The organism is Oceanihabitans sediminis (assembly GCF_003337215.1).
In the GTDB taxonomy this organism is placed as follows: Bacteria; Bacteroidota; Bacteroidia; order Flavobacteriales; family Flavobacteriaceae; genus Oceanihabitans; species Oceanihabitans sediminis.
The window spans coordinates 288,358-346,028 of the sequence record NZ_QPIG01000001.1 but is presented as its reverse complement, the minus strand read 5'-3'; the positions used below and the strand labels follow the sequence as shown (position 1 = coordinate 346,028).

The 57,671-nt window shown below is 35.4% G+C and carries 33 protein-coding genes, 1 tRNA gene and 1 pseudogene (2 of these 35 only partly in view); 20 read left to right on the top strand and 15 right to left on the bottom strand.

Features of this window, described 5'->3' with window-relative positions; all coding sequences use genetic code 11:
• Both rpsI and rplM read right to left on the bottom strand, forming a co-directional pair.
• Positions 1–324: the 5' portion of a 30S ribosomal protein S9 gene (rpsI, locus tag DU428_RS01480; RefSeq protein WP_072348298.1), read on the bottom strand. The gene continues 63 nt to the left of window position 1, outside the view; the window shows 324 of its 387 coding nt (coding positions 1–324); its start codon is at positions 322–324; its stop codon lies off the left edge, out of view.
• A gap of 1 nt (position 325) precedes the next feature.
• On the bottom strand, positions 326–781 hold the full coding sequence (gene rplM / locus DU428_RS01475) for a 50S ribosomal protein L13 (protein WP_113965889.1): 456 nt from the start codon (positions 779–781) through the stop codon (positions 326–328).
• Positions 782–1,177: 396 nt separating this feature from the next.
• On the opposite strand from rplM, the gene DU428_RS01470 reads away from it, so the two are divergent.
• Together DU428_RS01470 and DU428_RS01465 are read left to right on the top strand one after the other, a co-directional pair.
• Positions 1,178–2,809 carry an ABC-F family ATP-binding cassette domain-containing protein gene (locus DU428_RS01470; protein WP_072348303.1) on the top strand — a complete coding sequence of 544 codons (1,632 nt, stop codon included), beginning with the start codon at positions 1,178–1,180 and terminating at the stop codon, positions 2,807–2,809.
• Positions 2,810–3,045: 236 nt separating this feature from the next.
• Positions 3,046–4,992 (top strand): YgiQ family radical SAM protein, encoded by a 1,947-nt coding sequence (locus DU428_RS01465; protein ID WP_113965639.1) that lies wholly within the window; start codon positions 3,046–3,048, stop codon positions 4,990–4,992.
• Positions 4,993–5,070: 78 nt separating this feature from the next.
• On the opposite strand, the gene DU428_RS01460 is transcribed toward DU428_RS01465, so the two are convergent.
• From DU428_RS01460 to DU428_RS01450, 3 genes are read right to left on the bottom strand one after another with little or no spacing between them, the layout of a single operon-like run.
• The gene (locus DU428_RS01460) at positions 5,071–7,101 is read right to left on the bottom strand and encodes a fibronectin type III domain-containing protein (protein ID WP_123796482.1); all 2,031 of its coding nucleotides are present in this window, start codon (positions 7,099–7,101) and stop codon (positions 5,071–5,073) included.
• Between the two features lie 14 nt (positions 7,102–7,115).
• Positions 7,116–13,718, bottom strand: coding sequence for a carboxypeptidase-like regulatory domain-containing protein (locus DU428_RS01455; protein WP_113965637.1), 6,603 nt, complete (start codon positions 13,716–13,718; stop codon positions 7,116–7,118).
• Between the two features lie 13 nt (positions 13,719–13,731).
• On the bottom strand, positions 13,732–15,447 hold the full coding sequence (locus tag DU428_RS01450; protein ID WP_123796481.1) for a hypothetical protein: 1,716 nt from the start codon (positions 15,445–15,447) through the stop codon (positions 13,732–13,734).
• A gap of 544 nt (positions 15,448–15,991) precedes the next feature.
• Between DU428_RS01450 and DU428_RS01445 the strand changes: the two genes are divergently transcribed.
• Positions 15,992–16,918, top strand: coding sequence for a T9SS type A sorting domain-containing protein (locus DU428_RS01445; RefSeq protein WP_165839137.1), 927 nt, complete (start codon positions 15,992–15,994; stop codon positions 16,916–16,918).
• 79 nt (positions 16,919–16,997) lie between these two features.
• On the opposite strand, the gene DU428_RS01440 is transcribed toward DU428_RS01445, so the two are convergent.
• Genes DU428_RS01440 through polA form a run of 3 tightly spaced genes read right to left on the bottom strand, consistent with a single transcriptional unit; the run spans position 16,998 to position 23,368 of the window.
• Positions 16,998–20,138 carry a DUF3427 domain-containing protein gene (locus DU428_RS01440; RefSeq protein ID WP_113965634.1) on the bottom strand — a complete coding sequence of 1,047 codons (3,141 nt, stop codon included), beginning with the start codon at positions 20,136–20,138 and terminating at the stop codon, positions 16,998–17,000.
• The gene (locus tag DU428_RS01435) at positions 20,135–20,521 is read right to left on the bottom strand and encodes a (deoxy)nucleoside triphosphate pyrophosphohydrolase (RefSeq protein ID WP_113965633.1); all 387 of its coding nucleotides are present in this window, start codon (positions 20,519–20,521) and stop codon (positions 20,135–20,137) included. Before DU428_RS01435 ends, DU428_RS01440 begins: the two co-directional genes overlap by 4 nt.
• 12 nt (positions 20,522–20,533) lie before the next feature.
• A complete protein-coding gene (gene polA / locus DU428_RS01430) occupies positions 20,534–23,368 on the bottom strand; it encodes a DNA polymerase I (protein ID WP_113965632.1) in 2,835 nt (944 codons plus the stop codon).
• 628 nt (positions 23,369–23,996) lie between these two features.
• Here polA and DU428_RS01425 point away from each other — a divergent pair.
• Positions 23,997–25,409, top strand: a complete 1,413-nt coding sequence (locus DU428_RS01425) for an aldehyde dehydrogenase family protein (RefSeq protein ID WP_113965631.1) — start codon at positions 23,997–23,999, stop codon at positions 25,407–25,409.
• Between the two features lie 43 nt (positions 25,410–25,452).
• On the opposite strand, the gene DU428_RS01420 is transcribed toward DU428_RS01425, so the two are convergent.
• The 3 genes from DU428_RS01420 to DU428_RS01410 are packed head-to-tail and all read right to left on the bottom strand — an operon-like array spanning position 25,453 to position 31,156.
• Positions 25,453–26,460, bottom strand: a complete 1,008-nt coding sequence (locus tag DU428_RS01420; RefSeq protein WP_113965630.1) for a N(4)-(beta-N-acetylglucosaminyl)-L-asparaginase — start codon at positions 26,458–26,460, stop codon at positions 25,453–25,455.
• Between the two features lie 60 nt (positions 26,461–26,520).
• Complete coding sequence (locus DU428_RS01415; RefSeq protein WP_072348328.1) at positions 26,521–28,188, bottom strand: MFS transporter; 1,668 nt, start codon at positions 28,186–28,188, stop codon at positions 26,521–26,523.
• 37 nt (positions 28,189–28,225) lie between these two features.
• A complete protein-coding gene (locus tag DU428_RS01410; RefSeq protein WP_113965629.1) occupies positions 28,226–31,156 on the bottom strand; it encodes a GH92 family glycosyl hydrolase in 2,931 nt (976 codons plus the stop codon).
• A 39-nt stretch (positions 31,157–31,195) separates the two neighbouring features.
• Here DU428_RS01410 and DU428_RS01405 point away from each other — a divergent pair, with 39 nt between their 5' ends.
• The 4 genes from DU428_RS01405 (at position 31,196) to DU428_RS01390 (ending at position 36,489) form a co-directional block, all read left to right on the top strand.
• Positions 31,196–33,475: a beta-N-acetylhexosaminidase gene (locus tag DU428_RS01405; protein WP_113965628.1), complete on the top strand. Its 2,280-nt coding sequence runs from the start codon at positions 31,196–31,198 to the stop codon at positions 33,473–33,475.
• Between the two features lie 57 nt (positions 33,476–33,532).
• Positions 33,533–34,729: a PNGase F N-terminal domain-containing protein gene (locus DU428_RS01400; protein WP_113965627.1), complete on the top strand. Its 1,197-nt coding sequence runs from the start codon at positions 33,533–33,535 to the stop codon at positions 34,727–34,729.
• A gap of 96 nt (positions 34,730–34,825) precedes the next feature.
• A complete protein-coding gene (locus DU428_RS01395; protein WP_072348356.1) occupies positions 34,826–36,118 on the top strand; it encodes a metallophosphoesterase in 1,293 nt (430 codons plus the stop codon).
• 74 nt (positions 36,119–36,192) lie between these two features.
• Positions 36,193–36,489: a thioredoxin family protein gene (locus tag DU428_RS01390; protein WP_072348358.1), complete on the top strand. Its 297-nt coding sequence runs from the start codon at positions 36,193–36,195 to the stop codon at positions 36,487–36,489.
• A 2-nt stretch (positions 36,490–36,491) separates the two neighbouring features.
• Here the strand turns inward: DU428_RS01390 and DU428_RS01385 are convergent, their stop codons facing one another.
• Positions 36,492–37,139, bottom strand: a complete 648-nt coding sequence (locus tag DU428_RS01385; RefSeq protein WP_113965626.1) for a polysaccharide deacetylase family protein — start codon at positions 37,137–37,139, stop codon at positions 36,492–36,494.
• A gap of 99 nt (positions 37,140–37,238) precedes the next feature.
• The gene (locus DU428_RS01380; RefSeq protein WP_113965625.1) at positions 37,239–40,529 is read right to left on the bottom strand and encodes a glycosyltransferase family 117 protein; all 3,291 of its coding nucleotides are present in this window, start codon (positions 40,527–40,529) and stop codon (positions 37,239–37,241) included.
• A gap of 236 nt (positions 40,530–40,765) precedes the next feature.
• On the opposite strand from DU428_RS01380, the gene DU428_RS01375 reads away from it, so the two are divergent.
• Positions 40,766–40,838: transfer RNA gene (locus DU428_RS01375), tRNA-Gln, on the top strand.
• 52 nt (positions 40,839–40,890) lie between these two features.
• Here DU428_RS01375 and DU428_RS01370 read toward each other — a convergent pair.
• Positions 40,891–41,721 carry a universal stress protein gene (locus DU428_RS01370; RefSeq protein WP_072348364.1) on the bottom strand — a complete coding sequence of 277 codons (831 nt, stop codon included), beginning with the start codon at positions 41,719–41,721 and terminating at the stop codon, positions 40,891–40,893.
• A gap of 163 nt (positions 41,722–41,884) precedes the next feature.
• Between DU428_RS01370 and rimP the strand changes: the two genes are divergently transcribed.
• From rimP to infB, 3 genes are read left to right on the top strand one after another with little or no spacing between them, the layout of a single operon-like run.
• Positions 41,885–42,346, top strand: coding sequence for a ribosome assembly cofactor RimP (gene rimP / locus DU428_RS01365; RefSeq protein WP_072348366.1), 462 nt, complete (start codon positions 41,885–41,887; stop codon positions 42,344–42,346).
• Between the two features lie 12 nt (positions 42,347–42,358).
• Positions 42,359–43,591: a transcription termination factor NusA gene (nusA, locus tag DU428_RS01360; protein WP_072348368.1), complete on the top strand. Its 1,233-nt coding sequence runs from the start codon at positions 42,359–42,361 to the stop codon at positions 43,589–43,591.
• Positions 43,592–43,621: 30 nt separating this feature from the next.
• Positions 43,622–46,483 carry a translation initiation factor IF-2 gene (gene infB, locus DU428_RS01355; protein WP_113965624.1) on the top strand — a complete coding sequence of 954 codons (2,862 nt, stop codon included), beginning with the start codon at positions 43,622–43,624 and terminating at the stop codon, positions 46,481–46,483.
• A 200-nt stretch (positions 46,484–46,683) separates the two neighbouring features.
• Here infB and DU428_RS01350 read toward each other — a convergent pair whose 3' ends face one another.
• Entirely contained in the window at positions 46,684–47,082 is a 399-nt protein-coding gene (locus DU428_RS01350; RefSeq protein WP_113965623.1) for an SPOR domain-containing protein, read from the bottom strand.
• Between the two features lie 213 nt (positions 47,083–47,295).
• Between DU428_RS01350 and DU428_RS01345 the strand changes: the two genes are divergently transcribed.
• The 8 genes and pseudogenes from DU428_RS01345 to DU428_RS01310 all read left to right on the top strand — a co-directional run.
• Positions 47,296–48,585 carry a c-type cytochrome gene (locus tag DU428_RS01345; RefSeq protein ID WP_072348911.1) on the top strand — a complete coding sequence of 430 codons (1,290 nt, stop codon included), beginning with the start codon at positions 47,296–47,298 and terminating at the stop codon, positions 48,583–48,585.
• An 83-nt stretch (positions 48,586–48,668) separates the two neighbouring features.
• Positions 48,669–51,770, top strand: a complete 3,102-nt coding sequence (locus DU428_RS01340) for a TAT-variant-translocated molybdopterin oxidoreductase (protein WP_113965622.1) — start codon at positions 48,669–48,671, stop codon at positions 51,768–51,770.
• Between the two features lie 31 nt (positions 51,771–51,801).
• Positions 51,802–53,223 (top strand): annotated as a pseudogene (gene nrfD, locus DU428_RS01335) (NrfD/PsrC family molybdoenzyme membrane anchor subunit); the annotation flags it as partial.
• A 41-nt stretch (positions 53,224–53,264) separates the two neighbouring features.
• Positions 53,265–53,801: a DUF3341 domain-containing protein gene (locus DU428_RS01330; protein ID WP_072348387.1), complete on the top strand. Its 537-nt coding sequence runs from the start codon at positions 53,265–53,267 to the stop codon at positions 53,799–53,801.
• 1 nt (position 53,802) lies between these two features.
• A complete protein-coding gene (locus DU428_RS01325; protein ID WP_072348914.1) occupies positions 53,803–54,360 on the top strand; it encodes a c-type cytochrome in 558 nt (185 codons plus the stop codon).
• 25 nt (positions 54,361–54,385) lie between these two features.
• Positions 54,386–55,699 (top strand): quinol:cytochrome C oxidoreductase, encoded by a 1,314-nt coding sequence (locus tag DU428_RS01320; RefSeq protein WP_072348389.1) that lies wholly within the window; start codon positions 54,386–54,388, stop codon positions 55,697–55,699.
• 29 nt (positions 55,700–55,728) lie between these two features.
• Positions 55,729–56,796, top strand: a complete 1,068-nt coding sequence (locus DU428_RS01315; protein ID WP_072348391.1) for a cytochrome c oxidase subunit II — start codon at positions 55,729–55,731, stop codon at positions 56,794–56,796.
• Between the two features lie 28 nt (positions 56,797–56,824).
• Positions 56,825–57,671 carry the start of a cytochrome c oxidase subunit I gene (locus DU428_RS01310; protein ID WP_072348392.1) on the top strand. The gene runs 941 nt beyond the window's last position, so only the first 847 of its 1,788 coding nucleotides appear in the window; the start codon lies at positions 56,825–56,827; its stop codon lies off the right edge, out of view.

The following is a 57,671-nucleotide window of genomic DNA, read 5'->3' as shown; positions in this document are numbered from 1 at the left end:
CATTCTTGGATCTCTAGTTAATAAACCTTCAGGTTTAAGAGTTAATCTGTTTTCTGCATCTACTTCGCACATTGCACGAGATAAACCTAAACGGATTGCTTCTGCTTGACCTGTGATACCTCCTCCATATACATTAACTGTAATATCAAAGTTGCCATCGTTGTTAGTCATAACTAAAGGTTGATTTACTTTGTACTGTAATGTTGCAGTAGGAAAGTAATCTGTTATGTCTTTTTTATTAATCGTAATCTTACCAGTTCCTTTTGCAAGATATACACGTGCAACAGCCGTTTTTCTACGACCAATTTTGTGAATTACGTCCATGTTATTTGAATTCTGCTAGGTTAATTGTTTTTGGCTTTTGTGCTTCATGTTTATGAGCTGTACCAACTACAACATTTAAATTACGGAATAGCTCTGCACCTAATTTGTTCTTAGGAAGCATTCCTTTTACTGATTTTTCTACTAATCTTGCTGGATCTTTTCCAAACATTTCGTTAGCAGTTAAACTTCTTTGACCACCTGGGTAACCTGTGTGACGAATGTAAGTTTTGTCATTCCACTTGTTTCCTGATAAGTTGATTTTTTCTGCATTGATAACAATTACGTTATCTCCACAGTCAACATGTGGTGTGAAGCTAGGTTTGTGTTTTCCTCTTAAAAGTTTTGCAACTTTAGAAGACAAACGACCCAAAGTTTGACCTTCAGCGTCAACTAAAACCCACTGCTTATCTACAGTAGCTTTGTTCGCCGAAATCGTTTTGTAGCTTAATGTGTCCACGTTATTAATTAATTTTTTTACCTGTCTTTGACTAGGTAGATTAAACATTCCTCTCTTAAAAAAGAGTTTGCAAATTTACGATTATATATTTGATTACCAAATAGTGTGGTCACTTATTTTTGAGTAGATTTATCTACAAAGTTTTTATTTTTTAATTTTATACCTATTTCTTCTATCTCTTTGATATACTAAAACTTAGTTTTTATAAAGTACAATATCTTCTATATTTTATTTCATCTAGCTGCTAATTACCTTTAAATGATCTAGTGCTGTAAGTGGAACTTAAAAGCGAAAAAAGGCCTATTGTTTTCTTAATTTCCTTCACAAAATCCTACCATATTATTATAAAACATCTATTCCTTTTTTTACTAATTTCGCACCTTTAAAATATATACTATGATTTCTGTTGATAATTTAGCTGTAGAGTTTAGCGGACATACCTTATTTAGTGATGTTTCTTTTACCATTAATGAAAACGATAAAATCGCTTTAATGGGGAAGAACGGTGCCGGAAAATCTACCATGATGAAAATTATTGCTGGTGTGCAAAAAGCTACACGCGGACATATTCGATACCCGAAGGAAGCCGTAATAGCATATTTACCACAGCATTTATTAACAGAAGATGATACCACTGTTTTCGAAGAGGCTTCCAAAGCTTTTTCCCATGTCTTTAATATGAAGGCAGAAATGGACGAACTAAATAAGCAGTTAGAAACTAGAACCGACTACGAGTCGGATGCATACATGAAAATTATTGAGCGTGTATCCGATCTAGGGGAAAAGTACTATGCTTTAGAAGATATAAACTATGATGCCGAAGTAGAAAAGGCGCTAAAAGGTCTAGGTTTTAAACAGGAAGATTTTACAAGACAAACCAACGAGTTTTCTGGTGGTTGGCGTATGCGTATTGAATTGGCTAAAATTCTTTTACAAAAACCAGATCTTATCTTATTAGATGAGCCTACCAACCATATAGATATTGAATCCGTAATTTGGTTAGAAGACTTCTTATTAAACAAAGCTAAAGCTGTTGTTGTAATCTCGCACGATAAGGCTTTTATCGATAATATTACCAATCGTACTATTGAAGTTACCATGGGGCGTATTTACGATTATAAGGCAAACTATACACATTACTTACAATTACGAGAAGAAAGACGTGCACACCAACTTAAAGCCTACGAAGAACAACAAAAATTTATTGCAGATAATATTGCCTTTATCGAACGTTTTAAAGGAACCTACTCTAAAACCAATCAGGTGACTTCTAGAGAGCGCATGCTAGAAAAGTTAGAAATTATTGAAGTAGATGATATCGATAATTCGGCATTAAAATTACGTTTCCCAAAAACCCAACGATCGGGAGATTATCCGGTAACCGTAAAAGATGTTTCTAAAGCTTACGGCGATCATGTAGTATTTAATAATGCCAACATGTCTATTGCCCGTGGCGAAAAAGTTTGTTTTGTTGGAAGAAACGGAGAAGGAAAATCCACCATGATTAAAGCAATCTTAGGCGAAATCGATGTAGCAGGAACTTGCACACTTGGTCATAATGTACAAGTGGGTTACTTTGCCCAAAACCAAGCGGCACTATTAGATGAGGAGCTTACTATTTTTCAAACGGTAGACGAAGTAGCAAAAGGCGATGTGCGTACACAAATAAAAAACATCCTAGGTCGTTTTATGTTTAAAGGCGATGATATAGATAAAAAGGTGGGCGTACTTTCTGGTGGAGAAAAAACCAGATTAGCCATGGTGAAACTTTTATTAGAACCGGTAAACCTTTTAATATTAGATGAGCCTACCAATCACTTAGATTTAAAATCGAAAGATGTTTTAAAGGAAGCGCTTTTAGAATTTGATGGTACCTTAATACTGGTTTCGCATGATAGAGATTTCTTACAAGGACTAGCGAATAAAGTTTTTGAGTTCAAAGAAAAACGAGTAATAGAGCATTTTGAAACTATTGACGATTTCTTAGCTAGAAATAGAGTAGAGAGTTTAAAAGCACTTGACTTATAAGCTTAGCACCATAGCTAGCAAGTAGGCCCGCGTTAGGGATTGTAGCGGCATCCTTTTTAAAACTTGCTTAGGAAAAACACCTGGGTATTATAAATATAACGACAAAAGATTTCCGTTTTAAGAAGCTATTTGCTTGTTTTAAAAAGATATAGCGGAAAGCACGACCCGCAGGGTAACGCCCAAAATAATAGAATTATAATGTTTACGAGTCAATTTTTGACTATTTTTGCAGCAATATGCGAGAGTTACAATTATCAGATTGGTTACCTACCACAAACAAAGAGGTAAAAATACGCGGATGGGAAGAACTAGATGTCATCCTATTTAGTGGCGATGCTTATATTGATCACCCAACCTTTGGGGCGGCAGTAATTGGGCGTTTGCTAGAAAGTTTTGGCTTGCGTGTGGCCATTGTTCCGCAACCTAATGTTCATGATAATCTTCAGGATTTTGTGAAACTAGGGCGTCCTAAAATGTTTTTTGGGGTGACCGGTGGTTGTATGGACCCAATGGTGAGCAATTATAATGCGAACAAAAGAAAAAGGGATAAGGATGCCTATACACCAAATGGGGATATTGGTTTCCGTCCAGATTATGCAACTTCTGTATATTCAAATATTTTAAAAGAAAAATGGCCAGATGTTCCAGTGTTAATTGGTGGAATTGAAGCTTCTTTACGTCGTGTGACCCATTACGATTATTGGAGTGATGAGCTAAAACCAACCATTTTAGAAACTTCTAAAGCAGATATGTTGGTGTACGGAATGGGAGAGCAACCACTTCGTGAGGTGGTAAGATTGATGCAGAGAGGGGTTCCGTTTAGTAGCTTAACGACCATCAATCAAACAGCAGTACTTTTAGGAAAGGAAGACAAAATTCCTAAAAACAGTAATTGGGAAGATATAGAAATCGTTCCGCATGAAGTGTGTTTGGTCGATAAAAAGAAATTTGCTTCCAACTTTAAAGTTATAGAGCAGGAGTCGAATAAATTACGAGCTAGACGAATTTTCCAGAAAGTAGGAGAGAAGACGCTGATGATTAATCCGCCATATCCTACCATGACCGAAGAAGAGATGGATGCGTCTTTCGATTTACCATATACAAGATTACCACATCCAAAATATAATAAGCGAGGGCCAATTCCTGCTTTCGAAATGATCAAGTTCTCCATCAACATTCACCGTGGATGTTTTGGTGGGTGTAGCTTCTGTACTATTTCGGCACACCAAGGAAAATTTATTGCCTCTCGTAGTCAGGAGTCTATTTTAAAAGAAGTAGATCTTGTGGCAAATATGCCAGATTTTAAAGGCTATTTGTCGGATATTGGTGGACCTTCTGCCAACATGTATAAAATGAAAGGGAAAGTACAATCTATCTGCGACAAATGTGTGGCGCCTAGTTGTATTTCTCCTGTAATTTGTAGTAATTTAGATACTTCTCATAAACCATTAACCGAATTATATCAGGCGGTAGATAGCCACCCGAAAGTAAAGAAATCCTTTATTGGCTCTGGAATTCGTCACGATATGTTAGTGCCAGAATTCAATAAGAATGCCGACCCTAAAGAATTAGATGCTTACACAGAGGAAGTAATGACTAAGCACGTTTCTGGCCGACTAAAAGTAGCGCCAGAGCATACTAGTGATCCGGTATTAAAACTGATGCGTAAACCATCGTTTCAATACTTCCATAAGTTTAAAGAGCGTTTTGATAAGATTAATATCAAGAAGAACTTAAAGCTGCAATTAATTCCGTATTTCATTTCCAACCACCCAGCTTGTGAAGTGGAAGATATGGCCAACCTTGCTGCCGAAACCAAAGACATGGGCTTTCAGTTAGAGCAAGTACAAGGTTTTACGCCAACACCTATGACGGTGGCTACGGTAATTTATTACAGCGGATACCATCCTTATACCTTGAAAAAGGTGAATACACCAATATCGCAAAAAGAAAAAGAAGAGCAACATCGTTTTTTCTTCTGGTATAAAGATGAAAACAAAGCCTGGATTAAAAAGACCCTAAACAAATTAGGGCGTCAAGATTTACTTAGTGTCTTACTTCCAGAGAAAAACGAAAGATGGCGTAAAAACAAACCAAAAGGAGATGCAAAGCACACTTTTGATGATGCCGTTCCGTTCAACAGAAGAAAGAACAAAGCAAAGTTTAAAAAGAAGAAACGTTAAACTTTTTACAGTTTAGTTTATATAAAAACAGCCTCCAGTCAAACGATTGGAGGCTGCTTTTTTTTGATAGTAAGACTACTATCTTCTTATTAGTTGCTCGCTACTTTTAGATCCTTCTTTATTATTTGACTTTACTGAAATAGCATATTTGTAAAGGGTGTTTTCTTGCACATTTTTATCAACATATGGACTAGCAGGGTTAACCGTTGCTATTTTATCAAAGCTATTACTCTTGATAGCACTTCGGTAAATAACGTATTCACGAGTGCCTGCATCATATGGTTTTGGCCAAGAAACCTCTATGCCTGATGATAAATTTCGAAGGGAAATACTAGAAGGTGGCTTCAAATAGCTATCACTATCCGCTGAAACACTTACAAAAGGAGAAAGAATACTTTGGTTTCCCCATGCATCAATGGAGCTTACCGCATACTCATAATTTTTTCCCGAAATGGTATTGGAATCTAAAAAGGCAGGAAGTGAAATAGGCTTATTGCTTAGCAACTGGTAAGTTGCTTCTCCTTTTTCTCTTCTATATAAGATATATCCAACAATGCTGTTGTCTTTAATCCTGGTGTTTTCCCACTCCAAATGTATTCCTTCAGGTACACGTCTCGCTTGTACTCCTCCAGGGGAAAGTAATACGGTTGCCTGACGAATAGAAACAGAAACAACTTTAGAAGTATCACTCATTTTTTGCCCGTTATTTAATACTTGTAAGGCGTAGGTATATTGCCCGGAGTAAGATTTGCTAAAGGTGCTATCTATATAATGATGACTTTTAATAGGCCCATTAATAACCTTCATATTATTTAAAGAAGTCCCTCGTAAAACATAATATCCAAAAATATTTAGCTCCGGATTAGGCAACCAACTTAGTGTTATTTTACCTTCTTTATTTACGGCTTGTAAACCTTGTGGTGTAGATGGTGCTAGCTCCTCACTAACTTCTTTGTAACCGGAAGCTTCTGTAAATACCATGGGTTCTACTCCTGGTAAATCAAATAGTAAAGGGCGTACTTTATAAAAATAAGAGGAGCCAGGAATTACTTGTTTGTCCATAAAAGAGCTTTTACTAGGGGCTATGGTATCTAAAACCACATAGTCTTCCCCTAATTTCCTAGATTTTAATATTTGAATAGCCGTATAATACGCTTTGGATGGTAGCGGTTTCCAGGTAACCAACAAGCTATTTAAAGTGTCTCTTACTTTTAGATTTTCAATTGGTGCTATTTTGTTTTTATTAAAATGTATAGCATATAAGGTGTCGGAAGGTTTTCCAAGGTTTCCTGCTGCGTCAATGGTACGTATATACCAAGCAATTCTGCTATTTGGTTTAATAGGTTTGGAGAAAGACACATAAGTACTGTCAGTGTCAGTGCGATTTATATAAGTCAAATCTGCAACAGAAAACTCTTTTTTCGATGCTTCTAAAGTGTAGAGCTGCGCATATAATGGAGTGCTTTCAGAACTAGGTACTTTCGCACCCCATCTTGTAAAAGCAATACTATCGGCAGACCAATATTGTAGGAGCTTATATTTACTTGTATACTGTGGGAGTTTTCCATTTAAACTTTCAGAATAAATGTCTTTCTCTGCTTTGTTAGAGCTAACCCTATCAAAATGATAGCTAACTTTTTGGCCAACCTCCCAAGAGGAATCTACATAAGTTAACCCAAATGCCTCTTGAACTATAGGAGAAATAATGGCTAATCCTAAGGTGTCTACTCCGTGTTGTTTTATCAAACTATAGGCTTCATCCATATTGTTAGCATTTAGCTTTTTTAGTATAATAGAGCTTCCCTTTTCTCCTAATTTTTTCTGCATCTCTTTAGGAGACCCAGGAAAAGATAGTTCCGTAACTTTTTGCATTTTCTTTTTACCTGCATCCGATTTCCAAATAATAATCTTTTGGTCAGGTGAAGGAAAATGCCTCTTTTCCTTTAAAACAGGATAATCAAATAGATTTTGAGTAGAAATATGCACGCCATTTGGACCCGGCAATAGTATTTGTTGCTTTGTCTCTTGCCCAAATGCTACGTTCATTCCACTTATACTGAAGATAATGAAAAACGTGTTCCATACCCATCTTGCTTTTAAATATTTCATTATTTAATATTTTATTAATTACAATAATTATTTGTGTTTACGGCCCCTAAGCCACCACTAAGATCTAATCCTCTTGTTTGGCTGTACTCAATGCTAGCATGAGCACCAGCGCAAGCTCTAACTCCCCAACCTACATCTATATCGTTTCCTCGTCTATCCTCTACATCCCAAAAGCCTGTTCTCCAATTATTACACCTCATATATCTTATATCACCCATTCGGAATTCTAAATCTCCAGCAATTTTTCCTGTAAAAAACCAACCTTTATCATTATTTCTTCCTCCTTCTAATCTAAAGCAGGAATTAAAATGACCACTAATACAGCCATCCCATACAGATACATCAATACAAGCACTTGCCGAGGCATTTAAATTCCCTTTAACACTTAAAAGATAATCGGCCTCAGCGAAATTAAATAACAAACATGTTTCTATGCTAGAATAATAATTTGCACTAAAGCTAGCTACCCAAAAATCTCCTTTAATTTTAGGTCTAGGAGGGCCTATATCTACTTTACCGTAAGCATATAAACCAGAGAAAGTATAATTACTTGTTACTAAGTCATTATCTAGATTTCTAAAGTAATGGGCAATATCACTGTCACCATGTTTTGGGTTTTTTACATTAACTCCCATAGCAAACTGTCCATTAGCATCTAGCAAACCGGCTAATTTAATCGTGGTATTAACCCCAAGGAAAGCATAAGCTTTCGTTGGATCCCAGCTTGCTCGCATTAAACCATTTAAGTCTGCTTTCCCTAATCCTTCCATTGGTTCCATTTCTGCATCAACAGTTATAGCAAATAATTTGGAAGGAAAATTTAATTCAACTGTAGATTCTGCAAGTGTAAATTCATCTCCTATCAATACTTTTGTATCTCCCTTTATAATTGGTCCAGATACTACGCTTAGATTAATTGGCGCAAGTTTCACTGCCTCTGCTAGCCCAGTTATAGATGCTTCTCCTTCAATTTCTACCTCAAATGCATCATCACTAGTGTCATAACTAAAACCTCCTCCTAGTTTATCAATTGTTGCTGCTCCCAAGACAATTGGAGCTCCTGCAACAAAGGATGCACCCATATCTATACCATTGGCTTTTTTAAAATAATGGAAATTAATGTCGGCACCTATAGAGGTTCCTGGTATTTCTAAATTACCACCACCGGCAAAGCCGTTGTCTCTTAAATCTAATTCTAACCCGCAATGAATTACAGGAACGTCAAGGTCGGCTACAATTTTACCTACCGTTAATTTGGCACTGCCACTTTCGGTAGCCTGAAACTTTATGTTGTTTGCACTAAAATCTAAAAATGGGATATCGGTATTTAGTTCACCTAAAAGTTCTATATATGGCATTTGTCCTGTCGCGTTACTTATTACTAAGTCATCAACACTATAGGAAGCAAAACCAAAATCAGAACTATAGTTTACAGGTGCTTGTACAGAAAAATGTCCATCTGTTTGAATTTGGAATCTCGGAATTTTAATCTCTTCCTCTATTAGTTTTTTAAATTCCATATCCACACTACCAGATAAACTGTAGATGCCACTATTTCCAATTTGACCAAAACTTAGTTCCGTTCCATTGTCTTTTATCAAGGCTGCATCAAATAAGTCAATGCCGTTTCTAGTAACTTCAAATTCCCCTCCGTAAACTCCGTCTTTGGTAATCTTTAAATTAGAAAACGCTAAGGAGGAAGTGTCAGAATATGGAAGTTTAACCGATATTTCTCCTCCTAACTTCAAGCCGCTTTCATTGATTAAAAGAGAGGTCAAGGATCCTTTCCATCCACCAATTTCTAGTTCTGGTAAATCATCGGTTGGAATATCAATTTCTGTTATTTGGAAAGTTTGATTTAGTTTAAGGGTTTCAAGTGAAAGTTCAAGAGCTTCAACAGGACCAAATTGTGGGGAATGGATTTCTCCGGAAAGATCTAAACCTTCAGGGCTAATTAGCGTATTGGCTAAATCTAAAACTACTGTAAAACCATACAACTCAATTTTTACCGGTTGCGATCCTTCTGCAGCCAATCGGAATCTAAGGTTTTCTGCATCTGCTATATAGCTGTTTGCTGTGTTAACAGCATTTTCTATCTCTTCTGTATTAGGTGGTGTGATATCTTCTGTTACATCTTGAACAGCATCTTCAACCATACCTTCTATGGTTCCTATATTTTCATCTCCTATTCCCGGCATGCCTGTGGCACCTTCCCCAAGGAATATCTCAATAGAACCAGGTGTAGATTGGTCTGTGGTTATAATCTGAGGTAAGTATTCCTTCATAAAGGAAACATGGTATTCTCCTAAAATACGATCTACATCTAATGCTAATTGTCCGCTAATACTTCCCCATCCTTTAGAGTTTTTTATGACAGCAATTTGTGCTCCTTTGTTTTCAAATTTAACTGGTAAATATTGAAACAAGGTAAGGGCTATAGAGGTTTCGTCAGTTATAACTTTATTGTTTTCAGGTATGGCATTGCCGTCTTCATCAAATGTTACTTTTATATTTGCAAATGGTAAATATGCCTGACCGTCTGATTGAAAAACCGGTAAATATGGTTGAATGTTTACAAATCTTCCGGTCCATATTTCTGCCCCATTAGCAGAGGCTTCAGCTTCTTCTAGCTCAATATCAAAGCCTAATAATTGTTCAATGTTTTTACCGCCGCCATCTTCTAAAGTAAAGTGGAATTCTACATCACTCCCCGATTGGAAGCTCATATTTTCTCTATGCGCGATATACCCGCTTTTTGCTGCGCGAATTTCTTGCTCTCCTGCAGGTACAAATAATTCATAACTGCCATCTTCACGAGATAGACTTGTGATATATCTACTTCCTTCTACAGATATACTTACACTATCCACAGCTGTGTTATTGCTGCTTACACTTCCATATAGTCGGATGCCTTTTTCAAGGAATAAGGTCACTTCATAAAGCTGGTTGTCGGATCTAAGTTCTATGGAAGATTCTAAAGGAAGATATCCTGATCCTTCTTCCGGAATTAGTGTTATATCAACACTACCGCCAAATCCTTCATATAAAAAGGCTCCATCTGCATTGGTCACACCAGTGGTGTTAAAAAGATTAATGCTAACGCCTTCAAGTAATTTGTCTGTGTCTGTTTCATCTTTTACAAGGAATTTAACTTTGGCTCTTTTTTCATTTAAGTAGCCTATGTTACCCATGTCTAGGGTGCTTCCGGCATAAGATGATGTTGTTGGGAACGTATCATCTAACAGGAAATCTATAGTGGCATGCGGATTGGATACTTCAGCTACATGCGTTGCTTGTCCAAATAAACTTGCATCTAGAACCCCGCCATTTTGCAATGCTGTTTGTATGGTTGGAGATTGGTTTAAGCTTTGATAAAACCCCTCTGGATTGCTGTTGTTTAATACCTCGCTATCGCTAGGTGTTGCTGCTGCTGATTCTTGTGCCTCAGGCACTAAAGGAGGATCTATGTTTACTTGATTTTTCTTTATGTGCACCTGTCCTTCTTTTGTTACATATCCTGGTTTTTCTATTATAATAGTATGTGTTCCAGGATAGAAGCTTGTTTGAAAAATCCCTGTACTACCTGTTTCAAAAAAGGAATCACTCCCCTCAAAATGAAGTTTTGCATTGCCTAAAGCTGCTCCATTTGCATCAACAACCCTTCCTACTAGCGGAGTTACTTGAGCGTCTAGCTTAAACTCTTTATAGGCTATGACACCAGAGGCTATACTTGTTTCAAATTTTTTGTTAGCAGGGTTAACCGCTAAGTCTCGATATTTATTAGGTACCGAAACTAATTCAATGGTGAATTCCGCACCCGCTTTTAGGGTTGGTAAGTTTCCAATATAAAAATTACCGGATGCATCTGTTGTTGTGGAATAATATCCTGGATCTATTAAAAAGTCAGGTATGCTGTTTGCTGTTTCAGATAAATCGGAGATATTAATTGCAGGTGTTACTTGAAATTGGCCAACGCTACTGCTGCTTATATGAGTAGCAGCTCCTGCATAGTTGCTAGTTGCTGTAGAGCTAGTAACGGTAACAGGAAGACTTACCCCATTGGAAGTTTGAATACCACTAAAAGTTAATGGGTCCTCTAAGTCTGCTGGTGGTAACTGTGCTTGGTTATCTTGTATGTTGTTTATGATATCTAAGGTTTCTTGGTTTATATTCACTGGAGGCCCTCCAAACAATACATCTTCTTCCTTATAAGTTACTTTTACAATAGCATCTTGAATAGATACGGTGTTTTCTCCAGCATATAAAGCTACTCGACCTCGTACGGCAGGTTCTGAAAGCAAGGCATTGTAATTTGCATTAACCAACATAATCTTGTCTTTAGCGATGTTTTGAGAGCTAACTCGAAGGTCTGTTGCTAAAGTTTCTAAGTTTTCTGCTTCAGCTTGGACCTCTACTTTAAGATTACCTTGATAGAATAGTTTCTTAAATTCGAATTTTTGTGAGTGAGCTTCTCCTTTATTAATACTATCAACCGCTACTAATACATATTCTTTACCTTGTATGTTCTTGCTTTCTCTAGCTTCCGAAGCTACATTTCCTTCTTGCTGTAAATAAGGAAATTCTGCTATTTCTTGTGCCTCACGATACATGCGAACTTGCATTTTCCCTAGGTTAGCATCACTGCCTTCAATACTTGGGGCATGTACTACTGCTGAAAATCGATAAGTATCAGCAAGAAGCACCTTTTCTCCTAGATTAATTTCATTTAAGGTGTCTATTTCGTTTATCGGGATTTCATAGGAGAAATCATAAAAGCCTGGAGCATTTACACTTAGTACAAGCTCTTCATATTGGTCAAGCCCAGAAAATTTTGGATGAATAAAATCTAAGGTATAATTTCCCTCGGCATTCGTTACTCCAGAAGCCAATACTTTTAAGGAAAGGTCCCTAATATTGGTGGAGCTGAAATTGTCTTTTGTTGCGCCTGTGTTAGAGATGCTTGGTGTATTGTTCGTTTGACTAATATTTGCAGCACCTGGCCAATCATCCATAGTTCGTAATCCAGAGAATTGTACATCATTCTGTATGGTATATGGTGTGTATTGCGGTGAATTAACAAACGGACTAACCCCTGTTTGACTTGGGGAATCAGATGATGATTTTTGTTTTCCTTTTAAAACAACAGTAACATTACTCAGCGGATATTTTTTTTCTGAAGGATCGCTTCCCGAGTGTTCGTACGCATAACTTACAGAGCTAGCGGCATTGGTACTAATGATATTTTCTGCTGGCTCATAAGGTGCTACAGCCACAAGTGTAGCGCTTGTTACACCTGGAAAATAAGTTGCTGCCGTATTATAGGTGCTTGCAATATTTAGTGTAGGGTCTGTTTGTGATAGTGCCGAAGCATTTTGTGCTAGAATGTCATTATTACCCATATAAACACCTATTGGAGAATTTTCTATATTAGAAACAAGCGGGGCGCTTACCTCAGTAATAGAAGGGCTTACTCCTGTGGCTGTTGGGATATTGCTATTGTTTTCAGGAGAACTTGCTTCAGATTGTTTAAAGCTCCATAAAAGTTTTCCGTTAATCCTATTTGTAGCATATTCCGTAGGATTTTTTATATCCTCTACCAATGCTGGAGCCTCTACTTCTGGGGTTTCCGATGCTGGTAAAACATAATTTAAACCTGCTACTTGGCTATATCCTTCATTGGCTATTTCTAGCGGACTGCCAGGCATAGCCCTAAAATTGGTTTTAACTCGTATCGTATATCGTTCTCCATTTTCAAACACATTAGGAAAACGTAAAGTGTCTAATATAAAAGTGGTAGTCCGTATATTTTTTTTCTCAAAAACTGGCGGATTATATACTACATCATTAATAGATTGTCCCGGAAAAACTTTACGAATTTCTAAATCATAATTCAGTGCACCTAGCGGCATACCACAGGTAGTGGTTGGTGGTGTCCAACTAAATGGAATTTGTGAGGATGTAGGAGTATAATCTTGAAATCCACCAAAAGACTGCATCATGGTAGATACAGGCATAACCATTTGGGGTGCAGCAGCTCTATAGCAAATAGTAAAAACGGCACATCCGGTTCCTGGAGCAGATAGGGGGATAGACTGTCCTGGAGCTTCATAATCATATGCTGTAACACAAATACGATACGTTCCTTCAGGTAATTTATAGTTTAAGCCTCCTTGGCTTAATTCTCTTAAACTCGTATTGTTAAAAACCAAATCACTTTGCGAAAAACCTCCAAATGCATCATCCAACATAGGTTGATTAAGCCTAATCATTTGTTGCGGATTTATCATAATAGGGTTAGATGGTTGATAACCTGGTCGTACCGTAATACTCATCGGCCCGGGAGATAAACGTTCTATTTTTCCAAATAGCTTAACTCGCTTCGGAGAATTACCAGAGTTTACCAAAGTTATAGCTAGATGATTGCTAATGTCTTGGTTCAGTTGCCCTGTTCTGTTACCTATGATATTCGCCTTTATCTGTGGCAAGTATGGAGGTACAGGTTGCTGTACATTCACATTTACTTGCACAGGAAATTGCGCATAAGCATCTATAGGACTGAAGCTTAAAATTAATAGTAAGACAACTAAATGTTTCGATATTTTTTGGATAGGATTCATAGTCAATCAGATTTTAAAAACTATAAGAATAGGTGATACCAGCAGTAAACATTTTACTGTTAACTGCATAAGGAACATGTTCTATTTCGTTTAGTGGATTTAAGTTTACAGGCGGTGTAATCATATAGCTAGCAGAAAGCCCAAGAGAATGGCTATTAAATAGCATATAACTTCCGTTAAAGGAAAAGGTATAATTGTTTCCTGTTGGTGAGTCAGAGGCTTTGTTTAAAAAATACCCAATACTCCCTTGTAGGTTTAAACTTCTACTGTGAAGCACCTGCATGTTCCCGCCAATATTAAAGCCTAAGGAACTGTAATCACTGTTTTGCTGTTCATAAACACTGTATAGTACAGAGGTGTTCAGGTCAAAGTATTTCTGTGTAAAGTAGATACCGTAGTTTAATGATGAAGATAAATTATTCCCATTCGTTTGTGCTTGAGTAGTTGGGTTTTTATCCTCTAGATTGGTATAGGTTACATTACCGCTAATAGTGTGCTGGTGCCGGTAATTTGAAAAGTTTAAGGACGGAGAAAGAACAGCGGTAAACATAGTTTGATCTAATCGTTGTTCTTCTGTTAATTGTAATAAGCCATCCTCCTGTAAAACCCGTACACCGGTCATATTCATATTAATATTCAAATGTTGGCTTACAAACGTATTTAAGGAAATATTTCCCGTTTGTGTTATCAATTTGGAGTTTAGCATGTTTTGTAAATTATTGTGCTGGTTGTTAAAAGATGCATGCAGATTTATTTTCCCCTTATTAAAGTTGGTATTAATGTTAGCGCTAATCATTTCCACATCATCTAAAGCGTAGGGTACACCTAAGGATTTAAAATCGGGCTCTACACGGCGGTAACCCAATACTGCATTAAAATTTCTTAGCATTACCGCTAATTGCATCTGGCCAGACCAACTAAATACAGAACTAGAATTGATAGGTATGAGTTTCTGAATAATTCGTGGTATCTCTTTCTCACCAATACTGTCTATAGTGGTATAAGAAAGGTCCCTGTTTAAAACACTAAATGCAGCATCACCACTAAGAGTTACTTTTTTAAAAAAAGTAAACTTCCAAGAGGAGCCAACAACACTATTTTCTTGAGGTAGTATGGTGGTTAAACTATCCTGAGCTCGTTCAATAGATCGTTCATCATCTTTAGCATGAAAATATTGTAAACTAAAATTTGTATGATCGCCACCAACCCCTACTTTAGCACCATAGCCTGTTCGTTCGTATTGCGGTTCTACCGCATGTTCTGTTCGGTGATCCTCACTAATAGCTTTATTTAATCTTCCATAAAAAGCTCCGAAATAAAAATTTCTAGGAGAAAGTTCTATTCCAGCACCCATAAAACTATGTCCGTCAAATACTAATGGCGAAAAAGAAATATTTCTATACCCAAGATGTAGTTTTGCCCATTTATAAGTGGGACTAATACCAAACTGAGAAAAAGGAGTGGTATAACTTTCAGAATATTGCGATACAGCGAAAGAGAAGGGTAGGGAGAGTCCGTAAACGGAAGCAGTAAAATTACCGTATAAATTCCAAGAAAAAGGATCTCGCGTAGGGAATTCTTCATTAGAAGAAAATGCATTAGCACCCCCGCCAATACTACCATGAAAAGTAAATGGCTTTTGGTCTTTTAACGTACCAATATCCTGCGCATGTAATAATGGTGTCATGAGGAATAAAAAGAATATCCAATACAGTATTTTTTTTCTCATAATAGTCGGTTCATCGTTTCTGTTTGCTCTAAGTGGCTGTGTTATCTCATTAAATGCAACCTGTTTCTGGCCTCAAAAATCCAAAGCTTACAAAATACCTCTGTATAGATTCTAAGTGCTAGGTTTAGTGGTAAATAGCAACAACAAACTATTTTTTAAAGCATTTATGTGTCTAGTAATCAGGGTGTAAATAAAGGGTCGAAGGTGGCTTAAATGAAGAATAAAAACAATAGCTGTTGAGTATATGACCTATCTGAATTAGAATTTGACATTTATAACTTATTAATCAGAAAACCAAAAGAGCGTATATACTTACAAAAGGAGGGATTCTAGAGCGAATAGAAACACTAGTAGTCAATCTCCTGGTCAAAATGCTCATTTATAACTAACTGACTAAAATAAAGTCTAGAAATTAGAGTCTTTTGTATGTTTAAAATCTTTGTCAGCCCTTTAAACTAAAGGGTTTTTTAAGTTTTTTTTAATAGTTTCCCAATTGCTTTACCCTGCTATTATGGCTAGATTTGTTATTCTAAAAAATATAATTATGATGAAAAATTACGCAATGCTACTATTACTATTTTTAGGAGTTGTAGCAACCGCTCAAGAAACTATTTCTTTTGAAGCGAGTGAGGGTTACACCCTTGGATCTTTAAACACCCAAAACGGATGGGAAGTAACCGATGACAACCAAGGAGGCTACCTTCTTAACCAAGTGGTAACCGATGAAAAGGCTACAGATGGGACTTATGCATTTAAAAATGCTTTTGAACCAGATTTTAACCCGCAATGGCTGCCTATTTTTGGTGCGGCTAAAACATTCGATACCCCAAAAACGCATGAAGACTTTGTAATATCTTTTGATATGATGGTAACAGAAGCCAATGGTGCCGATTTTGAGTTTACTCTTTTTGGTATTGATGCCAATGACGATTTTGTTCCTGTAGCAGGAATTGCTATGGAGTATAGAGGTTTAATTTATACAATTGATGACATAAACTATACAGCTTTTTATATTGAAGATGCAGCATGGACGCCAAATACTTGGCTAAACATTAAAATTGAAGTATCAGATACCGAATTAAAATATTATCTAAATAATGTTTTAGCGCATACCCGTAGCAACTTTACAATGGTAGATATTGTAGGGTTTAATATGCTACATAATAATTATGGAGGAAGTGCTTTTTACGACAACTTTATAATGCAAACAGGTTCTTTAGGAATAGAAGATATTGTTGATACTACAGGTATTCGTATTTACCCTAATCCAGTAAAGGATGTATTACATGTCGAAGGTATTACTCCAAATCAGATTTCTACAATAGCTATTTACAATCTTAGAGGGCAAAAATTGATGGAAAGCAAATCCATGAAAAATATAAATCTAAGCACACTTTCTGAAGGTGTTTACCTTTTAAATATCCAAACCCTAGATAATAAAACCCATACACATAAGCTTATTAAGAACTAAGTTGTCTTAAAAGTGATGTTATATAGAAACAGCCTCCAGTCGAATGATTGGAGGCTGTTTTTTTTGATTTTAAAGTTATTTATCCTACTGAAAGTTTAGCAGCATCTTTCCATAAATAATGAGGCATTGGTTCTTGAAGCTTCCAATTTATACTCATAGGTTTTGAACCTTTATAGTCTTTTAGTTCGCCTTCACCAATAAATACATACCCCATACTTTTACCATATTCATTTTTAGCTTTTTCTCTAACAAAAAGTAAAATACGTTTTTCTGTTTTTTTATGATTAACATAAGATAAGCCTTTTCCTAAGTCTGGTCTAGCGGAGTTTTGAGTTTGCCAATGGAATAATAATTCATTTACAGCATAATCATCATACATAGTAGTTGGTGAAAAATTTTCTTCAGATTTAATAAGATTTATAAATAGTATTTCTGTGTTTAAATCCTTGTTTTCTGCCGTTCCCTCTCTGTTTGATGATTTTTTTTCGAAGCTACTGAATTGAAAAGCAGCTAAAATTTGGTCCCTTGTATATCGGCTGTGTAATTTTAATGGTTGTTCATATGGAAGTTCAATTGGTAATTCTTTGAAGTTTATATCTTCAATTAATAGCTCTAAAACCTCTTTTATTTCTTCAACTAAAACTTTGTTAGCTCCAATTTGTTGAATACTATTTTCTAATGAATTAAAACCACCTTCTTTTTGCCAAATATCATAATGTAACATTAAGAGCATGGATTTTTCGGTTTCATTAAAATTAGAAATATTGATATTGAAATCTTTTTGAGCAAGTTTTAGAATAAATGTGAAGTAACTTAAAGAATTCGTAGAAAGCCACTTGTTAGAAATAGCTGATACGATTTCTTTTTCATTTACAGAACTAAAATCATCTAACTTACCTGCAAGGTTGCAAAGTCGTTTCCAACTACCTCTTTTGTAAATAGAAGGTAAAGGAATATTGTAAAACTTACTAAAGTTGGTGATGGTTAGTGGTAAATGTGTGTCGTGTTGAAATTGTTGTATTCTTTGAATTAATTTGTTTTTATTTAAAGAGGTTGCTGCTGTAATGTTCTTTAAAATTGTAGCTTTTGCTTTTTTCTCTAAAATTATAGAGCATCCTAGTGGTAAATGAGGGAAGTTATCTTCTACTTCTTTAACTACGGTAGTATTTGTTTTACCAATAAGTGCTCTGAACTTACTTTCAAAGTTATATTCAGAATGTGCATTTCCAACAAAGTCTAAAACAGTCAATGAATCTTTTTCTTCATATAGACGTAATCCTCTTCCTAATTGTTGAAGGAAAATAGTTAAACTTTCTGTAGGTCTTAAAAAGAGTAATGTATCAATTTGAGGAATGTCTATTCCTTCGTTAAACATATCAACTACAAATAAATAGTTGATTTCCTTTTTTTCTAATTTTTGACGAATAGCAGTTCGGTCGTTACTATTATTACTTGTTAAATAATCAGCTTTTAATCCAACTAAATTAAATTTTTCAGCCATGTAACGAGCATGTTCCATAGAGACACAATAACCTAGAGCTCTCACATCGTGTATGTCTTTCGTGTACTTCTCTAAAGCATCGATAATTTCTCGGACTCTTCTGTCACTTTCTGTATAAATATTGGTTAACTCACTGGCCACATATTTCCCTCGTGCCCAACTTACATTTGATAAATCAATACTGTCTGTAATGCCGAAATATTGAAACGGACAAAGTAGTTTTCTGTTTAAAGCTTCTGGTAACCTTATTTCAGCAGCGATTCTATCATGGAAATCTTCTAAAATATCTCCACCATCCATTCTTTCGGGAGTTGCTGTTAGTCCAAGAAGTATTTTTGGTTTAAAGTAGTCGATAATAGCTCTATAGCTTTTCGCTGCTTGGTGATGACATTCATCAATAATGATATAGTCATAATAATCGGGTGCCAATCCTACCGTTTCAAGTTGATTGTTCACCGACTGAACAGATGCGAAAACAAATTCAAAATTATTAGGAACCATTCCATCAACCCATAGTTCACCGATATTATTGTTTCTTAATACGCCTTGAAATGTTGAAAGTGATTTTTGTATAATTTCTTTTCTATGTGCTAGAAAAAGCAATTTTGATGATTTGTTATTTTGTCTAAATCGTTTATAGTCAAATGCTGAAATTACTGTTTTTCCTGTTCCAGTGGCGGCAACTACTAGGTTTCTAAATCTGTTGTGAACGGTTCTTTCTACTTCTAGTTTTTCTAAAACTTCATTTTGATATGGAAATGGCTTGATGTCGAAATAAGCAGAAGTGTTTTCGTAAGGCTTGCTAAATTTACTTTGTTTTAATGCGCTTATTAGTTTGTCTTTATGTATGGATTCATCAAATAATTCAAAATCATCACTCGCCCAATAAGCATCAAATGTTTTTTGAAATTTACTTATAATATGACTAACTTCCTTTGTAGTTACTTTTAAATTCCACTCTAAACCATCTGTAAGTGCAGACCTAGAGAAGTTTGAAGAACCGATATAAGCAGTATGAAACCCTGAATCTCTATAAAATAAATATGCCTTTGCGTGTAATCTTTCGTTTGAAGTATTATAGGAAATTTTAACCTCTGTGTTGGGTAGACTAGAAAGCAATTGAATCGCTTTATAGTCGGTTGCTCCAATATATGTAGTTGTAATGACTTTTAGTTTGCCACCTCTTTCGGTAAATTCTCTAAGCTCATTCTCAAGGATTATGATTCCTTTAAACTTAATAAAAGAAACTAATAGGTTTATTTGATTAGATGAGAGAATCTCTTTTTTTAATTCGCTCTCAAGAGATAAGCCTCCGTTGCCTCCAGTAAATAATTCACTTTGTGTAAGTCTAGTATATGGTGTGATTTCCTTTAGGTGAAGGTCAAGGTCTGAAAAATGCGCATCTGCTTTAGAGAATACAGCTTTTAAAATTTCACCTTCAACACTTACTAAGTCATCGTCAAATTCTTGCTTGTTGAATTCTTCTTTTAGAAGCCTGATGATTTTGTTTGCAATTTCAATTTGTTTGTCAATCTTATTTACTCCCTTGACAAGTTGAAAAGCATGTTTTAAAGTTTTTGAAAGATGTTTAGATAGCACATCTGAAGCTTCTTCTTTATCTATTTCACTTTTCTTAAGAAAAAACTTATCTCTATCGAGTTCATTTATCTTTTCAGATACAAGTTGCGTTACTAATTCTTCGTAAATTCCTTGATTCATAGCTCTAATAATTCTTTAACAATCGGCACATCCGCCTCAGCCCAATCCAAACTTAGCAGTTCTTCTTTATGGGCTAATTTATAATCAGCATGCTCTCGTAGCTTCAATTCCCCTGAAACATAGTCAGCGGTATAAGGAATCAATTGGATTTTAAAGTCTGGATAAGCATGGCTAACCGGAGACAGCCGCTTTTTGACTGCAATATGAATATTTAATTCTTCAAGAACTTCACGCTTTACGCAAGCTTCTTCCGTTTCTCCTGCTTCAATTTTACCACCAGCAAACTCCCATTTCAACGGAAGTTTCATTGTGGCACTTCGTTGTACGGCAAGAATCTTTTCATCAAAATGAATGATGGCACAGGTAACAAGAATGGTCTTCATAATTGGTTCAAATTAATGCGCTTCCAACCAGTTCTCACCTATATCCATTTCTACGTCTAATGGAACATCTAGGCTAAAGGCGTTTTCCATTTCGCTTTTAATAAGGCTTTTCATTTCCTCTAGTTCTGGCTTATAAACATCAAAAACCAATTCATCATGTACTTGTAAAAGCATTTTCGTTTTGTAGTTTCCAGCTTCTAGCTTGTTATAGATGTTAATCATGGCAATCTTAATAATGTCGGCCGCAGATCCTTGTATAGGGGCGTTTACCGCATTACGCTCTGCAGCACCACGAACTACCGCGTTTCTAGAATTAATATCTTTTAAATAACGTCTTCTGTCTAAAACCGTTTTTACATAACCATGATCTCTAGCAAAATCTACCTGCTTACTGATGTAGGCTTTTAATTTCGGATAGGTTTCATAATAGGTGTCTATCAAATCCTTGGCTTCGCTACGTGATAAATCGGTTTGGTTGCTTAGCCCGAAAGCAGAAACCCCATAGATAATTCCGAAGTTTACCGTTTTGGCATTACTACGTTGTTCTCTAGTAACTTCGGCAAGGGGTACATTAAATACCTTGGAAGCGGTAGAAGCGTGAATATCTTCTCCGTTTTTAAAGGCTTCAATCATGGTTTCTTCTTGACTTAAGGCTGCAATAACACGTAATTCAATTTGCGAATAATCGGCAGCCAGTAAGGTGTATTCTTCGTTTCTAGGAACAAAGGCTTTTCGCACCTGTCTTCCTCTTTCGGTACGAATAGGAATGTTTTGCAGGTTTGGGTTATTACTACTTAATCTTCCGGTAGCAGCAACGGTTTGCATATAGTCTGTATGTACTCTGCCAGTGCTTGCTTCTACCTGAAGCGGAAGGGCATCTACATAGGTGCTCTTTAATTTAGTTAGTCCGCGATATTCTAAAATATTTCGAATAATCTCATGGTCCTTTGCTAGATAGGATAGGATGTCTTCAGAAGTTGCATACTGACCCGTTTTGGTCTTTTTAGGCTTATCTACCAACTTCAGTTTTTCAAATAAAATGATTCCCAATTGTTTTGGGGAAGCAATATTGAATTCTTCTCCGGCAACCTCAAAAATTTGCTTTTCAAGGTTCGCGATATCCTTATTTAAGTCATCAGCAAGAGAATTTAAAAAGGCAGTGTCTAAGCGAATTCCTTCTAATTCCATAGCTGCTAAAACGCGTAGCAACGGAATTTCGATTTCATCAAAAAGCTTTTGGGTATTGGCATCGCCTAATTCCTTAGTAAAATGTTCTTTTAACTGCAGCGTAATATCGGCATCTTCTACCGCGTATTCGGTTTGCTTTTCTAAAGGAACCTCACGCATAGAAAGTTGGTTTTTTCCTTTCTTCCCTAGCAATTCTGTGATAGAAATTGGCGTATAGTTTAAATAGGTTTCCGCTAGTACATCCATATTATGACGCATATCCGGATTGATTAAATAGTGCGCTAGCATAGTATCAAATAACTTTCCTTTTACGCTAATACCATACTTAGCTAAAACCTTAATATCATATTTTAAATTCTGACCGATTTTTTCAATGGTTTCACTTTCAAAAAACACTCGTAAAACTTCTATTAATTCCTGTGCTTCCTGCTGGTCTTCCGGAAACGGAATATAAAATCCTTTACCAACTTCCCAAGAAAAAGCAATTCCTACTAGCTCTGCAGTCAAGGGATTTAATCCGGTAGTTTCTGTATCAAAACACACCGAAGTTTGCTTCATTAAGTTTTTAATAAAAAGCTTGGTTGCCATACCTGGTGCAACACTTTGGTAGAAGTGTGGCGTGGTTTCGGCTGTTTTTCTTGAATGTGTAGAAGCTGCTGCTTCTGAATCAGAACCGCCACCAAATAAAGAAAACTGTCCTTCTCCGGCAGATTTTTCTTCCTTAGGAGTTGTTTTAACTGCTGCTTTTTTATCGGTACTAGTGCTTGCTTCCGTTTCTTTAGCAAAAGTTTTATTGAAATTGTCAATCAAACGTCTGAATTCTAATTCTTGAAAGATTTCTGTAACCTTCGGAATATCTGGCTCCGACATTTCAAAATCCTTTTCATTGAATTCCACAGGAACATCTAGCATAATCGTGGCTAGCTGCTTAGAAAGCATTCCAAGCTCCTTATTGGCTTCAATCTTTTCTTTCATTTTTCCTTTTAGCTGATCGGTACTAGCTAATAGGTTTTCCATGCTACCAAACTGCTTTAAAAACTTCTTTGCTGTTTTTTCACCAACTCCTGGAAGCCCAGGAATATTATCGGAAGAATCGCCCATCATTCCTAAATAGTCAATGACTTGAAGCGGATCTTCTACTTCAAACTTCTGTTGTACTTCCGGAATTCCCCAAGTTTCATAACCACCACCAAAAACTGGTCGGTACATAAATATATTTTCAGAAACTAGCTGGGCAAAATCCTTATCTGGCGTAACCATAAAGGTTTTATATCCTTCTTTTTCGGCTTTTTTTGCAAGCGTCCCTATCACATCATCTGCTTCATATCCCTCCTTAACCATGATAGGAATATGCATGGCTTTTAAAATTTCATATATATACGGAACGGCCGTTTTTATTCCCTCTGGAGTCTCGTCACGATTTGCTTTATAGGCTTCAAACATTTCTACTCGGTCTGCACTTCCGCCTTTATCAAAACAAACAGCAAGATGATCGGGTCTTTCTCGTTTTATAACATCTAAAAGCGAGTTCATAAACCCCATAATTGCTGAGGTGTCTTCTCCCTTGGAGTTGATTCTTGGGTTTTTTATAAATGCGTAGTAGCCACGGAAAATTAATGCGTAAGCATCTACTAAAAAAAGGCGTTTTTGTTCGGACATAGTATTTGTTTTGAAAGAAATTCAAAGCTACGAAAAACTTATTAGACCTTTAAGACTTTTGAAGGCTTCACTAGGATTTATTTCTATCCTAAATGGGGAAATAAAATGCAATTTGTGAAGAACTTTTTTTAGCTAAGGACTTTCCTTATTTCAGAGCAAATATTTTTCCATAGATACTTCGAGGATACTTCGAGGATACTTCGAGGATACTTCGAGGATACTTCGAGGATACTTCGAGGATGGTTCGAGGATGGTTCGAGGATGGTTCGAGGATGGTTCGAGGATGGTTCGAGGATGGTTCGTAGTGACTCCGTAGTGACTCCGTAGTAAAAATATGCAGTTTTTTATCCAAATAACACAGATTTACAACTTGTACTTAGCCCTCCTAATAGAGCATCTTTGTCGCTTTTTTAATTTTCTTTTTTAAAATATTTCCTCTAATTTCAGCAGCAGTTTTTCTTGCTTGCTTGTTACAAAAACACATAAACTACAGATTTTAGGCAGATAGAAGATGAAAGCAGCTTTTCGCATCGGGGAAAAGTATTTTGTTTAACTTCGACACAGAGAAAAAACAGGTGTGTGACAACAGGCAGAATAGAAAAAAGCACTTGTTAAACAGGGAATAACTATGAAGGACTTTAAAAATAATCCGTATTTTGAATTGTTTTCAAAACAAAAGGAAAACCAATTTGCAGTAGGAAACAGCACATGCAAACAGCGTATTCAAAAACTGAATGCTTTAAAAAAAGCAGTAGAAATCACCTATAAAGAAAGAATTCGTGAGGCGCTGTATACCGATTTCAAAAAACCATATACCGAAACCGATTTAACAGAAATATACCCGGTGGTTAGCGAAATTAAGTTTGCCAAATCCCATTTGAAATCCTGGATGAAACGCCAAAAGGTCGAAACTCCTATGGCTTTTATAGGCTCTTCTTCTTGGTATATGTACGAGCCTAAAGGGGTTTGTTTAATTATTTCTCCGTGGAATTTCCCTTTAAACTTAACCTTCGGACCATTGGTTTCGGCAATAGCTGCAGGAAATACAGTGATTATTAAACCTTCGGAAATGACTCCCAACATCTCTAAAGTCATGGCCAATATAGTGACAGATTTATTTTCGGAAGAAGAAATTGCTCTTGTAGAAGGAGAGGTGGAGGTGTCGCAAGAATTATTAAAACTTCCTTTTAATCATATCTTTTTTACGGGATCTCCGCAAGTAGGAAAAATAGTGATGCAAGCAGCTTCCAAACATCTAACCTCGGTAACCCTGGAGTTAGGAGGGAAGTCGCCAACCATTATCGACGAAACAGCTAACTTAAAAAAGGCTGCAAAGAAAATTACTTGGGGAAAGTTTTTAAATAGCGGACAAACCTGTATTGCTCCAGATTATATTTTGATAAAAGACACGATAAAAGATGCCTTTATCACAGAACTAAAAAAACAGCTACAACATTTTTATACCGAAAATCCAGCTGCTTCCAATTCGCTTTGTCGTGTAGTAAATAAAAAACATTTTCAGCGTTTAGTAAATCATTTAGAAGATGCTACATCGAAAAATGCAACCATAGAAATAGGGGGTAAAACAGCTTCTGAAGATAATTTTATTACACCAACCGTAATTTCTAACTTACCGGAAGAGGCTTCTCTTTTACAAGAGGAGATTTTCGGACCAATACTTCCTATAAAAACTTACAAAAACCTAGAGGAAGCAATTGCCTATATAAATGCTGGAGAAAAACCTTTGGCCTTATACGTATATTCAAAGAGTAAGAAAAACACCAATTATATTTTAAAGAATACTAGAGCAGGTAGTTCTGCTATTAATAATAATGTGGTGCAATATTCTAATCACTACTTACCTTTTGGAGGGAGTAATAATAGTGGTATTGGTAAGGCACATGGTGTTTTTGGATTTCAGGAGTTCTCCAATATGCGCTCGGTAATGAAACAGCATACCATTGGTTCCATAGAGTTTTTGTTTCCACCGTACAATAACTTCAAACAAAAGTTAGTGAACTTAACTATTAAGTGGTTTTAATTTATAGATAGTAACTAAAAATAAAGAGACTTAAAGAAATCTTCTATTGCTTTAAATAATAATCCGAAGGTACTTGTTCGTTCACGCCATCTTGAAACTTGGTCATACTAAACCATTCGTGAATGGCGTAGCTTCCGGTTTCTCCTTGTTTGTTTATAGCAATATAACCAACCTGAAAGTTTTTATAATTACTGTTGGGCTTGTTTACAATTCTGCCAATGGCTTCCTCACATGCTTCTTGTGGTGTTTTTCCTTGACGCATGAGTTCTACTACTAAAAAGCTAACAACGGTTTTTACAACTTCTTCCCCTAGGCCGGTGGCAACACAGCCTCCAACTTCATTGTCTATAAATAATCCTGCTCCAATGATTGGGGAATCTCCTACACGTCCGTCTAATTTATAAGCAAGCCCGCTAGAAGTACAACCTCCAGCAATATCTCCATTTTTATCTATAGCTAACATACCAATAGTATCATGGTTTTCTATATTGATAATGGGTTTGTATTTGGCTTCTACTTTCCATTTTTCCCAGGCTTCTTTCGCAGCATCCGTTAGTAGATTCTCTGCTTGAAAACCTTTTTCTAAGGCAAACTTCTTTGCGCCTGCTCCCGCAAGCATTACATGCGGCGTGTCTTCCATAACTTTTCTAGCTACAGAAATAGCATGAGTTACATCTTGAAGATAAACAACAGAACCACAGTTGCCGTTTTTATCCATGATACAAGCGTCAAGACTTAGCTTTCCATCTCTATCTGGCAAGCCTCCTTTTCCAACAGATTTATTATTGATATCTGCTTCTTCTACCATGCAACCTTGTTCTACCGCATCTAAAGCTGTTCCTCCTGCTTCTAATATTTCCATTGCTTTTGCTGTGGCATTTTTCACCTTCCAGGTTGCCACAACTACAGGTAAAGATGCTTTGTTATATTCTTTAGAAGTGTTTGGTGAAGTGGTTGTATTCGTAGTTTCTTCAGAAGCCAAAAGGGTAGAGCCAATAGCTAATCCAACACTAGTTAAAGAGGTTTTCTTGAGGAAGTTTCTTCTTTTCATGTTCTTCTTTATTATAAATAGAAAGGGCTTAACATACGCTAAGCCCTTTTTTTAAAGTTTTTAATATTCTACACCTTGTTTGTCTAAGATGGTTTTGGTTCTATAAGTATAAAAAAGTAGATAACCGAAGCATAGTACTGCAATCCAATAAGAAGATTGAATACCGAATACATCAGCTAGCTTTCCTTGAACCGGCGGAATAATAGCACCACCTAAAATCATCATGATTAAGAAGGCAGATCCTTGCGAGGTATATTTTCCTAAGCCAGCAATACTCAATGCAAAAATACTTGGCCACATAATAGAACAGAATAACCCTCCAGAAAGTAATGCGAATAAAGCTAATTGCCCAGAAGCAAAAACACCTAGTAGCATTCCGATGATTCCTAAGCTGCTAAATATTTTTAAGGTTTGTACCGGGTTGTCTTTAGCTAAAAAGAAACCACCAATTTGAATAGCTACACAGATACTAAATAATAAAATTTCTGTTGCAGAATATTTGCCATAGTTTACCAATAAAATCACTCCCAATGCAACGTATGGTACAATAATAAGCAACCACTTTTTTAAACCTTTACTTGGATTGAAAACGGTAATAGCACCAACCCAACGTCCAATCATTAAACCTCCCCAATACAAGGAAATAAAAGGGGCTATCTCCGCATCGTTCATTACCGGCATGTCTAACGGATTTAGGTTGTTAACTTTGTCGGCAACCGATTTAAGTAGCTCTCCTAAATTACTTTGAATAGTAACTTCTACACCTACATACATAAAGATTGCAAGCATCCCTAAAACCAATTGCGGGTATTTCATTGCTCCCCAACCATCTGGTTTTTTAGAAGCATTCGTATAAGCAATCCAGATACAAGCTATAACCGAAAGCAAGGCTATAAATAACAATACAAGTCGCTTGTGTTCTAAGGCTTCTGTTGTTACATTATCTCCAGTATAGGTCATGAAAATCAAAGAGAAACAAGTAGCAATAATTAGGGTTAATATAATTAGAATATTTCGTGCTTTATTTGCTGTTTCAAAGCTTGAGTCTGCTTTTGCCTGCGGAAGATTCTTAGAAAAATGAAATAGGGCAGCAGCTAATAAAAAGGAAATTCCAACGCCTAAATACAAAGCTTGAACTGTTGTTAGTTTTATTTCGTTATTCGCAATCATAGCATTCAATTCGTCACCCGTTAAAGGGGTAGAACCAAAGATGATTAGCGCAATAATAATCGGGCCAATGGTTGTACCAAAGGAATTAATTCCTCCTGCTAGATTTAGTCGGTGGGAAGCTTTGGATGGTTCACCCAAAGCAATAGCAAAAGGATTGGCTGCCGTTTGTTGTAATGAAAAACCTAAACCTACAATAAACAATGCTAAAAGCACTAAATAAAAAACCTCCGTTTGTCCCTGTTGGGAACCATTTACTACAAAATACATAACTATGGCGCCAACTGCCGAAAGAACCAAACCGTAAACGATGCCGTTTTTATAACCCCAACTGTTAAGAATGTCTCGTTTTACGGCACTTGACATAATAAATAGTAACAAAGCACCAATATAATAAGCACCATAAAAAGCAAAGTCCACCAATTGCGACTGAAACTGATCTATATTAAAATAGGTTTTACAAAATGGAATAAACACCCCGTTGGAAGCGGCGATAAATCCCCAAAAAAAGAAGACGGTAACTAGCGTAGTTAAAGCAGATTTGTTGTTTTGATTGTTCATTTAGTTAGTTTTAATATTTTAAATATAGTTATAATCTTCACTTGATTGTTATTTCATCTACAAAAAGCCAACTGCTACCACCGTCTTCATAACCAAGATGCCACTCAGGAAGCTTGCCTAGTTTTTTCGCAATTAGCTGGATGTATCGGTAGTTTGATTGGGTTTCTTTAAAAGATACTTGTTGTATTTTTACTTCTTCGGAAGGCATTGGTTTTTCAAAAGAATAAGTCCCTAGTGTTGTAAAGTGATTTCCGTCTTTAGAACCTAAACACTGGATTTCCGTAGGGAAAAAGATCCAGGAGCGTTGGTCTTGTAAAAAGTTTACACTTACAGAGCTTATTTCTTTTTCACTCCCCAAGTCAACAGTAGCAATTAAATCTGTGTCAAAATATCCTTGCCAAGTACCGGTTCTAAAATCTGCTGCCCCATAAACTCCATCTATAAGTGCGTTTTTTCCACCTCCATTATATTGGTTGGCATATTCGGTTTCTAGTTTTAAGGAAATATTCGGATCAATTTTATAGAAATTGGTTTCAAGTACAGCACTTTTAATAGCATTTTTCTCAGAATATACTCGCAAGGAAGCGTCTTCAGAAATACTAAAAGGCTTTTCGTAATCTTCAAATTCTTTTCCATTCAAACTATAAAATATTGCAGCGGAAGCATCTGCATTTTCTAGAACTACTTCTGTTTTACCTTTAAAAGCGACATCTCCTTTGGCTATAAAAGGAGCAGGTGTAATTAAGTGCTCTTTTATTTCTGTGGAAGGAACTTCAGAATCTTTTGTACCCCAATTCGATGGACTGTTGCTCATTTCAAAAACCAAATGACCACCGTTTATAATATCTTGATGCGAAATATAAGATTGTTCTAAAGGCTTTCCATTTAAGGAAGCAGATTTTATATAGATGTTTGTATCGCTTAAATTATTGGCTGTTATATGAAATTGCCTATTGTTTTCTAGCTGTATAGTTGCTTTTTCAAACAAAGGGCTTCCAATAATATACGTATTACTTCCAGGCGTAACAGGGTAAAATCCTAACGAGCTAAACACATACCAAGCACTCATTTGTCCGCAATCTTCATTACCCGAAATACCGTCTGGTGTATTTGTGTACAACTCTGTTAAAATTTGGCGGACTTTCTCCTGTGTTTTATGTGGTTTGTTTACAAAATTATATAGGTAAGCCATATGATGACTAGGCTCGTTTCCATGCGCATACTGACCAATTAACCCCGTAATATCCACTTGGTGGCGACCAGAGGTTTCGTCTTTAGCAACAAACAAATTATCTAGATTTTTTTCTAAGATTTTTTTTCCTCCAAGTAAGTTTATAAAACCAGTAATATCTTGTGGAACGTAAAAGCTATACTGCCAAGCATTCGCTTCGGTATAGTTGAAATTTACTTCGTAAGGATCAAAGGGAGCAAACCAAGTATTTCGAAATCGCCCTCGCATAAATTGGCTTTCAGGATCAAAAACGTTTTTATAGTATTGTGCACGTTCTATATAACTTTTATAGTCTGCGTCTTTTCCTAAAGCCTGTGCCATTTTCGCAATGGTCCAATCGTCATAAGCGTATTCTAAAGTTTTGGAAACCGATTCGCTTTCTGCTTCCACGGGAATAAAACCAAATTCTTTATAACTTTTAAGACCCAATTTATCTTGCATCGCAGAATGTTTCATTGCTGTAAAAGCTTTTTCAATATCATAGTTTTGAATGACTTTTAAATAAGCATCTGCAATTACAGGAACTGCGTGGTAACCAATCATACAGCCGGTATAATTTCCTGCTAAATCCCAAATTGGCATAATGCCTCCTTCGTCGTATTTTGCTAGAAAAGTATTAATAAAATCATTAGTTCGGTCTTGCTCTATAATTGTGTACAGCGGGTGCGTAGCTCGGTAAGTATCCCAAAGCGAAAAAACAGTATAATAATCAAAATCCTGGGTCTCGTGAATTTTTAAGTCCATACCACGATAACGACCATCCACATCTTGGTATAGGTTTGGTGCTAACATGGTGTGGTAAACAGAAGTATAAAAATTGGTTTTATAATCTTCGTTAGTACTTTCAATAACAATTTTCTCTAATTGCTTTTCCCAAGTTTCTTGTGCTTCTAGTTTTATTTCTTCAAAAGTCTTATTGGCAATTTCTTGATCTAGGTTTTTCTTTGCTCCAATTTCATCTACGGCAGAAATACCTACTTTAATTTCTAGCGTTTGGTTTTCGGAAGCATCAAACTCAAAGGCTGCTTTTACTGTCTTACCTTCATTTTTATCGTTTAATAAAGTCATGTTTTTAAAAGGTCTTGAAAAAGACATGTTAAAAAATAACTTCTGATTTGTTGCCCATGCTTTGGAGTGTCTATGCCCTCCAATTTCTGTATTAGAATAGGTGTTTATTTTAGAATCTAAAACTTCGTCACGATGCACTAAATCTAAAACAACAACTTGTTTTGCGTCTTTTGGGAAAGTGTATTTATGTATGCCGCTTCGTTTGGAAACGCTTAATTCTACTTCAATATTTGTACTGTCTAAGTGCACTTTATAGTATCCAGCTTCGGCAATTTCATTATCATGAGAAAAAGCTGCTCTATAGCCCTTTTCGCCATTTGCTCCATTATTAAATTCAACCTCGTTGGTAGGCATTAAAAGCACATCCCCATAATCGGAAACTCCTGTTCCGCTTAAATGTGTATGCGAAAAACCGTAAATATACTTGTCGCTATAATGGTAACCAGAGCAACCATCCCAACCGTCTAATCGGGTATCCGGACTTAGTTGCATCATTCCAAAAGGCATGCTTGCTCCAGGGTATGTATGCCCGTGACCACCAGTTCCTATAAACGGATTTACATAATGAATAAGGTCTTTGGTTTTTTGTGCAGCGGTAACATTATTTTCTTGTTTACAGGAAGAAAAAAGTAGAAATACAATAAAAATAGAATAGAGGGAAAGCCGCATTAAAAATAGATTAGTAATTTAGTGAACTAATATAGTAAAATGCAAAACAAGAAATTAACTCTCTGCCTACTTTTGTCTGTTTTATTTAGTTGTAATAAAAAGCTAGTTCCTTCTGTAGAACCCATGATTATTCCGCAACCTTCTAAGCTAGAGTTTGCTAATGGCGATTTTATATTAAGTGACGAAACACAACTTATAGCTTCCGAAGGTTTTAAAATTGCGTCCGAGTATTTAAAGGCTTTTATACTGGAAGGAAGTGGTATTAGCTTGAAAGAAAGTACAGGAGTGAATACGATTTCCTTTGTAAAAGAGGAAAACTTTACAAACCCGGAAGCTTATACTTTAGAAGTTTCAGAAGATAAAATTACAATATCGGCATTAAGCGATAAAGGTGCTTTTTATGCAGTGCAAAGTTTAAGGCAATTGCTTCCTGTAGGTTTTGAAAATAACACATTTGCAAACAAGAAGCTAGCTGTAAAATGTTTAAAAATAGAGGATGCTCCGCAATTTCCTTATCGTGGAATGCATCTTGATGTTGGTAGACATATGTTTTCTGTAGACTTTATAAAAAAGTATATCGATGCTTTGGCAATGCTAAAGTTAAACACCTTTCACTGGCATTTAACCGAAGACCAAGGTTGGCGTATTGAAATTAAAAAATATCCTAAACTACAAGAAATAGCTGCTTTTAGAAGCGAGACCTTAATTGGTCATTATGATAGCCAACCACAATTATTCGACGGAAAAAGATATGGTGGTTATTATACCCAAGAAGAAATTAAAGAGGTTGTAGCCTATGCAACCGAAAGGTTTGTAACCGTAATTCCTGAAATTGAATTGCCGGGCCACTCCCAAGCGGCTATTGCTGCCTACCCAGAACTAGGATGCACCGGTGAACAAGTAGAGGTTGCTAAAAAAGGAGGGGTTTATGAAAATATATATTGTTCTAAAGAGGAAACTTTTACCTTTTTAGAAAATGTTTTCGATGAGGTTTTAGCATTATTCCCAAGTGAATATATTCATATTGGTGGCGATGAAGCGCCTAAAACCCATTGGAAAAACTGTGCGGCTTGTAAGCAGCGAATTCAAGACGAAGGTTTAAAAGACGAACACGAATTACAGAGTTATTTTATTTCTAGAATAGAAAAGTATTTAAATAGTAAAGGTCGACAAATCATCGGTTGGGATGAAATTCTAGAAGGTGGATTAGCACCAAATGCAACAGTGATGTCTTGGCGCGGATTTAATGGTGCTATCCAAGCAGCAAAGCAACAGCATCAAGTGATTTTAACTCCGGGTTCTCATTGTTATTTTGATCACTATCAATCGGAAGATAAAGCAGAACCCCTAGCCATTGGTGGTTATTTACCATTAGAAAAAGTATATGGTTTAAACCCTATCCCGGAAGAATTAAGTCCGGAAGAAGCTAAATACGTACTTGGTGCTCAGGGAAATGTGTGGACAGAGTATATGCAGAGTTCCAAGAAAGTTGAGTATATGGTGTTTCCAAGAATTCTGGCCTTAAGTGAGGTGGTTTGGTCTTCTCCAACTCAAAAGAATTATAAGGAATTTGCTGCTAGAGTCGAAAACTTTCACAAGCGATTAGATGCTTTAGAAATCAACTACGCAAATCATTTCTATGAAATAGAGGGAAGCATGATTACTTCAGAAGATCAAGTTGCTTTCCAACTAGAAACTGCTTCTCAAGGAAAAACCATTCGATATACCAAAGACGGTTCTGAACCAAATCTACAGGCAGAGATTTATACAAAACCTATACCTATTACAGAAAGCACGACGATAAAAGCTTCGGTTTTTAACGATGTAGAAGCTCTAGGGAAAACATTTACTCAAGAAATTCTTGTGCATAAAGCTGTTGGAAAGAAAATCACCATCAATAAAAAGCCTAACCCAGCTTACTTAGGAAGTGGGGCTTCCGGATTAATTAATGGGATTGCCGGTAGTGATACGCGTTTTAATGATAAGCAATGGCTAGGATTTTGGGGAGAGGATATTGAAATTACTATCGATTTAGGAAAAGAAACAGCAATACAATCGGTAGAAACAAGATTCCATAACGGAAATGTAAATTGGATTTATGCTCCTAAAGAAGGAACTGTAGTTTTTGATACAGCTGAAGAAAAGCAACAGTTGAAATCACCTATTTCTGAAGAGTTAATAGTTCCTATGAAAGTTGAGAAATCAACAAAAACACGATTTATAAAATTACTTATTCCTAATTTCGGAATCATTCCGCATGGTAAAGCAGGTGCAGGAAATAAAGCTTGGACTTTTATTGACGAAATAATCGTTAAATAGTATACTTGCAGTATGGTTTAATCGCCCTTATACCTTCAATCAAAAGAAATTCATAAAATGAAAATAAAGTTTTTACTACTAATAAGTGTTCTAATTGTTTCATGTAAGGCTGAAATCCCTTCAATAGGAAATTATAGCGTTTCCGTTTTTCAGGAGGAAAACCTGTATTTCGATATGGCTTTCAAAAGCGATACACTGCAACTGGATGACGATATTTTAAGGCTAGATGCAGGACGCGTTTTGCTAAAAAAAGTAAAATTACCTAAATATGAATTGCAGCCAAATGTTACAGTTAATGTGAAGCTGACATCTAATGGTGATCCATGGGATAAGTCGGGTTCCCTGTTTGTTATTCCTGCTTCTGCAGATTTAAGCTTACTAGATTTTGAGAATAATACACTAACCAGAGAACAGTTTTCTGATGCTTTTCCAGGGATAAAAACAGTACAATTTGATGATAGAACCTACAAACCTAGTGTAGAGCTACTACGATTTATGACTCCTTTTGGAGTTGGTCATTTTAATGATAACGAAAGAGTAGCTACTTTGAAACCGGTGTATATTCCAAAGTGGGAAGATGCGGTTCAATGGGAACAAAACATTACACATCTTTTACCTTTATTAGAGGATGAGGTTTATATCGGAGTGTTTATAGATACTTGGACCAAACAAGGGTATAATATTTCTGTGCAACTTGACTTTGAAGAAAGTACTATTCCAAATCATGTTAAGAAAAAACAAGAGGTTATTTCTGTGTTGAATACTTCTAAATATGCTGGAGCTCAAAGGTTTTATGATGCTTTTTCAAAAGGAAATCTTTCAATAGATCTACCTGTTTCAGAAACATTAAAAAACGCAAAACTGTATTATATCACCACAGGTCATGGCGGGCATAAAGGTGGCGATGAGTTTACAGAAAAAGAAAACATCATCAAGTTCAACTCAAAAGTGATAAAGCAATTTGTTCCTTGGCGAGAGGATTGTGCTAGTTTTAGACGTTTTAATCCTACTTCAGGAGTATGGACAGAAACCACTACTTGGAAAGGGGAGGAGATAGAAGAGCGTATTGCTTCTTCCGATTATTCTAGATCTAACTGGTGTCCGGGAAGTGATGTTCTGCCAGAAATAATAGACTTAGGCAATGTAGAAAAAGGAAACCATACTTTTGAATTTTCTATTCCTGGAGCTCAGGCTATAGACGGAGATAAAATCAATTATTGGATGGTTTCTGCTTATATTGTTTATGATAAATAAAGGCCTTTTGTTAAAAGCTTTAGTGGTTTATTAACAACACCTTAAGGTATTTTCTTTGTTTTTAAAATTATCTTTGCAGACACTTAAAACAAAACCATGCGATTTATAATTTTAATACCTTTAGTTTTATTACTAGAGTTTTATACCTTTTCTGCCTTACGAACCCTAACTAGAAATAAGTTTGTACTTATTGGTTTTTGGGTACTGTTTGCAGTGGTTTGTGCAGTGTCTTACTACCAAATGTACCTAGTGCAAAAAGATGGTAAGTTTAGTTTAAATACCGGTTATACCGTTGCTTTATTTCTGACTTATGTAGTTCCGAAGCTTTTTGTTTTTGCTTTTCTTTTTACCGAAGATATTGTTCGTGTTTTCGAAACGGCCTTCCATTATTTTAAGAGCGATAATACCATTAAAGAAGCTATTCCTTCCAGAAGAAAATTTGTTAGTCAGCTAGCGCTTGGTGTTGCTGCAATACCATTTGCAGGGTTTCTTTATGGGGTGATAAAAGGGAAATACAACTTCAAAGTAATCAAGCAACAAGTGGTTTTTGAGGATTTACCAGCTTCTTTTGACGGCTATACCATTACACAAATTAGTGATGTACATGCAGGAAGTTTCGATAATAAAGAGAAAATAGAATATGCTATCGACCTAATCAACCAGCAGAAAAGTGATACGATAGTGTTTACCGGAGATATGGTGAATTCTGTTGCAGAAGAAATGCATCCATGGGTAGATATTTTTAAAAGGTTAGAAGCTAAAGATGGAAAATATGCTGTCTTAGGAAACCATGATTATGGTTATTATGCTTATAAAACCAAGGAAGAAATTCAGGAGAATCAAAATAAGTTAGAGCAGGTTCATAAGGAAATAGGTTTTGATTTATTACTGAATGAAAGTAGGGCTATCGAAAGAAATGGAGAGAAAATTAATATTCTAGGTGTGGAAAATTGGGGAGCTTCTAGACATTTTCCGAAGCGCGGAAGCTTAAAAGAAGCAACCAAAAACCTAGAAGAAAATAGTTTTAATGTATTAATGTCTCATGACCCTTCTCACTTCGATTATAAAGAGAAAGAGGTAGACCAAAGTGATAGATTTAATTTAAACAAGGTTTTAGAGGAGCCTAATATTATTGACTTTGAAAAGAAGATTCACTTAACGCTTTCAGGGCATACTCACGGAATGCAGTTTGGTATTGAAATTCCATTTTTTAACTTCAAATGGAGTCCGGTAAAATACCGTTACCCTAGATGGGCAGGACTATACAAAGAAGCTGGGCAGTACTTATATGTAAATAGAGGCTTCGGTTTTTTAGCATTTCCTGGGCGTGTTGGAATTTGGCCAGAAATAACAGTTATTGAACTAAAACGAGGTTCGGTTAGTGCATAATCGCTATTAAATGTTATATTTAGTAATAAAATTATTATTTTTACTATACAACATTTGACCAAAAACCAAAGGATATGTCAAAATTTGGAGAAATTATAGATGTAGAAACTCCTGTGCTCTTAGACTTTTTTACAGAGTGGAATGAACAATCTACAGCAATGCATTCTATACTAAGAGATGTAGCGGCTGCGCTTGGTGATAAGGTGAAAGTTATTAAAATTGATGTAGATAAAAACCGAGAATTGGCTGAAGCTTTACGTGTTAAAAAACTTCCAACATTAATAATCTACAAAAATGGCGAAATGAAATGGAGGCAAACAGGGGAGCATGATGCCAATACGTTAATTAACCTTATTCAAACTTACGTTTAGAATTATAAAGCTTTAAAAGTATAGCCTTTTTTACTAAAAAACGCTAGTGTTCTTGGTAAAGCATACTGTAAGTTCTTAGAGGCTTTTACACTATCATGAAATACAACAACACTTCCAGAATCTGCCTTTGAAATCACATTGTTTAAGCATCTTTCTTTAGAAACAGAAGCGTCCCAATCTATTGAAAGTACATCCCACATGATTACTTTATAGCCTATTTTTAGCAATTCTGAACCTTGTTTTGGGCTTATTTGTCCGTAAGGAGGGCGAAAAAGTTTTACCTCTTCTAATTTTTCTTTTCCAGTTGCAGTGTCAATTACCTCTTGTGCCTTCTTTACATTCGCTAAATAGTCTTCTGCCGAAGTTTTCCAGCCTTTTATATGGTTGTGGGTATGGTTCCCTATAGAATGTCCTTCTTTTAATATATCATAAAAGATTTTAGGGTGTTTTTCAATATTATTTCCAATACAGAAAAAGGTGGCTTTAGCATTGTATTGCTTAAGAGTTTCTAAAGTCCATTTTGTGATTTCGGGTGTCGGGCCATCATCGAAAGTCAAGTAAATTTCCTTTGCGTTCGTCTTTATATCCCATATATAGTTTGGGAAGATTTTTTTAACGACTAAAGGTGTTTTTACTGGAGTTAAATTCATGATGCTACTTTCGTGTTGCTACTAAAGCAAATCTCCTTAAAAACGCTTAATTTTAGCTTTTAAGGAGATTTGTAAAGGTATTATATGGAAATAATCTTCTTAATCTAAAAACTGCTCGTCTGCCTCATCGTAACCAGAATTAAAATGGCTAAACAATTGTAAGAAGTTAGTAAATGTTTTGCTTTCTTTTTCTGCAAACTCATTATCGTAATTAATTACTACATCTACTAATGCTTTGTAGCGTTCAATATCTGTAATAATTTCCTCACCAAGTTCTCTTTGTTTTCTATGGTCTAATGAACTGTAATAATTTAAGTTTTCTTGGTACTTAATACTTACGTCTTTAAAAAGTTTACGGGCTTTTTCTTTAGCGCCAACTTCGTAATAAGCACTAATATAAGGCTCTAATAAAGTGTAGTAACCAAAGTATTCTACAGGCATCTTTTCCATTGCAAGGTCTGCAATTTCTTCTGCTTTTTTAGGCTTGTCCTCATTGATAAACTGCTCTACTAAGCGCGCTAAATTTCCTCTGTAAGTAATAGAATTTGTTCTAGTCTCCACATCGTGATAAATATCCGGACTATTACTGTTACCCCAATCCCATTTTTTAACAATATTATACATGGTTTCGCTATCAACTCTTCCCATATCAAACGGGTTTGCTCTATCTACAGGAGTTTTGATAGGTACTAGTTTGTAGCATAGTCCATCTAATTGTAAATAGTCTTTCATCCAAATATAATCTTCTTCGTTATAAGCGCCACCTGTAAAGTAAATAGGTCTTTTCCAATCATTATTAGCAATAATGTCTAGCATTAATAATCGGTTTTTAAACAAGGCGCTTCCACCTATTTTAATATCTATATAGTCAACAATCTTATCGGCGTCTTTCTCTTTTACGATTCCGTATTTTAATACGTTTTCTTTATTAACCGGAATTCTAATATTTTCAACAGGTAAATAGTTAGAATTTACTAATTGACTTGGGTAATTGTTAGGATCATCTCCTTGTTGTCTGATGATGTAACTAAGTTTTGTTCTTGGCTCATCACTTCCTACAAAGTCTAAGAAGTCTTTAATCATCAAGGTGTCTCTAGAGACTAATCGCTTAGCTATATAATCTCTAGTACCGTGCTTATATTGGTCGTGAGTAAACTGAGATGGTATTGGGTCACTTTGATACGACTTGCGTTTCATTTGATCGATATACCAATCTGTTTGGAATAAGCTTGTATTGATAATACGAACATCTGTTCTGTGTCCTTCAATTTCTTGCGCATACCAAAGTGGGAAGGTGTCGTTATCACCAATAGTAAACAATATGGCATTTTCCTCACAAGAGTCTAAGTACATTCTTGCCATTGCTTCAGCAGTGTATTTGTTAGATCTATCATGATCGTCCCAATTGTTTGCTGCTAAAATTCCAGGAACTAAAACTAAACAAACTAATGTAATAGAAGGTGCTAGTAAATTAGAAGAAACATATTTTCTTAATCCGTCATATATAGCATAAACTCCAAAACCAATCCATAGTGCAAATACATAGAAAGATCCTACAAGGGAGTAGTCTCGCTCTCTAGGTTCAAATGGTCTTACGTTGGTATAAACTTGAATTGCTATTCCTGTAAAAAGGAAAAATACTAGCATGTTCCAGAAAACTTTTTTGTCTCTATTGAATAAAAAGAACAGACCTATAAGCCCTAAGATGAGCGGTAAAAAGTAGTAGGTATTTCTTCCCTTATTGTTTTTTACATCACTAGGTAAGTTTTCTTGAGATAAACCTAGGTGCCATTCGTCTATAAAATTAATTCCACTAATCCAGTTTCCGTGGTTGTCATATTTTCCTTGAATATCATCTTGTTTTCCGGTGAAATTCCACATAAAATACCTCCAGTACATATACCCTAATTGGTATTCAAACATGTAAATAATATTACTTATTAAAGAAGGTTTTTCAATATCTAAATATTGACCAAATTGCTTTAAAAAGTTATGATAATCTTCGTAACCAATTAATCCATTAGAAAGATCTGTTCTAAAATCAAAAATCGATTTTCTTAGCTCTTCTTCTAGTTGGTATTCAGGTTTCAGTTTAAAATCTAAAATACCAGTAAACATTAAATAGTTTTTGGCATTATCTGGACTCCACATTCTAGGTAGGAGAGAGGCGTGTTTATGGTTGTAGTTTTGCTTCGCTTTTTTGTAGTCATTTACAACAACATACTTGCCATTAACTTCGTCTTTCTCATATTTAGGCTTATCATCTATATATGGCTCAATTTCATCTAATCCAGAATACTGATCTGTAAACTGCGGGCCGTAAAACAAATGTGTTTCTGGGTATTGTTCTAAATTATAGTAAGCTAAAAGCTCTCTTGCACTAGAAGGGTTGTTTTCATTTACAACAACATTGGCATTTGCTCTTATAGGAAGCATAGTCCATGAAGAGAATCCAATCATAATAAAAGTAACACAAAGAATTGCTGTGTTTAAGTGAATGTAGTTTTTCTTTCTTGTGTAATCTAATCCGTAATAAATAGCTCCAACTAAAAGAACCAGCGCGATGATAGTTCCGGAGTTAAACGGAAGCCCTACAGTATTCACAAAGAAAATTTCTAAAACACTAAAGTATCTTAAAATATTAGGAGCAAGTAGTTTGAAGATGACAAGTAAAATAGCTACTGCTACCACATTGGCAACAATAAAGTTTTTTACAGTTACTTCTTTATAGTTTTTAAAGAAATAAATTAAACCTATTGCAGGAATAGTCAATAACCCCATGAAATGTACTCCAAAAGAAAGCCCGATAATAAAGGCTATTAAAATAAGCCAACGGTTTCCCCTAGGTTTGTGCATATCCTGTTCCCAACGAAGCCCTAGCCAGAATAATACAGACATAATTAAGGTTGCCATGGCGTACACCTCTGTTTCTACAGCATTAAACCAAAAAGAATCTGTAAAAGTAAAAGCCAAACTGCCTACAAGTCCAGAGCCAAGAATAGCAATATATTGTTGTTTTGTTAATTGTTCGTTTGATTTGTTTTCTTCGCATGAAGCGTTAGTAAAACCAATTATCTTTTTAAGTAAAAGTGTAATGGTCCAAAACATAAATATAATGGTGAATGCACTAGAAAAAGCACTCATCATATTCATTACAAATCCAATTTGTGCAGGATCCATAGCAAACATAGAAAAGAATGCACCCATCATTTGAAATAGGGGAGCACCTGGTGGGTGACCAACTTGCAGTTTAGAAGAAGTTAAAATATATTCTCCAGCATCCCAAAAGCTAACGGTAGGTTCAACTGTTAAACTATAAGTGATTAAAGCTATAAAAAAAGAAAACCAACCTAAAATGGTATTCCACTTTTTGAAATTGAAGTCTATCATGTAAAATCTATGTTGTTAACTTGGCGAATTTAATAATAAATATCAAAGAAGCACAAAATTTAAGCTTTTCATAACTTATTTAATAGGTAATTAGGCTTGTAGATGTTTTAAAAACAAAATACGGTGAGGTGTAAAAGTGCTTGCAAATGTTAAAAAGTAAAATTTTTTAATTTTTCTTCAAAAAAGACTTGCACAAACAAAAGTTTGTTTTAAATTTGCACTCGCAATTTAAGCATTGGCCTATGGTGTAACTGGCAACACGTCTGGTTTTGGTCCAGAAGAGTCTAGGTTCGAGCCCTAGTAGGCCAACAAAAAAGTCTTCCCAAAAGGAAGACTTTTTTATTTACATAAGTTTTTATAATTATATCTTAAAGGTGATTACCGGTCTTTTAGCGTGATTTACAAGGTCTTCGCTGATGCTTCCGTTAAAGAAATGTGCAATACCTTGTCTTCCGTGTGTGCTTATTCCTATTAAATCAGCTTCTACTTGGTGAGAAAAATTCAGTATACCTTTCTCTACTGTAGAGTCGTTAAAAATATTTACTTCGTAATTATCAAACTCAAAACCTTCAATAAATTTAGCTATTCTAGCTTTTGCATCGGGTGTTGTGGTGAAATTGTTCACTGTATTTACAAACAGTAAATGTATTTTAGAATTAAAAAACTTCGCAAATTCAATGGCTTGTCTATAAGTTTCTTTGTTGTCGTTTTTAAAATCGGAAGCGAATACAAAATCACTTACAGTAAAACTCTCGTGTTTATTTTTAATAACAAGCACCGGTATTTCAGATGTTCTAACCACTTTTTCAGTGTTAGACCCAATAAACATTTCTTTAAGTCCGGTAGCTCCATGTGATCCCATAACAATCATATCAATATTGTTTTCATCACAGGTTTTTTTGATACCGTCAAAAGTTTGTTGGAAATCTACCGTTTCATGAACAGTAATTCCCTTTAAAAAGTCTTCTGCTAGTAATTCTTCAAAGCGTTTTTGTGCCAATTTCATAAAAAATACCGCCTCAGGTAAGTCTCCTCCACCTACTACACCCATCTCTGTAATTTGGTTAATTGGGAGTTCTACCATATGTAATAAATGGATTTCTCCATTATTTTTTCTTGCCAATTGTGCTGCGACTTCAAGCGCGTAAGCTGCTTGTTCTGAAAAGTCTGTAGGAACGAGTATTTTTTTCATATATTTATTGAATTTAATTAAAAAGAAATAGCCCTTTAAAGTTAAGAAATTAAAATGACATTTCAAACCTTATTGATTTTCAATAAAAAATTGTATATTTGCATCGTTGAAACGAAAAAGAAAAGATGAGGGGGCGAAAAGCCCCCTCTTTTTATACCAATAAATGTTTAAGAATACCGTACAAGAATTATTAGCACAAGGTTTAGAAGAGAAACCTGATCTATTTCTAATAGATTTATCTATTGCACCAGACAATGCCATTAAAATTATAATTGATGGTGATAACGGCGTGACTGTAGAGGACTGTATGTTCATTAGCAGAGCTATAGAGCATAATTTAGATAGAGAAGAACAGGATTTTTCATTAGAAGTAGCGTCTGCAGGAGCAACATCTCCATTAACGCATAAAAGACAATACATTAAAAATATTGGAAGATCTTTAGAAGTTAAGACACAAACAGAAACCATTGAAGGGGCGCTAACAGAAGCTACCGAAGATGAAATTACTTTGCAGTGGAAGAGCAGAGAGCCAAAACCAATTGGTAAAGGTAAAGTGACAGTCCAAAAACAGGCAAATATTGCCTACGAAAATATTGTAGAAGCAAAAGTTATGATTAAATTTTAATTTAAAGGAGTTATGGAAAATCTTGCATTAATTGAATCTTTTTCAGAATTCAAAGATGATAAATTAATAGATCGTGTAACCTTAATGGCAATTTTAGAAGATGTTTTTAGAAATGCTTTAAAAAAGAAATTTGGTGATGATGATAATTTTGATATCATTATTAACCCAGATAAAGGAGATTTAGAAATTTGGAGAAATAGAGTAGTAGTTGCAGATGGTGAAGTAGAAGAGCCAAATCAAGAAATATCTTTATCAGAAGCACGTAAAATTGAGCCGGATTTTGAAGTTGGTGAAGATGTATCTGAAGAAGTTAAATTAATAGATCTTGGTCGCCGTTCTATATTAGCACTGCGTCAAAACTTAATCTCTAAAATACACGAACACGACAACACTAATATCTATAAGCAATTTAAAGATATTATTGGTGAAATATATACAGCAGAAGTACACCATATTCGTCACAGAGCTGTAATTCTTTTAGATGATGATGGAAACGAAATCATCTTACCAAAAGATAAACAAATTCCTTCCGATTTCTTCCGTAAAGGAGATAACGTAAAAGGAGTTATTGAAAATGTAGAGTTAAAAGGAAACAAGCCTGCAATAATTATGTCTAGAACATCACCATTGTTCTTAGAAAAATTATTCGAGCAAGAAATTCCAGAAGTTTTTGATGGCTTAATCACTATCAAAAATGTAGTAAGAATACCAGGTGAAAAAGCAAAAGTAGCTGTAGATTCTTATGATGATAGAATTGATCCAGTAGGAGCATGTGTGGGTATGAAAGGATCAAGAATTCACGGAATTGTTCGTGAATTAGGAAACGAAAATATTGATGTAATTAATTATACAACTAATTTACAGTTGTATATTACACGAGCATTAAGTCCTGCTAGAGTAACATCTATCAAGATTGATGAAGAAAATAAAAGAGCTGAAGCAATTTTAAAACCAGAAGAAGTAAGTAAAGCAATCGGGCGTGGAGGACACAATATCCGTTTAGCAGGAAAACTAACAGGTTACGAAATTGATGTATTTAGAGAAGGAGCTGAAGAAGACGTAGAATTACGTGAATTCTCAGATGAGATCGAAGGATGGATTATAGACGAATTTAGCAAAGCTGGGCTTGACACAGCAAAAAGTGTACTAGAACAAGAAGTAGCAGACCTTGTGAAACGTACAGATTTAGAAGAAGAAACAATTAACGAAGTTATTAGAATTCTGCGAGCAGAATTTGAAGACTAACAATTTTTTAGGTTATATTACAAGCAATTTATGGCTGGAACAGTAAGATTAAATAAAGTATTACGTGAGCTTAACATCTCTATAGATCGTGCAGTGGATTTTTTAGTATCTAAAGGCATCGAAATAGAGAAGCGTCCTACTACAAAAATTTCAGAAGAGGTATATAAGGTCCTTTCTGATGAATTTCAAACAGATGCATCCAAGAAAATGGCATCTAAAGAAGTTAGTGAAGCTAAGCAAAAAGAAAAGGAAGCTCTACGTTTACAACGCGAAAGAGAACTAGAAGAAAAGCGATTAGCAGAAGCTAAAAAAGAAGAAGCTAGACTAGCTGCAGAAGCAGAAGTTGTTAAGGCTAAAACTACCCTGTCTGGACCTAAACAGGTTGGTAAAATTGACTTAGAGCCAAAAGCGAAAAAGTCAAAAGAAAAGCCTGCAGAAAAAACTGCAAAGGTGGAAAAGCCTGCAGAAACTCCTGTTGAAAAACCAAAAGAAGCTGTGAAAGCACCAGCTAAAGAAGAGGCTAAACCTAAAACCGACGAAGTTAAGCAAGAGAAATCGGTTAAAGAAGAAGCTGCTCAAAAGCCTAAAGAAGTTAAAAAAGAAAAAGTAGCTGAAACCGAAGCGCCTAAAAAAGTACAGAAAGTTAAAAAGGTAGAAAAAGTAGAAAAACCTGCCGCTGCTAAAAAAGAAGAACCTAAAACAGAAGAGCAACCTGCAGAGCCAGAAGTTGTAGAAACGAAATATCAAAAACTTTCAGGTCCTAAAATTGCAGGTGATAAAATTGACTTAAGCCAATTTAATAAGCCAAAAAAGAAAAAGGACGATAAGAAAGGTGATAAATCTTCAGATAATAAACGTAAACGTCGTAGAATCTCTAAACCAGGTGATAACAAACCAGGAGCAGCAGCTTCAGGAGGAAACAGTAGGTATAAAGGGAATAAATCAGCACCAGGCAAAGGAAGAAGAAACATTGTAAAAGAGGAGCCTAGTGAAGAGGATGTGAAAAAACAAGTACGTGAAACTCTAGAAAAACTTCAAGGGAAGACAAGTAGAGGGAAAGGTGCTAAATATAGAAGAGACAAAAGAGAGCTTCATAGAGAGCAAACAGAATTAGATCAGCAAATAGAAGCTGCAGAAAGCAAAATCCTTAAAGTAACAGAGTTTGTTACAGCAAGTGAAGTTGCAACCATGATGGATGTGCCAGTTACACAAATTATATCAGCATGTATGTCGCTTGGTATGATGGTAACAATGAACCAACGTTTAGATGCAGAAACACTTTCTATTGTAGCAGACGAGTTTGGTTATAAAGTTGAATTTATAACAGCAGATTTAGACGAAACTATAGAAGAAGTTGAAGATAAGCCAGAAGATTTAAAACCACGTGCACCAATTGTAACAGTAATGGGTCACGTAGATCACGGTAAAACATCGCTTCTTGATAATATTCGTAAAGAAAACGTTATCGCAGGAGAGTCTGGTGGAATTACACAGCACATCGGTGCATACGGAGTTACTTTAGATAACGGGCAAAAAATAGCATTCTTAGATACTCCTGGTCACGAGGCCTTTACGGCAATGCGTGCTCGTGGAGCTCAAGTAACAGATATCGCTATTATTGTTGCAGCTGCAGATGATGACATCATGCCGCAAACAAAAGAAGCAATTTCTCATGCTCAAGCAGCAGGAGTGCCAATTGTTTTTGCAATTAATAAAATTGATAAACCAACTGCTAATCCAGAAAGAATTAAGGAAAGATTAGCACAAATGAACTTATTAGTAGAAGATTGGGGAGGTAAAATTCAGTCTCAAGATATTTCTGCAAAAATGGGTACAGGGGTTAAAGAATTACTAGAGAAAGTATTATTAGAGGCAGAACTTTTAGAATTAAAAGCAAACCCAGATAAGCTTGCTCAAGGTACTGTAGTAGAAGCGTTCTTAGATAAAGGTCGTGGATATGTGTCTACCGTATTAGTACAAGCAGGAACATTACGTGTTGGTGATTACATTTTAGCTGGTAAAAACAGCGGAAAAGTAAAAGCAATGCATGATGAGCGTGGAAAAGAAATTAAAGAGGCAGGACCTTCAACACCAGTATCTGTTTTAGGATTAGATGGAGCACCACAAGCAGGTGATAAGTTCAATGTTTTTGAAGACGAACGTGAAGCAAAACAAATTGCTACAAAACGTACACAATTACAACGTGAGCAATCTGTACGTACACAACGTCATATTACTTTAGATGAAATCGGACGTAGAATTGCACTTGGTGATTTCCAAGAATTAAACATTATCCTAAAAGGTGATGTGGATGGATCTGTGGAAGCATTAACAGATTCTTTCCAGAATTTATCTACGGAAGAAATTCAAATCAATATCATACATAAAGGTGTTGGGCCAATTACAGAAAGTGATGTATTATTAGCTTCGGCTTCTGATGCTATCATTATCGGATTTAACGTTCGTCCAATGGGTAATGCACGTCAAATAGCAGATAAAGAAGAAATCGATATCAGAACTTATTCTATTATCTATGATGCTATCAACGATCTTAAAGATGCAATGGAAGGAATGTTATCTCCAGAGCTTAGAGAAGAGATTACCGGTACTGCAGAAATTAGAGAAATATTTAAAGTTTCTAAAATTGGAAGTATTGCTGGATGTATGGCATTAACTGGTAAGATTTATAGAAGTTCAGGAATACGTTTAATTCGTGATGGAGTAGTTGTATTTACAGGAGAATTAGCTTCTTTAAAACGATTTAAAGATGATGTTAAAGAAGTTTCTAAAGGATATGATTTCGGTACACAAATTAAAAACTACAACGATATCAAAGAAGGTGACATCATTGAAGCTTTCCAAGAAGTTGAAGTAAAAAAGAAATTGAAATAAATTCAACACTTATAAAATTAAAAAAGGCGACCAATGGTCGCCTTTTTTGTTTCAATGGCTGGATGTATCTTAGTTGTGGAATCTTTCTTTAAAACTATTCAAAAGTGCTTGTAAAGTACTTTTGAATAGTTAGAATTAAAAAAATAAGCCTTCAAAGTTTAATCCCTTGAAGGCTTTTCATTTTTGATCTCTTATAAAGGTTATATCTTATCTGTTTTAGGTTTAAATCTAAAAGCATTTGGGAAGGTTTTTTTTATCTCTAATAATGCGCGATCGGCTTCTAAATGCGATTTAAAACTTCCAACCCATATTTTGTAGTTAGGAGTTTCATAAACTAATTTACTTCGCCATTTCGTAAAAGTGTTTTTAAATTCCGCCTGACTTTCTTCAGCAGCACCTCTTCTTCCAGAGAATATTTGTATTCTGTAACGGTCTTTAGAGTCTTCATTTGTGTTTATTTCCTTCTTTAACTCTAATAAACGGGTAATTTCACTGTCTTGATTCACTATAACATCCCCTTGTTGTGCAAAGTTAGCACTTGTAAATGCTAGTGAAATTGCGAAAAATATACCTATGGACTTTGTTCTTAATAATGTCATATTCAATACTATTTAATGCAAATGTAAATCTAATTAACTTAATTGTTGTAAAAATTGTTATTTAGAATTCCTCTAAATTAGCAATTAACAGTTCGCTAACATTTCTAAAATCGACTTTTAATATTACTTTTGCTTGAGATTTTATAACTGTATTTTTTCTTTATGTTAATGAAAAAACCATACCAAAGTTTAGAAGTTAATCCAACAAATAATATGAAACAGGTGATTCGCCGTAAATTAAGTGCATCCATTTTACGCTTAAGTTTAGTTTTTTTACTTACGTTTTCAATTACGCTTTCTGCGCAAGAAGGTGATCCAGCTAAAGGTAAGTCTTTATTTAATTCGAATTGTGCAGCATGTCATCAGCTAGATAAGAAAATGACAGGGCCTGCTTTACGTAATGTAATGCAGAGATTAGAAGATAGTGAAGGTTTAGACAGAGAGTGGATGAATGCTTGGATTCGTAACAGTGCTGGAATGGTTAAGTCTGGAGATGCTTACGCAAACAAGATTTATAATGAGTACGGTGGTGCTGCCATGACTGCTTTTCCACAATTATCAGATCAAGATATTTCAGATATTTTGGCATATACAGCAGAGGAGGTTCAGGCTCCTGCAGCAGGTGCTGCTCAGGTTGGTGCTGCTCCAGTAGCTGGTGAAGGGGATAGTGTTTCTAATAAATTAATCTTAGGAGCCCTAGCAGTATTGTTTGGTTTATTAGCATTTGCATTAATGTTAGTAAATAAAACATTACGCAACTTTGCGGAAGCTAAAGGTGTAGATCTTTCTGAAGATAAAAGTATTCCACTTTGGAAAGCTTTTGTAAAGAATCAATTCTTAGTAATTGTAACTGTTATTATCTTTTTATTAGCAGCTGCTTACTTCGCATTTGGTTACTTTATGCAAATTGGTGTGGATCAAGGGTATCAGCCAGTACAGCCAATTCACTTCTCTCACAAAATTCACGCAGGTGATAATGGTATTGATTGTAAATACTGTCACTCATCAGCAAGAGTTAGTAAGACTTCAGGTATTCCTTCTTTAAATGTTTGTATGAACTGTCACAAATCAGTTTACGAATATACAGGAGAAACTACTGCTGAATACTCAAAAGAGTTCTATGACGGAGAGATTCAAAAATTATACGAAGCTGCAGGATGGAGTGATGCAGATCAAAAATATACAGGAGAAGCAAAACCAGTAAAATGGATTCGTATTCATAACTTACCTGACTTTGCTTACTTTAACCACTCGCAACACGTAACAGTTGCAGGATTAGAGTGTCAAACATGTCACGGTCCTGTAGAGGAGATGGAGATTATGTACCAACACTCTCCATTAACAATGGGATGGTGTGTTAACTGTCACAGAGATACAAATGTTAAAGTAAAAGACAACGCATACTATACAAAAATTCACGAAGAGTTATCTAAAAAATACGGTGTAGAAGAGTTAACTGCTGCACAAATGGGTGGATTAGAATGTGGAAAATGTCACTACTAATATTGTTTTAGTAATTTCTGAAAAATCGAAATCTCTTTAAGAGAAATAAAAATTAATAATAAGAAGTAATTCAATTATATAATATGTCATCAAACAAGAAATACTGGAAAAGTGTTGAGGAGCTAAACGAAAATAGTTCTATTGTTGAGGCGCTAAAACAAAACGAATTTGTAGAAGAAATACCTACTGATGAATTTTTAGGAGATAAAGATACATTAGAAGCGTCTACTACTACACGTCGTGATTTCTTAAAATATGTTGGTTTTAGTACAGCTGCAGCATCTCTTGCTGCCTGTGAAGGGCCAGTTATTAAGTCAATTCCTTATGTAGTGCAACCAGATACTATTATTCCTGGTGTAGCAAACTACTATGCAACTACCATTGCAGACGGATTTGACTTTGCATCTGTTTTAGTTAAGACTCGCGAAGGTCGTCCTATTAAAATCGAAAACAATACTATGGCTGTTTCTAACGGAAACGCTAATGCTAGAGTAAACGCTTCGGTTTTAGGATTGTATGATAGTTTAAGAGTTCAAGGTCCAGTTCATGGAGAGGATTATATCTCATGGACGGAGTTGGATAAAAATGTCATGCAAAAACTGGAGGATTTAAAAGGATCCGATAAGGATATTGTGTTATTAACACAAACTTTTGCCAGTCCATCAACTTCTAAGTTAATTTCAGAATTTAAAGAAAAATACGGTAATGTTCGTCATGTAGTTTATGATGCTGTTTCAGAATCTGCTGCATTAGATGCTTACCAAGCTAAGTACGGTGAACGTGGTTTAGCTAATTACGATTTTTCTAAAGCAATGACTATTGTGTCTGTTGGTGCAGACTTCTTAGGAGATTGGCAAGGAGGAGGATTTGACTCTGGCTATGCGAAGAACAGAATTCCTGAAAACGGAAAAATGTCTCGTCATATTCAGTTTGAATCTAACATGTCTTTAGCTGGTGCAAATGCAGATAAACGTGTTCCTTTAACAGTAAGTCAACAAAAAATAGCTTTAGCTAAATTACATTCTTATATAGTTGGAGGTTCTGTTTCAGGACAATTACCAGAAGGAGTTGATAAAGTTGTACAACAAGCAGCTTCACAACTTAAAAAAGCTGGTAGTAGTGCAGTTGTTGTAACAGGTTTACAAGATGTAAATGCACAAACAGTTGTTTTTGAAATCAACGAAGCTTTAAACTCTAAAGCATTCGATCCAAAAACACCTATCAAAACAAGACAAGGAAATGATAAAGCGGTAAATACTTTAATTGCTGATATGAAAGCAGGAAAAGTAGGAGCTTTAATCATGAGTGGAGTAAATCCATTATATACATTACCAAATGCTTCTGAATTTGCAGAAGGATTAAAAAACACGGAAACTTCGGTTACCTTTAGCATGAAAGCAGATGAAACTGCTTTAGCTACTACTTATATTGCAGCAGCACCTCACTACTTAGAGTCTTGGGGAGATGTTGAAATGAAGAAAGGGCACTATGCTTTAATGCAACCAACAATCCGACCTTTATTTGATACAAGACAATTCCAAGATTCCTTATTGAAATGGATTGGAAATGATACTTCGTATGCAGATTATATCAAGGAAACTTGGAAAACAAACATACTTAACGGATCTTCTTACAACAAAGCTTTACACGATGGTGTATTTGTTGGAGGAGCTTCAACGGTTGAAGATATTGCTTCTGAAGCTGTTGAAACAGAAGAAACTGCTCCATCAGCAGGAAATGCAGCTAGAGATTTAGCAAATTCAGTTAAAGCTTCAGAATTCGAGTTAGTATTATATACCAAAGTAGGTATGGGAGACGGACAACAAGCTAATAACCCATGGTTACAAGAGTTCCCGGATCCAATTACAAGAACAACTTGGGATAACTACTTAACAATGTCTAGTGCTGACGCTAAGAAACTTGGTGTTAAAAACTGGCATGTTGCAACAGGTGGTTTAAACTCTAGCTTAGTTGAATTAACAGTAAACGGACAAACAGTTACTGTTCCTGTAATTATTCAACCAGGTCAAGCTAACGGAACCTTAGGATTCTCTTTCGGTTTTGGTAGAACAAATGGTTTAAAAGAAGAAATGCAAACGGGAACGAATGCATATCCTTTATACAAAGACTTTAAAAATGTACAAACAGACGTTACTATAAATGTAGTATCTGGTGAGCATGAATTTGCTTGTGTACAATTACATAATACATTAATGGGTCGTGGAGATATCATTAGAGAAACTACTCTAGAGATATTTAATACGAAAGATAAAAAGGAATGGAATGCTGTTCCTGTAGTGTCTTATAACCACGAAGAAATTCCAGTAACATCAAAAGATGCAAACCTATGGGATGATTTCGATCGTTCTATTGGTCACCATTTCAACTTATCTATCGACTTAAACGCTTGTACAGGTTGTGGAGCATGTGTTATTGCTTGTCACTCTGAAAACAACGTTCCTGTTGTAGGTAAAGAAGAAATGAGAAGAAGCCGTGATATGCACTGGTTACGTATTGATAGATACTATTCTTCTGAAGAATCTTTCGGTGACGATTTAGAAAAGAAAAACAATATTTCTGGTTTAAGTAGTTCATTAAGTGAATTTGGTGAATTAGAGCAAGCTTCTGAGAATCCTCAAGTAGCTTTCCAACCAGTAATGTGTCAGCACTGTAACCACGCACCTTGTGAAACAGTTTGTCCTGTTGCAGCAACCTCTCATGGTCGTCAAGGTCAAAACCACATGGCTTATAACCGTTGTGTAGGTACTCGTTACTGTGCAAACAACTGTCCTTATAAAGTACGTCGATTCAACTGGTTCTTATATAGCCAAAACGATGAGTTTGATTACCACATGAACGATGATTTAGGTCGTATGGTATTAAACCCAGACGTAGTAGTACGTTCTCGTGGAGTTATGGAGAAATGTTCTATGTGTATCCAAAAAACACAAAAAACAATTCTTGATGCTAAGCGTGAAGGACGTGAGATTAAAGACGGTGAATTCCAAACAGCATGTTCTGCAGCTTGTGGTAACGGAGCAATGGTATTTGGAGATATAAACGATAAAGATTCTAAAGTTGCAAAACTTAGAGAAGATAAACGTAAGTATCACTTATTAGAGTATGTTGGAACTCAGCCAAACGTGCTGTACCATACGAAAGTGAGAAATACAACTGAAGCATAAAAGATTAATTAAGAAACAATTATAAAGCATTATGGCGTCTCATTACGAAGCACCTATTAGAAGACCTTTAGTTACAGGGGAAAAATCATATCACGATGTTACTGTTGATGTGTCTAGACCTATAGAAGGTAAAGCAAATAAACAATGGTGGATAGTATTTTCTATAGCATTAGTTGCTTTTCTTTGGGGAATAGGATGTATACTATACACGATATCTACAGGTATTGGAACTTGGGGTTTAAATAAAACCATTGGTTGGGCCTGGGATATTACAAACTTTGTTTGGTGGGTAGGAATTGGTCACGCAGGAACACTTATTTCTGCAGTACTTTTACTTTTCCGTCAAAAATGGAGAATGGCAATTAACCGTTCTGCAGAAGCGATGACAATTTTCGCAGTAGTTCAAGCTGGTTTATTCCCGCTTATTCACATGGGAAGACCTTGGTTAGGTTACTGGGTATTACCAATTCCAAACCAATTTGGATCTCTGTGGGTAAACTTTAACTCACCGCTACTTTGGGATGTATTCGCAATTTCTACGTATTTATCTGTATCCCTAGTTTTCTGGTGGACAGGTTTATTACCAGATTTTGCAATGATTAGAGACAGAGCTGTAAAACCTTTCCAAAAGAAAATCTATTCTTTATTAAGTTTCGGTTGGTCTGGTAGAGCTAAAGATTGGCAACGTTTTGAAGAAGTATCTTTAGTACTTGCTGGATTAGCAACTCCTTTAGTACTTTCAGTACATACAATTGTATCTTTTGACTTCGCAACTTCTGTTATACCAGGATGGCATACAACAATCTTCCCTCCTTACTTCGTTGCAGGTGCGGTATTCTCAGGATTTGCAATGGTAAATACGCTTCTTATTATTATGAGAAAAGTATCTAACCTAGAAGATTATATTACAATACAACACATCGAGTTAATGAATATCGTAATCATGATTACGGGATCTATTGTAGGTGTGGCTTATATTACTGAGTTATTTATCGCTTGGTATTCTGGTGTAGAGTTTGAGCAATATGCTTTCTTAAATAGAGCAACAGGACCTTACTGGTGGGCTTACTGGGCAATGATGACTTGTAACGTGTTCTCTCCGCAATTCATGTGGTTCAAGAAACTAAGAACAAGTATCATGTTCTCATTCGTAATCTCTATTGTAGTAAATATTGGAATGTGGTTCGAGCGTTTCGTAATTATCGTAACTTCATTACATAGAGACTTCTTACCATCTTCATGGACAATGTTCTCTCCAACGTTTATTGATATAGGTATCTTTATTGGTACAATAGGATTCTTCTTTGTATTATTCTTATTATACTCAAGAACATTCCCTGTAATTGCACAAGCAGAGGTGAAAACTATATTAAAATCTTCTGGAGATAAATACAAAACTATCAGAGAAAGAGGAGATAGTTTAGTAGGAACTGGAGTAGATGCAAGAACTTCTGGAGCACAAGTTAACAAAACTAAAAACGACGAGTAAGTAATATGGAAACGTCTAAAGTAATACACGCTATTTATACAGATGATGATGTTTTAATGAATGCCGTTAAAAGTGTAAGGGCAGAGAAACACCACATTGAAGAAATATATACTCCTTTTCCAGTTCACGGACTAGACAAGGCAATGGGCTTAGCGCCAACAAGATTAGCTATCACTGCATTCTTATATGGAGCTGTAGGTTTAGCAGTATCAATATTCATGATGAAATACATTATGATTGAAGATTGGCCTCAAAACATTGGTGGTAAACCAAGTTTTAGCTTTATTGAAAACATGCCGGCTTTTGTACCTATCATGTTTGAGTTAACGGTATTTTTTGCAGCTCACTTAATGGTAATCACTTTTTACTTACGTAGTAGATTATGGCCATTTAAAGATGCTGAAAACCCAGATCCAAGAACTACAGATGATCACTTTTTAATGGAGATTGCTGTTCATAATAATGAAGAAGCGCTAACCAAATTATTAAAAGAAACCGGAGCTGTAGAAGTTAATATTATTGAAAAAGAAGATGAACATTAATATGAAGAATTTAATCAAAATATTTGTATTAGTAATAGTGGTAAGTTCGGTAGTATCTTGTCAAAAAAATTCAAGACCAAACTATCAGTTTTTTCCTAATATGTACGAAGCTGTACCTTATGAAACGTATAGCGAGTCTGATGCCTTTGCAAATGGGGTAGCAGCTCAATTACCAGTAGACGGTACAATACCAAGAGGATATACTCCTTTTGAAATAGAAAATACACCGGAAGGTTTTGAATATGCTAAAGCTAATTTAAAAAGTCCTTTAGATTCTTCAGAAATCGATACACCAAGAGGTAAAGAATTGTATGATATTTATTGTGGTATTTGCCATGGTAACAAAGGTGCAGGGCAAGGTAACTTAGTAAAACGTGAAAAAATACTAGGTATCCCAAGTTATGCAGATGTTGGTAGAGCAATTACCGAAGGAAGTACTTACCATACTATTTATTATGGTAAAAATGCAATGGGTTCTTACGCAAATCAACTTAATGAAGAAGAGCGTTGGCAAGTTGTTGCTTATGTTTTAAAGTTGAAAGCAGATTTAGAAAAATAAGATCATATAAAGTTTATATATAGATATGTACACATTCTCAAATAAATTAAAGACATTTTCAATTGCACTAATAATTTTAGGATTATTAGGTGTTGGTTATGGTTTTATGACTTCTCATAAATCTTTTGAAGAAGTAGAAACAATACTCGCTGATGAACACCATGGCGAAGAAGTAGCACATGCAGATGATACACACGCTATAACAGCAGAAGCTAAAGCTGATCAACACAAAAAACATGTAGAACATGTACAGCATCAAATAGCAAATAGACCTTGGGCTGCAATTTATGTAGCAGCATTCTTCTTTATGATGATTGCTTTAGGTGTTTTAGCATTCTACGCAGTGCAAAGAGCATCACAAGCAGGTTGGTCTCCAGTATTATTCCGTGTTATGGAAGGTATTTCAACTTATCTTTTACCAGGAGGTTTAATCGTATTAATAATAGCTGGTGCTTCACACTTTATAGGACACAACAATATTTTTGTTTGGATGGATCCTGAAGTAGTAGCTCACGATAAATTAATTCAAGGTAAAGCTGGTTGGTTAAATGTATGGGGCTTCTTAATTAGAGGTATCATTTATTTAGGTGGTTGGGTTCTTTATAGCCACTTTGTACGTAAATTTTCCATCGCTCAAGATACAGCTGAAGACAACAGAAACTTTAAAAAAGCATTCCGTATTTCTGCAGCATTCTTAGTATTCTTCTTATATACAGAATCTATGATGTCATGGGATTGGATTATGAGTGTTGACCCTCACTGGTTCTCTACATTATTTGGATGGTACGTATTAGCAGGAATGTTAGTAAGTGGAATTACTGTTATTGCATTTATAACTCTTTACTTAAAATCTAGAGGATATTTAGAGCATGTAAATGATAGTCACTTACATGATTTAGCTAAATTCATGTTCGGATTCAGTATTTTCTGGGCTTACTTATGGTTCTCTCAGTTCATGTTAATCTGGTACGCAAACATTCCAGAAGAGGTTACTTATTTTGTTGCAAGAGTAAACGATTATAAATTACCATTCTTTGGTATGGTAGTTCTAAACTTAGTGTTCCCATTCTTAATGTTAATGAACAGTGATTACAAACGTCTTCCTTGGTTCGTAGTTATGACTGGTGTTATCATATTAGTTGGTCATTATGTAGATGTTTATACGATGATTATGCCAGCTACTGTAGGTGATAGATGGTCAATAGGAATTCCTGAGATTAGCTCAGTACTTTTATTTGCAGGATTATTCATATTTATAGTATTTAATGCTTTAACAAAAGCACCATTACTACCAAAGAGAAATCCTTTCATAAAAGAAAGTGAAAATTTCCATTATTAATAAAATATAAATAAAGACGATAGACAAAAATGACTGCTTTATTAACAATTTTAGTTTTAGTATGTATAGCAATTGCCATATGGCAACTGGTTAAGATCTTTGATTTAGCTCAAGTAGGTAAATCAAACGACCAAATTGCTACAGATAAGGATAATGCCATAAACGGATATTTAATGATGGGCTTCTTAGCTTTCATTTATATCATTACAATTTGGAGTGTAGTAGAGTTAGGAGATTTACCTCTTCTTTCTAATGCTGCTTCAGAACATGGTGCTCAAATTGATAACTTGATGGTTATCTCTCTTGCAGTAATCTTTATCGTACAAATAATAACACAATTTCTTTTACACTACTTTGCTTATAAGTATAAAGGAGAAAAAGGTAAAACTGCATTATTCTATGCAGATAACAATACCTTAGAATTTATCTGGACTGTAATTCCTGTAGTTGTATTATCTGGTTTAATTATCTACGGATTATTTACTTGGAATACGATTATGAATGTAAGCGAAGACGATGATCCTATTGTAGTTGAATTATATGCACAACAATTTAGCTGGAAAGCTAGATATGGTGGAGCAGATAATACCTTAGGAAAAGCAAACGTACGTTTAATCGATATAGATAGAGCTAATATCTTAGGTGTTGATGAGTCTGACCCTAATGCACAAGATGACGTAATTGTATCTGAAGTACATTTACCAGTAGGTCGTCCAGTATTATTCAAAATACGTTCACAAGATGTTTTACACTCTGCATATATGCCTCACTTTAGAGCGCAAATGAACTGTGTTCCTGGAATGGTTACTCAGTTTGGATTTACTCCAACAATTACAACTGCTGAGATGAGACAAACTCCAGATATGATTGATAAAGTTGCTAAAATCAACAAAATCAGAGCAGAAAAAAGTGAAGAGTTAATCGCTAAAGGTGAACAGCCTCTTGAGAGATATGAGTTTGATTATTTAATATTATGTAATAAGATTTGTGGTAAATCTCATTACAATATGCAAATGAATATTATTGTTGAAACTCAAGAAGAGTTTGATGCATGGATGAAAGAACAAAAAACTTTCAAAAACTCATTAATTAACTAAATTTAATAAGACAAAAGAATATTAAATTATGTCAGCACACGCAGATACACACGAAGCACACGCAGAGCACCATCATAAAGAAACGTTCATGACTAAATATATATTTAGTATGGACCACAAAATGATTGCTAAGCAGTACCTAATTACTGGTACTCTTATGGGAATTATTGGGGTAATTATGTCACTAATGTTCCGTATTCAAATTGCATGGCCAGAAGAGCCTAATGTTATATTTGAAGCATTACTAGGAAAATGGGCTCCAGGTGGAGTGATGGATGCAGATATATATCTAGCACTAGTAACTATTCACGGTACCATTATGGTATTCTTTGTACTTACAGCTGGTTTAAGTGGTACTTTTAGTAACTTACTTATTCCATTACAAATTGGTGCACGTGATATGGCATCCGGTTTCCTAAACATGGTGTCTTATTGGTTATTCTTCATATCAAGTGTTATTATGTTAATCTCACTTTTTGTTGAAGCAGGACCAGCAGCAGCAGGATGGACAATTTATCCACCATTAAGTGCATTACCAATGGCCCAAGGTGGTTCTGGTATGGGTATGACTTTATGGTTAATATCTATGGCTATCTTTATTGCTTCTTCATTATTAGGATCATTAAACTATATTGTTACAGTAATAAACATGCGTACAAAAGGAATGTCTATGACTAGACTACCTTTAACTATATGGGCTTTCTTTGTAACAGCTATTATTGGTGTTGTATCATTCCCAGTATTATTATCTGCAGCATTATTATTAATAATGGATAGAAGTTTCGGTACTTCTTTCTTCTTATCAGATATCTTTATTCAAGGTGAGGTATTACACTACCAAGGTGGTTCGCCAGTTTTATTCGAACACTTATTCT

What these genes read in the sequence shown, in the direction of transcription:
- DU428_RS01345 (WP_072348911.1), top strand. Translation starts at nt 47,296, where the DNA reads ATGAAACAGGTGATTCGCCGTAAATTAAGTGCATCCATTTTACGCTTA.
- DU428_RS01315 (WP_072348391.1), top strand. Translation starts at nt 55,729, where the DNA reads ATGACTGCTTTATTAACAATTTTAGTTTTAGTATGTATAGCAATTGCC.
- DU428_RS01425 (WP_113965631.1), top strand. Translation starts at nt 23,997, where the DNA reads ATGAAGGACTTTAAAAATAATCCGTATTTTGAATTGTTTTCAAAACAA.
- DU428_RS01435 (WP_113965633.1), bottom strand. Translation starts at nt 20,521, where the DNA reads ATGAAGACCATTCTTGTTACCTGTGCCATCATTCATTTTGATGAAAAG.
- DU428_RS01460 (WP_123796482.1), bottom strand. Translation starts at nt 7,101, where the DNA reads ATGAAATATTTAAAAGCAAGATGGGTATGGAACACGTTTTTCATTATC.
- DU428_RS01405 (WP_113965628.1), top strand. Translation starts at nt 31,196, where the DNA reads ATGCAAAACAAGAAATTAACTCTCTGCCTACTTTTGTCTGTTTTATTT.
- DU428_RS01320 (WP_072348389.1), top strand. Translation starts at nt 54,386, where the DNA reads ATGTACACATTCTCAAATAAATTAAAGACATTTTCAATTGCACTAATA.
- DU428_RS01410 (WP_113965629.1), bottom strand. Translation starts at nt 31,156, where the DNA reads ATGCGGCTTTCCCTCTATTCTATTTTTATTGTATTTCTACTTTTTTCT.
- DU428_RS01325 (WP_072348914.1), top strand. Translation starts at nt 53,803, where the DNA reads ATGAAGAATTTAATCAAAATATTTGTATTAGTAATAGTGGTAAGTTCG.
- DU428_RS01400 (WP_113965627.1), top strand. Translation starts at nt 33,533, where the DNA reads ATGAAAATAAAGTTTTTACTACTAATAAGTGTTCTAATTGTTTCATGT.
- DU428_RS01450 (WP_123796481.1), bottom strand. Translation starts at nt 15,447, where the DNA reads ATGAGAAAAAAAATACTGTATTGGATATTCTTTTTATTCCTCATGACA.
- DU428_RS01385 (WP_113965626.1), bottom strand. Translation starts at nt 37,139, where the DNA reads ATGAATTTAACTCCAGTAAAAACACCTTTAGTCGTTAAAAAAATCTTC.
- DU428_RS01350 (WP_113965623.1), bottom strand. Translation starts at nt 47,082, where the DNA reads ATGACATTATTAAGAACAAAGTCCATAGGTATATTTTTCGCAATTTCA.
- DU428_RS01465 (WP_113965639.1), top strand. Translation starts at nt 3,046, where the DNA reads ATGCGAGAGTTACAATTATCAGATTGGTTACCTACCACAAACAAAGAG.
- DU428_RS01370 (WP_072348364.1), bottom strand. Translation starts at nt 41,721, where the DNA reads ATGAAAAAAATACTCGTTCCTACAGACTTTTCAGAACAAGCAGCTTAC.
- DU428_RS01330 (WP_072348387.1), top strand. Translation starts at nt 53,265, where the DNA reads ATGGAAACGTCTAAAGTAATACACGCTATTTATACAGATGATGATGTT.
- DU428_RS01440 (WP_113965634.1), bottom strand. Translation starts at nt 20,138, where the DNA reads ATGAATCAAGGAATTTACGAAGAATTAGTAACGCAACTTGTATCTGAA.
- DU428_RS01445 (WP_165839137.1), top strand. Translation starts at nt 15,992, where the DNA reads ATGATGAAAAATTACGCAATGCTACTATTACTATTTTTAGGAGTTGTA.
- nusA (WP_072348368.1), top strand. Translation starts at nt 42,359, where the DNA reads ATGGAAAATCTTGCATTAATTGAATCTTTTTCAGAATTCAAAGATGAT.
- DU428_RS01470 (WP_072348303.1), top strand. Translation starts at nt 1,178, where the DNA reads ATGATTTCTGTTGATAATTTAGCTGTAGAGTTTAGCGGACATACCTTA.
- DU428_RS01415 (WP_072348328.1), bottom strand. Translation starts at nt 28,188, where the DNA reads ATGAACAATCAAAACAACAAATCTGCTTTAACTACGCTAGTTACCGTC.
- polA (WP_113965632.1), bottom strand. Translation starts at nt 23,368, where the DNA reads ATGTCCGAACAAAAACGCCTTTTTTTAGTAGATGCTTACGCATTAATT.
- DU428_RS01455 (WP_113965637.1), bottom strand. Translation starts at nt 13,718, where the DNA reads ATGAATCCTATCCAAAAAATATCGAAACATTTAGTTGTCTTACTATTA.
- DU428_RS01390 (WP_072348358.1), top strand. Translation starts at nt 36,193, where the DNA reads ATGTCAAAATTTGGAGAAATTATAGATGTAGAAACTCCTGTGCTCTTA.
- rimP (WP_072348366.1), top strand. Translation starts at nt 41,885, where the DNA reads ATGTTTAAGAATACCGTACAAGAATTATTAGCACAAGGTTTAGAAGAG.
- DU428_RS01340 (WP_113965622.1), top strand. Translation starts at nt 48,669, where the DNA reads ATGTCATCAAACAAGAAATACTGGAAAAGTGTTGAGGAGCTAAACGAA.
- infB (WP_113965624.1), top strand. Translation starts at nt 43,622, where the DNA reads ATGGCTGGAACAGTAAGATTAAATAAAGTATTACGTGAGCTTAACATC.
- DU428_RS01380 (WP_113965625.1), bottom strand. Translation starts at nt 40,529, where the DNA reads ATGATAGACTTCAATTTCAAAAAGTGGAATACCATTTTAGGTTGGTTT.
- DU428_RS01395 (WP_072348356.1), top strand. Translation starts at nt 34,826, where the DNA reads ATGCGATTTATAATTTTAATACCTTTAGTTTTATTACTAGAGTTTTAT.
- DU428_RS01420 (WP_113965630.1), bottom strand. Translation starts at nt 26,460, where the DNA reads ATGAAAAGAAGAAACTTCCTCAAGAAAACCTCTTTAACTAGTGTTGGA.